At 30.3% G+C, this 57,671-nt stretch carries 41 protein-coding genes and 2 pseudogenes (1 of these 43 running past the window's edge); 20 read left to right on the top strand and 23 right to left on the bottom strand.

The window, feature by feature from the left end; genetic code table 11:
- The 3 genes from thrC to thrA all read right to left on the bottom strand — a co-directional run.
- Nucleotides 1-207, bottom strand: partial view of a threonine synthase gene (gene thrC, locus CLV86_RS13650; protein ID WP_121053157.1) — the start only. It extends 1,086 nt beyond the left edge of the window; the window shows 207 of its 1,293 coding nt (coding positions 1-207); its start codon is at nt 205-207; its stop codon lies beyond the left edge, outside the window.
- Between the two features lie 32 nt (nt 208-239).
- Complete coding sequence (locus CLV86_RS13645) at nt 240-1,160, bottom strand: homoserine kinase (protein WP_121053155.1); 921 nt, start codon at nt 1,158-1,160, stop codon at nt 240-242.
- A gap of 70 nt (nt 1,161-1,230) precedes the next feature.
- Nucleotides 1,231-3,675 carry a bifunctional aspartate kinase/homoserine dehydrogenase I gene (gene thrA, locus CLV86_RS13640; protein ID WP_121053153.1) on the bottom strand — a complete coding sequence of 815 codons (2,445 nt, stop codon included), beginning with the start codon at nt 3,673-3,675 and terminating at the stop codon, nt 1,231-1,233.
- Nucleotides 3,676-4,042: 367 nt separating this feature from the next.
- Here thrA and CLV86_RS13635 point away from each other — a divergent pair, with 367 nt between their 5' ends.
- A complete protein-coding gene (locus CLV86_RS13635) occupies nt 4,043-5,590 on the top strand; it encodes an NAD(P)H-hydrate dehydratase (protein ID WP_121053151.1) in 1,548 nt (515 codons plus the stop codon).
- Nucleotides 5,591-5,663: 73 nt separating this feature from the next.
- Here the strand turns inward: CLV86_RS13635 and CLV86_RS13630 are convergent, their stop codons facing one another.
- Entirely contained in the window at nt 5,664-6,722 is a 1,059-nt protein-coding gene (locus CLV86_RS13630; protein WP_121053149.1) for a TlpA family protein disulfide reductase, read from the bottom strand.
- A 121-nt stretch (nt 6,723-6,843) separates the two neighbouring features.
- On the opposite strand from CLV86_RS13630, the gene hutH reads away from it, so the two are divergent.
- Entirely contained in the window at nt 6,844-8,370 is a 1,527-nt protein-coding gene (hutH, locus tag CLV86_RS13625) for a histidine ammonia-lyase (RefSeq protein WP_121053147.1), read from the top strand.
- Here hutH and CLV86_RS13620 read toward each other — a convergent pair.
- Nucleotides 8,367-8,747, bottom strand: a complete 381-nt coding sequence (locus CLV86_RS13620; RefSeq protein ID WP_121053145.1) for a hypothetical protein — start codon at nt 8,745-8,747, stop codon at nt 8,367-8,369. The genes hutH and CLV86_RS13620 overlap by 4 nt on opposite strands.
- A gap of 89 nt (nt 8,748-8,836) precedes the next feature.
- The gene (locus tag CLV86_RS13615) at nt 8,837-11,389 is read right to left on the bottom strand and encodes an ATP-dependent Clp protease ATP-binding subunit (protein ID WP_121053143.1); all 2,553 of its coding nucleotides are present in this window, start codon (nt 11,387-11,389) and stop codon (nt 8,837-8,839) included.
- 431 nt (nt 11,390-11,820) lie between these two features.
- Here CLV86_RS13615 and gyrA point away from each other — a divergent pair, with 431 nt between their 5' ends.
- Both gyrA and CLV86_RS13605 read left to right on the top strand, forming a co-directional pair.
- Nucleotides 11,821-14,373, top strand: a complete 2,553-nt coding sequence (gyrA, locus tag CLV86_RS13610) for a DNA gyrase subunit A (RefSeq protein WP_121053141.1) — start codon at nt 11,821-11,823, stop codon at nt 14,371-14,373.
- Nucleotides 14,374-14,421: 48 nt separating this feature from the next.
- Nucleotides 14,422-15,660: a tetratricopeptide repeat protein gene (locus CLV86_RS13605; protein ID WP_121053139.1), complete on the top strand. Its 1,239-nt coding sequence runs from the start codon at nt 14,422-14,424 to the stop codon at nt 15,658-15,660.
- Nucleotides 15,661-15,762: 102 nt separating this feature from the next.
- On the opposite strand, the gene CLV86_RS13600 is transcribed toward CLV86_RS13605, so the two are convergent.
- A complete protein-coding gene (locus tag CLV86_RS13600) occupies nt 15,763-17,217 on the bottom strand; it encodes a nicotinate-nucleotide adenylyltransferase (RefSeq protein WP_076732838.1) in 1,455 nt (484 codons plus the stop codon).
- A 91-nt stretch (nt 17,218-17,308) separates the two neighbouring features.
- Here CLV86_RS13600 and CLV86_RS13595 point away from each other — a divergent pair, with 91 nt between their 5' ends.
- Nucleotides 17,309-18,076 carry an MBL fold metallo-hydrolase gene (locus CLV86_RS13595; RefSeq protein WP_121053137.1) on the top strand — a complete coding sequence of 256 codons (768 nt, stop codon included), beginning with the start codon at nt 17,309-17,311 and terminating at the stop codon, nt 18,074-18,076.
- Nucleotides 18,077-18,107: 31 nt separating this feature from the next.
- Nucleotides 18,108-18,608: a hydrolase gene (locus CLV86_RS13590; RefSeq protein ID WP_076732842.1), complete on the top strand. Its 501-nt coding sequence runs from the start codon at nt 18,108-18,110 to the stop codon at nt 18,606-18,608.
- Here the strand turns inward: CLV86_RS13590 and CLV86_RS13585 are convergent.
- Genes CLV86_RS13585 through CLV86_RS13565 form a run of 5 tightly spaced genes read right to left on the bottom strand, consistent with a single transcriptional unit; the run spans nt 18,605 to nt 23,829 of the window.
- Entirely contained in the window at nt 18,605-19,252 is a 648-nt protein-coding gene (locus tag CLV86_RS13585; RefSeq protein ID WP_076732843.1) for an alpha/beta hydrolase, read from the bottom strand. The genes CLV86_RS13590 and CLV86_RS13585 overlap by 4 nt on opposite strands.
- Before the next feature lie 7 nt (nt 19,253-19,259).
- Nucleotides 19,260-19,592, bottom strand: a complete 333-nt coding sequence (locus CLV86_RS13580; RefSeq protein ID WP_076732845.1) for a magnetosome magnetite crystal formation protein family — start codon at nt 19,590-19,592, stop codon at nt 19,260-19,262.
- Between the two features lies 1 nt (nt 19,593).
- A complete protein-coding gene (locus tag CLV86_RS13575) occupies nt 19,594-20,844 on the bottom strand; it encodes a dihydroorotase (RefSeq protein ID WP_121053135.1) in 1,251 nt (416 codons plus the stop codon).
- Complete coding sequence (locus tag CLV86_RS13570; RefSeq protein ID WP_121053133.1) at nt 20,841-22,769, bottom strand: BatA domain-containing protein; 1,929 nt, start codon at nt 22,767-22,769, stop codon at nt 20,841-20,843. The genes CLV86_RS13575 and CLV86_RS13570 overlap by 4 nt, the downstream gene beginning before the upstream one ends.
- A 52-nt stretch (nt 22,770-22,821) precedes the next feature.
- Nucleotides 22,822-23,829: a glycosyltransferase gene (locus CLV86_RS13565; protein WP_121053131.1), complete on the bottom strand. Its 1,008-nt coding sequence runs from the start codon at nt 23,827-23,829 to the stop codon at nt 22,822-22,824.
- A gap of 129 nt (nt 23,830-23,958) precedes the next feature.
- Here CLV86_RS13565 and CLV86_RS13560 point away from each other — a divergent pair, with 129 nt between their 5' ends.
- Complete coding sequence (locus CLV86_RS13560; protein WP_121053129.1) at nt 23,959-25,866, top strand: M61 family metallopeptidase; 1,908 nt, start codon at nt 23,959-23,961, stop codon at nt 25,864-25,866.
- 112 nt (nt 25,867-25,978) lie between these two features.
- A complete protein-coding gene (locus CLV86_RS13555) occupies nt 25,979-26,293 on the top strand; it encodes a DUF6799 domain-containing protein (protein ID WP_147427044.1) in 315 nt (104 codons plus the stop codon).
- Between the two features lie 86 nt (nt 26,294-26,379).
- Here the strand turns inward: CLV86_RS13555 and CLV86_RS13550 are convergent, their stop codons facing one another.
- From CLV86_RS13550 to CLV86_RS14165, 6 genes and pseudogenes are all read right to left on the bottom strand, one after another.
- The gene (locus CLV86_RS13550) at nt 26,380-27,591 is read right to left on the bottom strand and encodes a sensor histidine kinase (protein WP_121053125.1); all 1,212 of its coding nucleotides are present in this window, start codon (nt 27,589-27,591) and stop codon (nt 26,380-26,382) included.
- 147 nt (nt 27,592-27,738) lie between these two features.
- Nucleotides 27,739-28,008: pseudogene (locus CLV86_RS13545) on the bottom strand (DUF2400 family protein); the annotation flags it as partial.
- Between the two features lie 14 nt (nt 28,009-28,022).
- On the bottom strand, nt 28,023-29,885 hold the full coding sequence (locus CLV86_RS13540; protein ID WP_121053123.1) for a recombinase family protein: 1,863 nt from the start codon (nt 29,883-29,885) through the stop codon (nt 28,023-28,025).
- Between the two features lie 39 nt (nt 29,886-29,924).
- Complete coding sequence (locus CLV86_RS13535) at nt 29,925-31,313, bottom strand: hypothetical protein (RefSeq protein WP_121053120.1); 1,389 nt, start codon at nt 31,311-31,313, stop codon at nt 29,925-29,927.
- A 338-nt stretch (nt 31,314-31,651) separates the two neighbouring features.
- A complete protein-coding gene (locus tag CLV86_RS13530) occupies nt 31,652-32,044 on the bottom strand; it encodes a hypothetical protein (RefSeq protein WP_147427043.1) in 393 nt (130 codons plus the stop codon).
- A 5-nt stretch (nt 32,045-32,049) separates the two neighbouring features.
- Nucleotides 32,050-32,262 (bottom strand): hypothetical protein, encoded by a 213-nt coding sequence (locus CLV86_RS14165; protein ID WP_147427042.1) that lies wholly within the window; start codon nt 32,260-32,262, stop codon nt 32,050-32,052.
- A gap of 113 nt (nt 32,263-32,375) precedes the next feature.
- On the opposite strand from CLV86_RS14165, the gene CLV86_RS13525 reads away from it, so the two are divergent.
- The 11 genes from CLV86_RS13525 to CLV86_RS13475 all read left to right on the top strand — a co-directional run bounded on the left by CLV86_RS13525 (nt 32,376) and on the right by CLV86_RS13475 (nt 51,462).
- Complete coding sequence (locus CLV86_RS13525) at nt 32,376-32,576, top strand: helix-turn-helix transcriptional regulator (RefSeq protein WP_121053115.1); 201 nt, start codon at nt 32,376-32,378, stop codon at nt 32,574-32,576.
- The gene (locus tag CLV86_RS13520) at nt 32,573-35,731 is read left to right on the top strand and encodes a helicase-related protein (RefSeq protein WP_121053113.1); all 3,159 of its coding nucleotides are present in this window, start codon (nt 32,573-32,575) and stop codon (nt 35,729-35,731) included. The genes CLV86_RS13525 and CLV86_RS13520 overlap by 4 nt, the downstream gene beginning before the upstream one ends.
- Entirely contained in the window at nt 35,732-36,502 is a 771-nt protein-coding gene (locus CLV86_RS13515) for a DUF4391 domain-containing protein (RefSeq protein ID WP_121053111.1), read from the top strand.
- Nucleotides 36,499-38,436 (top strand): site-specific DNA-methyltransferase, encoded by a 1,938-nt coding sequence (locus CLV86_RS13510; protein ID WP_121053109.1) that lies wholly within the window; start codon nt 36,499-36,501, stop codon nt 38,434-38,436. The genes CLV86_RS13515 and CLV86_RS13510 overlap by 4 nt, the downstream gene beginning before the upstream one ends.
- 3 nt (nt 38,437-38,439) lie before the next feature.
- Nucleotides 38,440-40,404 (top strand): site-specific DNA-methyltransferase, encoded by a 1,965-nt coding sequence (locus tag CLV86_RS13505; protein WP_121053107.1) that lies wholly within the window; start codon nt 38,440-38,442, stop codon nt 40,402-40,404.
- Nucleotides 40,405-40,406: 2 nt separating this feature from the next.
- Nucleotides 40,407-43,430 carry a type III restriction-modification system endonuclease gene (locus CLV86_RS13500; protein ID WP_121053105.1) on the top strand — a complete coding sequence of 1,008 codons (3,024 nt, stop codon included), beginning with the start codon at nt 40,407-40,409 and terminating at the stop codon, nt 43,428-43,430.
- An 11-nt stretch (nt 43,431-43,441) separates the two neighbouring features.
- Nucleotides 43,442-43,738 (top strand): hypothetical protein, encoded by a 297-nt coding sequence (locus CLV86_RS13495; protein ID WP_121053103.1) that lies wholly within the window; start codon nt 43,442-43,444, stop codon nt 43,736-43,738.
- A gap of 9 nt (nt 43,739-43,747) precedes the next feature.
- Entirely contained in the window at nt 43,748-48,163 is a 4,416-nt protein-coding gene (locus CLV86_RS13490; protein ID WP_121053101.1) for an L-histidine N(alpha)-methyltransferase, read from the top strand.
- Entirely contained in the window at nt 48,163-48,774 is a 612-nt protein-coding gene (locus CLV86_RS13485; RefSeq protein WP_121053098.1) for an alpha-ketoglutarate-dependent dioxygenase AlkB, read from the top strand. Before CLV86_RS13490 ends, CLV86_RS13485 begins: the two co-directional genes overlap by 1 nt.
- Nucleotides 48,775-48,779: 5 nt before the next feature.
- The gene (locus CLV86_RS13480; protein WP_121053096.1) at nt 48,780-50,744 is read left to right on the top strand and encodes a DUF2779 domain-containing protein; all 1,965 of its coding nucleotides are present in this window, start codon (nt 48,780-48,782) and stop codon (nt 50,742-50,744) included.
- Nucleotides 50,745-50,868: 124 nt separating this feature from the next.
- Complete coding sequence (locus CLV86_RS13475) at nt 50,869-51,462, top strand: recombinase family protein (protein ID WP_121053094.1); 594 nt, start codon at nt 50,869-50,871, stop codon at nt 51,460-51,462.
- Between the two features lie 5 nt (nt 51,463-51,467).
- On the opposite strand, the gene CLV86_RS13470 is transcribed toward CLV86_RS13475, so the two are convergent.
- The 4 genes and pseudogenes from CLV86_RS13470 to uvrA form a co-directional block, all read right to left on the bottom strand.
- Nucleotides 51,468-52,238, bottom strand: coding sequence for a TIGR02757 family protein (locus tag CLV86_RS13470; RefSeq protein WP_121053092.1), 771 nt, complete (start codon nt 52,236-52,238; stop codon nt 51,468-51,470).
- Nucleotides 52,239-52,293: 55 nt separating this feature from the next.
- Nucleotides 52,294-52,800: pseudogene (locus CLV86_RS13465) on the bottom strand (DUF2400 domain-containing protein); the annotation flags it as partial.
- 106 nt (nt 52,801-52,906) lie between these two features.
- Nucleotides 52,907-53,074 (bottom strand): lmo0937 family membrane protein, encoded by a 168-nt coding sequence (locus CLV86_RS13460; protein ID WP_121053090.1) that lies wholly within the window; start codon nt 53,072-53,074, stop codon nt 52,907-52,909.
- Nucleotides 53,075-53,177: 103 nt separating this feature from the next.
- Nucleotides 53,178-56,009, bottom strand: a complete 2,832-nt coding sequence (gene uvrA, locus CLV86_RS13455; RefSeq protein WP_121053088.1) for an excinuclease ABC subunit UvrA — start codon at nt 56,007-56,009, stop codon at nt 53,178-53,180.
- A gap of 247 nt (nt 56,010-56,256) precedes the next feature.
- Here uvrA and CLV86_RS13450 point away from each other — a divergent pair, with 247 nt between their 5' ends.
- Nucleotides 56,257-56,784: a hypothetical protein gene (locus tag CLV86_RS13450; RefSeq protein ID WP_121053086.1), complete on the top strand. Its 528-nt coding sequence runs from the start codon at nt 56,257-56,259 to the stop codon at nt 56,782-56,784.
- Nucleotides 56,785-56,797: 13 nt separating this feature from the next.
- Here the strand turns inward: CLV86_RS13450 and CLV86_RS13445 are convergent, their stop codons facing one another.
- On the bottom strand, nt 56,798-57,535 hold the full coding sequence (locus tag CLV86_RS13445; protein ID WP_121053084.1) for a hypothetical protein: 738 nt from the start codon (nt 57,533-57,535) through the stop codon (nt 56,798-56,800).
- Nucleotides 57,536-57,671: the final 136 nt, after the last annotated feature.

The following is a 57,671-nucleotide window of genomic DNA, read 5'->3' as shown; positions in this document are numbered from 1 at the left end:
TTCTGGAATTTCCGGACTAACAAATTGTTTAATAGCTTCGAAAGCAATTTCAGAATGAGATAAATTATCAATATTATCGAAAAACGATTGTGGTAATGGTGTTATAGTTTCTGGAAAATATAAACCTTTATCTGGCGCCAATCCTTTTATAACTGCATCTTTAAATGTTGTATTTGGTGCTTTATGATTTAGACTATAGTAATTCATATATTGTTTTTAATATTTATGCTAATAGGAAATTATAGTATTTTAATTCCATCTGCATTAATTTTAGAAGTAAATGTGTAAAATTCAATTTCTGTTTTACTATAAACTTCTTGTATTGCTTTTTCTACTTTTTTTGCTGTTTCTAAACTTTCTGATAATGAAAATATTGAAGGTCCCGAACCCGATATGCCGCATCCTAAAGCGCCATTGTTTAGAGCTGCCTCTTTTACATCGTTGTAATGTGGAATTAACTTGCTTCTGTAAGGTTCTACAATAACATCTTGTAAAGAGTCTCCTAATAAATGATAATCGGTTGTATGTAAGGCGTGGACTAAACTACCAAGGTTAGACCATTGTGTAATGGCATTTTCCATTGGTATGCTTTTTGGCAAAATATCTCTAGCTTCAGAAGTTTTTACTTCAATTTGAGGATGTATTAATGTTGCATATAAATTTGTAGGAGTAGGTAGCTCTAAAATTTTTAAAGGATGATTGCTTTTTACTAATGTAAAGCCACCAAAAATGCCTGGTGCAATATTATCTGCGTGTTCACTACCACTAGCAACAGCTTCTCCTTTCATTGCGAATGTAGAAAGTTGTGTTTTAGAGTAAGGTTTGCCTAATAGTTCGTTTATTGCAAAAACAACTCCAGATGCACTAGCCGAACTACTACCAATGCCACTTCCAGGTTTAATTTTTTTATAAATTTCTATTTCGAATCCACACTCTGGTTTTGCGTCATTATAAATAGCTAAAGCCGCAACACCTGCAACATTTTTTTTAGTTTCAAGTGGTAAATTAAAACCTTCAATTTTAGTAATTATAATACCTTTTTCTTGAGTTTTTTTAATTACCATTTCATCTCCAACAGTGTCTAAGCAAAAACCTAGAACATCAAATCCGCAAGAAACATTTGCTACAGTTGCTGGTGAGAATATTTTTATTTCGTTCATAATTCTATAGAAAAAGAAATTAGAAAGAGTGATAATTACTTTTACTCTCTATTATTTATTTTTAATTTTTTTATTTGCTTCCTACTTTAATAATATCTGCAAACAATCCAGAGGCAGTTACATCTGCACCAGCTCCAGCACCTTTTACAATTAAAGGTTGTTCTGGATAGCGTTCTGTATAAAACATAACAATATTATCTTTTCCTTCAAGATTATAAAACGGATGACCTTCTGGAATTTCACGTAAACCAACTTTTGCTTTGCCGTTTTTAAATTCGGCTACATACTTTAACTGGCAATTTTTTTCTTTAGCAGAAGCATACAGTTCTTGAAAATGGGCTTCGTCTTTTATAAGTGTTTTATAAAAATCGTCTACTGTATCACTTTCTATATTTGCTTTTGTTAAAAACGAATCGTTTTCTATAGCTTCAATTTCCATTACTTCACCATTTTCGCGAGCAAGAATTAATATTTTTCTAGCTACATCTATACCGCTTAAATCTATTCTAGGATCTGGTTCAGTATAACCTTCAAACTGCGCGCGTTTTACAATATCATGAAAATTTGTACGATCGCTAAAATTGTTAAAAACAAAGTTTAAGCTACCAGATAATACCGCTTGAATGCTTGTAACCTTGTCTCCAGAAGTAACTAAATTACTTAATGTGTTAATTATTGGTAAACCTGCACCAACATTTGTTTCGTATAAAAATGGTGTGTTATATTTAAGCGATAAATCTTGTAAATGTTTGTAGTTTTGGTATGTACTAGAACACGCAATTTTACTACATGCAACTACAGCAATACTATTTTTTAAATAGTGCTCGTACATTTTTGATACGTCTTCATTTGCAGTAATATCTACAAAAATACTGTTGCGTAAATTGAGTGCTTTTACTTTTTCTAGAAAACCATTTAAACTAGATTTATCTGCATAATGAAACTTAGAAGCCCAGTTGGCTAAATCTATACCTTCAGCATTAAAAACCATTTTTTTAGAATTTGAAAGTCCAACAATTCTAAGGTCTAGCTTTAAGTTCTTTTTTAAATAATTACGCTGCTGGTGAATTTGGTCAATTAATTTTTCTCCAACATTACCAATACCTGTAATAAATACATTAAGTTGTTTAATATTATTTTCAAAAAAGCGTTCATGTATAGTATTTAATGCCTTTTCAACATCCTTTTCTGAAATTACAGCAGATATATTTCTTTCTGAAGCGCCTTGAGCAATAGCTCTAATATTAATGTTATTTTTTCCTAAAGCACTAAACATTTTACCACTAATACCTTGATGACTTTTCATGTTATCACCAACTAAAGCAATAATAGATAAGTTGTTTTCTACTTGAATAGGATCAATTTTATGTTTAGAAATTTCATATTCAAAAGCTAGATTAATTGCTCTTTCTGCTTGAACAGTATCATGTTTAGAAATTCCGAAACATATAGAATGTTCTGATGATGCTTGAGTAATTAAAATAATATTAATTTTTTCTTGAGATAAGGTTTCAAATAAACGTTTAGAAAAACCTGGTACACCTACCATGCCATTACCTTGTAATGTTAGTAATGAAATGTCATTAATATTAGTAATTCCCGTAGCTGTAGAAGATTTTGTATTCCCATCGTTAGAAATTACTGTACCAACATCGTTTGGTTTAAGCGTGTTTTTTATATGAATAGGAATATTTAAATCTAAAACAGGCTGCACCGTTGGAGGATATAAAACTTTTGCACCAAAATGCGACAATTCCATAGCTTCGTGATAGCTAATACGTTCTATTGGGTAAGCTTGTTTTACAAGTTTTGGATTTGTAGTAAACATACCACTAACATCTGTCCAGATTTCTAATTTTTCAACCTTTAAAGCAGCAGAAATAATAGCTGCTGTATAGTCAGATCCGCCACGACCAAGTGTAGTAATTTCTCCTAATTCGGATTTAGAAATAAAACCAGGAAGTATTGTAATGTCTTGTGTAGCATCATTAAAATAATCATTAATGTTTTTATTTGTAGGCTCAAACTTAACTTCAGCTTTTGTAAAGTTAGAATTGGTAACTATAAGTTGCTGTGTGTTTTTTCTAATGGCATTATTTCCTTTATATTTTAAGGTTTCGGCTATAATATAAGAAGATAATAATTCTCCAAAACTAACTAGCCTATCCGATGTTTGTGGTGATAATTCTTTAATTAAAAAGATACCATCTAACAGATTTTTTAGACTCTTTAATTTTTCTTCTAAAACTTTTATAATTTTAGAATTATTATTAGGGATAAGCGTTTCTAAAATTGTAATATGTTTTGCTTTAATTGCTTTATATTCAGTTTTATAACTCTTGTCACTGTTTTTTGCTAAGCTACCTGCACTAAGTAATTTGTCTGTTATGCCTCCAACAGCAGAAACCACACAAATTACTTTATCCTGTTTAGAATAATCTTCTAAAATAGTAATAACTTTATTTATGTTTTTTGATGAACCTACAGATGTTCCTCCAAATTTTAGTACTTGCATTTGCGAAAAATTTATTTTGTATTAACTTTTTAGGTTGAGTAGTATTTTGCTACTATTTTTGATGCGGAAGTAAAATATTAAATACCCAAAAGGGTAATAATATTTGTAATTGTAAAAATAAACATAACGAAACATGCTTCTAAGATAGAAGCAGATTTTAAAGTTGAAATTAATGTTTTGTTATACATTTTTACTGTGAAATACTTAGTAAATGTATTACTTTTACACTAATAACAAAACTAATTAGTGATTTTTATATTATTCTGAATAATAGTCACTTTAATTTTTAAAATGAAAGCATAATTGCTTTAGAACTGAATAATCTTGAAAGTTATATTTTATCTTTCAACACGACCTACAAATAAATATGAAAATATTCTCTAAAGAACAAATTTACGAAGGCGATAGGCTAACTCAAGAAAAACAACAAATTTCCTCAACAGATTTAATGGAACGAGCAGGAAGCCAAATTTTTAATTGGTTGCATACAAGAATGCAAGGTGCTCAAGTACCAATACATGTTTTTTGTGGTATTGGTAATAATGGTGGAGACGGTTTAGTAGTTGCAAGACATTTAATTACACACGGTTACAATGTAAACACCTATGTAGTAAACTGTAGCGATAAACGTTCTAAAGATTTTTTAATTAATTACGATCGTATAAAAAATGTAACTAAAAAATGGCCAACATTATTAAGTTGTGAGGATGATTTTAGCGATATAAATATTGAAGAAAAAGATATTATAGTTGATGCTGTTTTTGGAATTGGATTAAATCGTCCTGTAGATGCTTGGGTAAAAAGCTTATTTAACTTTTTTAGAAGCACAAAAGCCTTTACATTATCTATAGATTTACCATCAGGGTTACCATCAGATAGAGGAGTGGAAGACCCAGAAGCAGTTGTTAATGCTGGTTATACATTAAGTTTTCAAACTCCAAAAATGGTATTCTTTTTACCTGAAACTGCAAAATATACTGTGCAATGGGAAGTATTAGATATTGGTATTGATCCAGAATATTTATTTACAACCCAAACCGAAGCTAATTTAATTGGTAAAAACGAAGTCTTGCCAATATATAAACCTCGCGAGAAATATAGCCATAAAGGTACTTTTGGCCATGGTTTAATTGTGGGAGGAAGTTATGGGAAAATTGGAGCAGTAACATTGGCAAGTCGTTCAGTTTTGGCAGTTGGAGCAGGAAAGGTAACAGCATATACGCCAAAATGTGGATATATACCGTTGCAAACAGCTTTTCCGGAAGCTATGGTAATTACAGATGCAGATGAAGAAAAACTTACTAAAATAGATTTTTCAATAGATCCAACAGTTATTGGTATAGGCGTTGGTTTAGGAACAGATAGTAAAACAATAACAGCTTTTGAGAATTTTTTAAAAGCAAATAAAAAACCATTAGTAATAGATGCAGATGGTTTAAATATTTTAGCAAAAAAGAAAGCGCTATTAAAATTATTACCAGAGTTAACTATTTTAACACCACACCCAAAAGAATTAGAAAGACTTATTGGTTCTTGGAAAGATGATTTTGATAAATTAAATAAAACAAAAGCTTTTGCTAAAAAGTATAAAGTAATTGTTGTTATAAAAGGAGCAAATACTATTACTGTTTTTAACGATAAATTATATGTTAATGCAACTGGTAATCCAGGATTAGCTACAGCTGGAACAGGAGATGTTTTAACAGGAATAATTACAGGATTAATTGCGCAAGGTTATGATGCTTTACAAGCAACACTTTTTGGTGTGTATTTGCATGGTAAAAGTGCCGATATTTTAATAGAAGAATTTGGCTACCAAAGTATTATTGCTAGCAATGTAATAGATGGTATAAGTTTAGCGTATTTAGATTTGTTTAAACAACCCGAACAGCCACAAGTAGAACAAGAAGGATAAGAAAAACTTTTACTATAAAGCATAAAAAAAACCGAGTTTAAAACTCGGTTTTTTTTATATTAATTTTAGAAAACTATATATTTTCCAAACCATTTAACACTTCTCTTAATTTTGGGCTAGAAGGTCTTGGAGCATCTGCATTTACAACGTTTCCTGCAGGATCTATTAAAATAAATCTAGGAATACCGTTAATTTTAAAACCTTGAACAAACTCTGATTTCCATCCATTATCCGAAATAATTTGAATACCACCTAATTCTTTTTCAGCAATCATTTTTTTCCAACCTTCGTGAGCCAATTTAGCAGATTCTTCTCTTGTATCAGCTTTGTAACCACGACCATCATCTACAGAAACACTTACAAATTCTATATTTTTATCATGAAAATCTTTTTCAATTTCTTTTAAAGAAGGAATTTCACGAATACAAGGTCCGCACCATGTAGCCCAAACATCTATATAAACGTATTTACCTTTTAAGTCTTCTAAAGAAGTTTTACCACCTTTAGCGTTTTCAAAATCAAAACTTGGAGCAGGTTTTCCAATAAAAGATGCAAACTGAGCAGCTCTTGCTTGTTGTTGTTTATAAAAGCCTGTAATGCCTGGTTTAAATTGAACTATTTCGATTTTTTCTCTAGCTAAAAGTGTAGAATCTAAATTTTTAGAATTTTTCTCTAAAAAGTCACTCATTTCTTTTTCTAGTTCTACAACTTTAGCGTTAAATTCTACTTCTTCTAAGTCGAAAAGGCTTGGTTCAACTAAATTTTCTTGCATTATAGCTTTTTTAGATAAGTAGTTGTTAGACTCAGCTCCATTACCTGTAAATTTTAGAGACTCATCAAACTCTTTAGTATCTAATGTAAGATTTAAATCGTATCCATTTTTTAAAAATATATTTGTAGACTCATTTCCGTCATGAAAAATATAACTCCCAGTTTTAACTTTTAACGTGTCGCTAAATGTACCATCTTCATTTAATTTAATGGTTTTAGAAAATGTTCTACCTTGTACTACAAATAAAGAATCACTGTTTTTATTTTCTATTTTACCAGATAATGTTACATAATCTTTTGGTGCCTCTTCTTTACAGGCAACCACTGCTAATATAGATAAAGCTAATACTATTTTTTTCATTTTTATTAAGTGTTAAATTTTTATCAAAAGTATGAGTTTTAAAGGGATTCTCATAAATTATTAATATTATTTGCATAATAATTAACATTTGTTCATTTTTGATGGACTATAAATTAACTAAATGAACGCATTCCATTATATATCTTCAGATAGATTAGACATTGTAACTATCTATAATATTTTTAAAGAAAATAAAAAACTAAAATTATCTGAAGAATCAATTCAGAAAATAGAAAACTGTAAAACCTATTTAAATAAAAAGTTAGACGAAGCTGATAAACCTTTTTATGGAATAAATACTGGTTTTGGATCTTTATATAATGTAGAAATTTCTAAGGCCGATTTAACAAAGTTACAAGAGAATTTAGTAATGTCTCATGCTTGTGGAACAGGAGAACGTGTTCCAGAAAGTGTAGTAAAAGTAATGTTACTTTTAAAAATACAGTCTCTTAGTTATGGACATAGTGGTGTACAGTTAGCTACAGTAATGCGTTTAATTGATTTTTTTAATAACGATGTTTTTCCGTTTGTGTTTACACAAGGTTCTTTAGGCGCATCTGGAGATTTAGCACCATTAGCACATTTGGCATTACCGCTAATTGGTAAAGGTAAAGTTGTGCACAATAAAGAAGAGGTTAATGCAAGTGCAATACTTAAAAAGTTTAATTGGGAACCTATTAAATTAGAGGCTAAAGAAGGTTTGGCTTTATTAAATGGAACTCAATTTATGAGTGCTTATGGAGTATATTTACTGCTGTTGTCTCATAAAACATCTTATATAGCAGATGTTGTGGCTAGTATTTCTTTAGATGCTTTTGATGGTAGAATAGAGCCTTTTCATGATTTAGTACACCAAGTTCGTCCTCATCCTGGACAATTAAAGGTTGCAAGACGTTTTAACGAGTTTTTAAAAGGTAGTGAAATTATAACAAGAGAAAAGAAACATGTACAAGACCCATATTCTTTTAGGTGTATACCACAAGTACATGGTGCTACAAAAGATACTTTAGATTTTGTTGAACGTGTAATTTTAACCGAAATAAATTCGGTTACCGATAATCCAAATATATTTCCAGAAGAAGATTTAATTATTTCTGGAGGAAATTTTCATGGTCAACCATTAGCTTTGGCTTTGGATTATTTAAAAATTGCAATGGCAGAAATTGGTAATATTTCTGAGCGTCGTGTGTTTCAATTAGTATCTGGGTTAAGAGATTTGCCTGCGTTTTTAGTAGATAATCCTGGTTTAAATTCTGGTTTTATGATTCCGCAATATACGGCAGCAAGTATAGTTAGTGCTAATAAGCAACTAGCAACACCTGCAAGTGTAGATAGTATTGTTTCTAGTAATGGCCAAGAAGATCATGTAAGTATGGGAGCAAATGCAGCAACTCAAGCTTATAGGTTAATAAGAAATGTAGAGCGTGTTGTTGCTATTGAACTTATGAATGCGAGTCAAGCTTTAGCATTTAGAGCGCCATTAAAAACATCTCCTTTTTTAGAGTCTTTTTTAGATATTTATAGAAAAGAAGTTCCATTTGTTGAAAAAGATAGAGTTCTACACAATGACATTGAAGCGTCAATAGCTTTTTTAGATGAACTAGATATTGAGATAGAAGAGTTGTTTTTAAATAATTACGGAATTTAATTTTTTTTCATTTTTTTGTAAAGCTCATTTGCCCAATTTTTTGCATCTTCAAGATTGCTAAATATTTCAAAAGGCTTATTAAAAAAAAGTTTTTCAATTTCAGCATTACTAACAGCCATTCCGTTTTCCGATACAACGGCAAGGCCAATAATGTTTTTTATTTTGTTTGTTTCATAATAAACAGAAGGATTGACACTATAAGAATTTTTTCTATTAGATATATAAACTACACCTTTGTCTTTATAGAATTTGTCTACAATATCTACTAGTAATTGGTTGTGTTCTTTGGTAACAATTACTCCTTGGTCTATTTCCATAATTATATAGTTATCAAATATGCTAACATAGCCTATGTCTATATTTATAATTTTGGTCATTAGTCTTGGTAAATACTTTTTTTAAAGATAAAAAAAAGAGGTTAACTAAACGTTATGTTAGTTAACCTCAATATTAAAATTATTATTTTTTATGATTTTGTAGGCTTTTCGGCCTTTTCTATATTAATAGTAATTTCGTTTGTTTTATCATCTAAATCCATAACAATTTTATCTCCTTCGGTTACTTTAGAAGTTATAATTTCTTCGGCTAAAGCATCTTCTACATATTTTTGAATAGCTCTTTTTAAAGGTCTTGCACCATATTGCTTATCGAAACCTTTTTCTGCTACATAATCTTTTGCAACATCTGTAAGTTGTAAGTGGTATCCTAAACCTTTAATTCTAAATAATAATTTCTCTAATTCGATATCAATAATTTTATGAATATCTTCTTTTTCTAAAGCATTGAATACAACAACATCGTCAATTCTGTTTAGAAATTCTGGCGCAAAAGATTTCTTTAATGCATTTTGAATTACGGCACGGGCATTAGCATCTTCCTGAGATTTTTGAGAAGCAGTACCAAAACCAATTCCTGTTCCAAAATCTTTAAGTTTTCTAGCACCAATATTAGAAGTCATAATAATTATGGTGTTTCTAAAATCAATTTTTCTACCTAAAGAGTCTGTTAAATAACCATCGTCTAAAACTTGTAATAGCATATTAAACACATCCGGATGTGCTTTTTCTATTTCATCTAATAAAACAACAGCATAAGGTTTGCGTCTTACTTTCTCAGTAAGTTGTCCACCTTCTTCGTAACCTACATATCCTGGAGGTGCACCAACTAAACGAGAGATAGCAAATTTTTCCATGTACTCACTCATGTCTATTCTAATAAGTGATTCTTCACTATCAAATAACTCACGAGATAATACTTTCGCTAATTGAGTTTTACCTACACCTGTTTGTCCTAAAAATATAAATGAACCAATTGGTTTATTTGGGTCTTTAAGTCCGGCACGGTTTCTCTGTATAGCTTTTACCACCTTTTTAACAGCTTCGTCTTGACCAATAACTTTTCCGTTTATAAGTTCTGGTAATTCTGCTAGCTTATTACTTTCGGTTTGTGCAATTCTATTTACAGGAACTCCTGTCATCATAGAAATAACATCTGCAACATTGTCTTCAGATACAATTTCTTTATGTTGTTTAGTATCTTCTTCCCATTTTTCTTGGGCAACTGTTAATTCTTTTTCTAGGCGTTTTTCATCATCACGTAAACGTGCCGCTTCTTCATATTTCTGTTTTTTAACAACAGAGTTTTTTGTTTCTTTTACCTCTTCAAGCTTTTTTTCTAACTCAATAATTTGTTTAGGCACATCGATATTTGTAATATGAACTCGCGATCCAGCTTCGTCTAAAGCGTCTATAGCTTTGTCTGGAAGAAAACGCTCGGTCATGTATCTATTTGTTAATTTTACACAAGCTTCAATAGCTTCTTGAGTATATTCAACATTGTGGTGTTCTTCGTATTTACCTTTAATATTATTAAGTATTTCTATAGTTTCATCTACGGTTGTAGGTTCTACTATTACTTTTTGAAAACGACGTTCTAAAGCACCGTCTTTTTCAATGTATTGTCTGTACTCATCTAAAGTTGTAGCACCAATACATTGTATTTCTCCTCTTGCTAAGGCAGGTTTAAACATGTTTGAAGCATCAAGACTACCAGTTGCTCCACCAGCACCTACAATGGTGTGAATTTCGTCTATAAACAAAATGACATCATCGTTTTTTTCAAGCTCGTTCATTACGGCTTTCATACGTTCTTCAAACTGTCCACGGTATTTTGTTCCAGCTACTAGGCTTGCTAAATCTAAAGTTACCACACGTTTGTTAAATAAAATACGTGAGACTTTACGTTTTACAATTCTATTCGCTAAACCTTCGGCAATAGCACTTTTACCAACACCAGGTTCACCAATTAGTAATGGGTTGTTTTTCTTTCTACGAGATAGAATTTGAGATACACGCTCAATTTCTTTTTCACGTCCAACAACTGGATCTAGTTTGCCTTCTTCTGCCATAGCAGTAAGATCTCGGCCAAAATTATCTAAAACAGGAGTTTTAGATTTTTTGTTGCTTTTACCAGTTGGAGTATTAAATATATCTTTAGAGGCATCGCCATCGTTGCTTTTAGAGCTGTCGTCTGGAAAAGACTCTGCTGTTGGCTCTATATAGTTATTATCGTCGTTTGTTATCATAGACTTAAATTGTTCTTTAACATTGTCGTAATCCACTTTAAGCTTGTTTAAAAGCTTAGTAGTAGGATCGTTTTCATTTCTTAAAATACATAGCAATAAATGCGCTGTGTTAATAGATGTGCTTTGAAATAATTTTGCTTCTAAAAATGTTGTTTTTAAAGCACGTTCTGCTTGCCTAGTTAGGTGCAAGTTTTTTTTATCGTTAGAGGTGATGGCAACATTGGGATTTGCAGGGCTTAAAATTTCTACTTTACGTCGTAAATGATTTAAGTCTATATCTAAAGCATTTAAAATATTAATGGCTTTCCCATTACCGTCTCTTAATAAACCAAGCATAAGATGTTCTGTTCCAATAAAATCATGGCCCAATCTAAGGGCTTCTTCTTTACTGTAAGCAATTACATCTTTTACTCTTGGTGAAAAATTATCATCCATATTGTTGTTCCTTTCGTCAATAAATTTAGTGAATCATAATATCAATGGCAAAAACTATTCCTTAAATTGTTTTTTAGATAAAATGACATACCATTTCATTTAAGCTAATCGTAAAATTTATAAATATTTTCTTTCTAAATGTATATAATATAGAAATAGCAGAGCTTACGTTGCGGTTTCTATTTTTAGTAAAAAAAGAAAAAAAAGACGTTAAATTAAGTCAATCTTTAGCACGAGATAGTATTATATGCTAATAGACAAAAAAAAGTTTATAAAATCAAAACAATTAACAAGATAGTTATTAACGAAAAAGGATGTTAAAATTGTTAATAAAAACTCTCAAAAAATAGGGATAAAGTCTTACTATGACTAATGAAAGTTTTATATTAGCGCGTTACGAAATATTATAAAAATTAAATTTAAGATTATATATGGCAGAAGGCGAAAAAGTGATTCCAATTAATATTGAAGATGAGATGAAATCGGCTTACATTGATTATTCAATGTCAGTTATTGTATCACGTGCTTTACCAGACGTAAGAGATGGTTTAAAACCAGTGCATAGACGTGTACTTTATGGTATGCATGAACTGGGTGTTAGAGCAAATAGTGCTCATAAAAAATCCGCTAGAATTGTAGGAGAGGTTTTAGGTAAGTATCATCCACACGGAGATACATCTGTTTACGATGCTATGGTACGTATGGCTCAAGAATGGAGTTTACGTTATATGCTTGTAGATGGACAAGGAAACTTTGGATCTGTTGATGGTGATAGTCCTGCAGCGATGCGTTATACAGAAGCAAGAATGCGTAAGATATCTGAAGATATGCTTGCAGATATTGATAAGGAAACTGTAGACCATCAATTAAATTTTGATGATACTCTTGAAGAACCAACAGTTTTACCAACAAGAATTCCAGGTTTACTTGTAAATGGAGCTTCTGGTATAGCAGTTGGTATGGCTACTAATATGCCACCTCACAACCTTACAGAAGTTGTAGATGGTACAATTGCTTACATCGATAATCATGATATTGAAATAGATGAGTTAATGCAACATATTAAAGCTCCAGATTTTCCAACAGGAGGTACTATTTATGGTTATGATGGAGTAAAGGAAGCTTTTCATACTGGACGTGGACGAATTGTCATGCGTGCTAATGCAAATATTGAAGAGGTACAAGGTAGAGAATGTGTTGTTGTAACCGAAATTCCTTACCAAGTTAATAAGGCAGACATGATTAAAAAAACTGCCGATTTAATAAACGATAAAAAATTAGAAGGAATCTCGACTATTAGAGATGAGTCTGATAGAAACGGAATGCGTATTGTTTACGTTTTAAAACGTGATGCAATACCAAACATTGTCTTAAATAAATTATTTAAGTATACAGCACTGCAATCCTCTTTTAGTGTAAATAATATTGCACTTGTAAAAGGTCGTCCGCAGTTATTAAACTTAAAAGAATTAATTCAATATTTTGTAGAGCACAGGCATGATGTAGTTGTACGTCGTACAACCTACGAACTTCGTAAAGCCGAAGAACGCGCACATATTTTAGAAGGTTTAATTATAGCTTCAGATAATATTGATGAAGTTATTAAAATTATTAGAGCATCGGCCAATGGTGATGAAGCAAGAAATAATTTAATAGAACGTTTTAAGTTATCCGAAATTCAAGCGAAAGCCATCGTAGAGATGCGTTTACGTCAATTAACAGGATTAGAACAAGATAAACTTCGTAATGAATACGAAGACATCATGAAAACTATCGAAGACCTTAAAGATATTCTTGCAAATAAAGAGCGTAGAATGACTATTATTAAGGAAGAATTAATAGTTGTTAGAGATAAATATGGAGATGAGCGTCGTTCTAAAATAGAGTATGCAGGTGGAGATTTAAGTATCGAAGATATGATTCCAGATGAGAAAGTAGTTATTACTATTTCTCATGCAGGTTATATTAAACGTACCTCTTTAACAGAATATAAAACACAAAATAGAGGAGGCGTTGGACAAAAAGCATCAACAACAAGAAACGAAGATTTCTTAGAACATTTATTTGTTGGTACAAATCACCAGTACATGCTGTTCTTTACACAAAAAGGAAAATGTTTCTGGATGCGTGTTTATGAAATTCCTGAAGGTAGTAAAACATCAAAAGGTAGAGCAATCCAAAACCTTATAAATATTGAACAAGACGATAAGGTTATGGCATTTATTTGTACTCAAGATTTAAAGGATGAAGATTACGTAAATAGTCATTATGTAATTATGGCAACTAAAAAAGGTCAAGTTAAAAAGACCTCTTTAGAGCAATATTCACGACCAAGAACAAATGGTATTAATGCCATTACTATTAAAGAAGATGATGAGTTACTAGAAGCTAAATTAACTACAGGAGAAAGCCAAGTTATGCTAGCATTAAAATCTGGTAAGGCTATTAGATTCGAAGAAGCAAAAACAAGACCAATGGGTCGTGGAGCTTCTGGAGTTCGAGGTATTCGCTTACAAGATGAAAAAACCGATGAGGTTATAGGTATGATTGCTGTAGACGATATGAATAGTAATATTCTTGTAGTATCAGAAAACGGTTATGGTAAGCGTTCAAGCTTAGAGGATTACCGTATTACCAATAGAGGAGGAAAAGGTGTTAAAACTATCTCTATTACAGAAAAAACAGGTAGTCTTGTATCTATTAAGAATGTAACAGATGAAGATGATTTAATGATTATCAATAAATCTGGTATAGCAATTAGAATGGCAGTTGCCGATTTAAGAGTTATGGGTAGAGCAACACAAGGAGTAAAATTAATTAACCTTAAAGGTAAAGATTCTATTGCAGCTGTTGCTAAAGTAATGCATGAAGAAGAAGACGTAGAACTAGATGACGATGGAAATGTAATAACTTCTAAAGGAGTTGTAAATACCGATGATTCCGAAAATGGCACGACTGTTGCTCCAAACAACGAAGAAGAATAAAAAATAAAAACCAATTCTTATATTTTAGAATATTAAAACAAAAAACTAATGAAAAAACAATTAATCCTTACACTAGCTTTAATGATTACTCTTTTTTCTTTCGCACAAAAGAAAGAATTAAAGGCATTAGAAAAAGCTGTTAAAAACAACAATTTTGCTGAGGCTAAGGCTGCAGCTAAAACTTTAGAGCCTATGCTAGATAGTATGGACGATAAATCAAAATCAAAATTTTATTTTGCTAGAGCAAAAGCATTATATGCTAATGGAGCAGGAGCAATTTCAGATTTTGATACTGCTTTTGAAGATTTAACTAAAGTAGATAGTAAATATGTTAGTGATTTAGCAGAAACTAAGAGTTTTGTTCAAAATGAATTATTAGTAAAAGGTAACGAGTTTTATTCAAGTGGTAAATACGCTCAAGCTTCTACTATGTTTGAAATGTTATATAAATTAGTTCAAAAAGATGAATCTTATCTATACTTTGCTGCTGTAAGTTCGGTTTTAGCAAAAGATTATGACACAGCTTTAGAGCACTACTTAAAATTAAACGAATTAGGATATACTGGTGTTGTAAAAGAGTACTATGCTATAAACAAAGAAACTGGAGAAGAAGAAACTTTCGATAAAGCGACTAGAGATGTTTTTGTAACTAAAGCAAAAACTCACATTAGTCCAGGAGAAAGAATGACAGAATCTAAAGCAGCTGAGATAGCAACACAAATTGCGTCTATATACTTAAATAAAGGAGAAAACGAAAAAGCTTTAGAAGCAATTAAAAATGCAAGAGCTTTAGATCCATCTAATACAACTTTAATTATTACAGAAGCAAATACACAATATAATTTAGGTAATATTGAAGAATTTGAAAGATTAACAAAAGAGGCTGTAATTAACGATCCTAATAATACAGAGTTATTATTTAATTTAGGAGTAGTATCTGTTAAAGCAGGAAAAACTCAAGAAGCAAAAGAATACTATAAAAAAGTAATTGCATTAGATCCTAAAAATGACGACGCTAATACTAATTTAGCAGCATTAATTATGGATCAAGATAAACCAATTAAGGAGAAAATGAATGCCTTAGGAGGTTCTAATGCAGATAATATTGCTTATGCTAAATATTTAGAAGAGCTTAAAGCGGTTTACAAAGAAGCAATTCCTTATTTAGAAACTGTTGTTTCTAATGGTAAAGCAGATACAGATGTTGTAAAAACCTTAGCTAGTCTTTATGGAGCTATTGATCAAGGAGATAAAGCTAAAGCTTTAAAAGAAAAATTTGGACTATAATAATTATTGAATAATATTATAAACTAAAAAAAGAGCTCAATTTTAATTGAGCTCTTTTTTTTATCTATACTTTTAAAAATATAATCTTTTTGTGGTCTATTATTAACTTCTGTTAGTAACCTCTTCAGTCTCACAACCAAATAAGCTTTTTTCCATAATTAATTTGCTAACACCTTCTGGAAGCATTTTTTGCCAACCATCTTCACCTTTATTAATCATACTTAGTACTTTTCTAGAAAAGATTGTTAGGGTAGAAGGATCATAATCTGTAATATCTACTACCTTTCCGTTATACTTAAAGAACTTGTAAAGCTCTTTCATACGTGGATGTACTTTTAAATTATCGCTAGTTGTTAGTGTGCCATCTTCATTTTCCATAGGATAAAGGTAGACACGTAAATCTTTAAAAAATAGTTTACCAAAAGCTTCAAGTATGCCGCCACTTAAATGTCTATAGTATTTTTCATCAAAAATATCTACTAAATTGTTTACTCCCATTGCTAATCCCATTCTTGCTTTAGAATATTGAGAGAAGTATTCTACAAGCTTATAATATTCTTGGAAATTAGAGATTAATACTGTTTGACCTAAAGAGCATAAAAGTTTAGCTCGATCCATGAAATCTTGCTCATCAATTTCGCCTTCTGCACGTAAATTAGATAAAGTAATTTCGAAAATTACTTGAGTCTTATCCTCGTCTACTTTATTTTCTTTTAAAAACATGTCTAAAGATTTTTTATACATGTCCATATTTACTTTTGTAACAGGTCTAAAACTTCCACGAAGCGTTAAAATATTACGTTTATAAAGTACTCTTGCTGGTAATACATTATTTCCATCTGGAGCAAACATTACCGCATCAGTCATTCCGTTTTTAACAAGTTGTAAACTCATTAAACGGTTATCTACATCTTTAAAAACAGGACCAGAGAAGTTAATAGTATCTATTTCTAATTGGTCTTTATCTAAATGGTCGTATAAATAGCGTAATAATTTTCTAGGTTGGTTGTATTTATAAAAAGCACCATATATTAGGTTTGTACCTAATTTACCTAAAGTTTCTTGTTGTAAACGTGCATCGTTTTCTTTAAAACGAATATGTAAAACAATTTCATTGTATTCGTCTTGCGAAGCATCAACTTGGTATTTTATACCTACCCAACCATGTCCTTTATACTTTTTAGCAAAATCTATAGTTGCTACAGTATTTGCATAGCTAAAAAACATTTTATGAGGATGCTTATCTCTAGTAATACGTTGCTCGATTAAGTTAATTTCATGATCAAGCATTTTGCGTAAACGTGCTTCGGTAACATAACGTTTATCGTCTTCAATGCCATAAATAGCATCACTAAAATCTTTATCGTAAGCCGACATGGCTTTGGCAATAGTTCCAGATCCACCACCTGCTCTAAAAAATTGGCGAACAGTTTCTTGACCGGCACCAATTTCGGAAAAAGTTCCGTAAATATTCTCATTTAAATTGATGCGAAGTGCTTTATCTTTTAGTGAAGGAATACTTTCAATATCCTTGTCTCCTTTAAGTGTAATTTCCATAGATGGTCATTGTTTTTCTTACATACAAAGGTATCAAATAACTAAAGCAAACAAAAAAAATATCTTACTTTTGTGACAAATAAGATTAATATTGAAAATTACTTTTTTAGGCACAGGCACATCTCAAGGTATTCCAGTAATTGGTAGTAATCATCCTGTTTGTTTAAGTGAAAATCCTAAAGATAAACGTTTACGTGTTTCTATATTAGTAGAGTGGCAAAATTCTACATTTGTTGTAGATTGTGGACCGGATTTTAGGCAACAAATGTTACGCGCTAATCCTAAAAAAATAGACGCTGTTATATTTACTCACGAACATGCAGACCATACGGCTGGATTAGATGATATTCGTCCTTTCTTTTTTAAGCAAGGAGATATAGATATTTATGCACATAAACGTGTGTTAGGTCAATTAACACAACGTTTTGAGTATATTTTTACTTCGGAAATAAAATATCCAGGAGTACCAAATCTTATTCAAAATGAAATTAAAAATGAACCATTTAATATTGCTGGTTTAAAAATTATACCTATTGAAGGACTTCATTATAAACTTTCTGTTTTTGGTTACCGATTTGGTAATTTTGCATATTTAACAGATATGAAAACCATAGCAGAAACTGAAAAGCAAAAACTTAAAAATTTAGATGTTTTAGTTATTAATGCTTTACGTGAAGAAGAACATATTTCGCATTTTACACTAGCCGAAGCATTAGATGTTATAGCTCAATTAAAACCTAAAAAAGCATATTTAACACATATTAGCCACTTATTAGGTTTCCATGATGAGGTTGAACAGAAATTGCCTAATAATGTTTTTTTAGCTTATGATGGTTTAGAAATAGCTATTTCAGAATAATAAATTAAATTTCAAAAAATTACTATACATTATGAAGAATCGTATTTTTATGTATCTTTTTATTTTTTCGGTTTTACTATTAATATTTAATTATGTTAATTCGAAAAAAATATTTGATGATAGCAACAAAACTGTTGCAACTTATAAAAAACAATCTATAAAATACCAAGATTCAATTTTATCATTAAAAGATAAAATACACGATCTTTCTCAGTTTAGTTTTGATTATAACGATCATTCTTACGATTACTTTTTAAATCAAGGTTATAATGTAGAAGAATTAATGACTACTGTTAAAGATGCTTTATACTCACAAAACGAATATGAAGGAGAACAACATCCTTTAGTACCTTATGCATCTACAACACAAACTAAAATAATTATAAACTCTATTAGAGTATTAAACCATAAATGGATTATTGCTGATTTTACAGACGGACAACTTTGGGGAGAAATGCTAGTAGTTTATACGCTTAATGAAAAAGGAGAATTAAATTTTAGGGTAGCAGAGTCTTTACTTAATCCGCTTTAAATTAATTTAATTAACCATTCTTTAAACTCATAAAAATTTTGTGGTGCAACTCCATGTCCAACAGGAAATTCAGAATATTTATGATTAATGTCTAAAGCTGTTAAAAATTCTGGAGCTTTTCTTGCCCAATCTATTGGTATAACTTGGTCTACAGAACCATGAGAACAATAAAAGTTTAAATGTTTATAATGGTCTTTTGGTAAAGTGTTAAATAAATCTTCATTAACATAACCACTTAAAGCAATTACATTTTTAATTTTCTCTGGGTAGGAGAGAGCTACAGCATAACTTAATATTGTACCTTGACTAAATCCTAATAGAGAAACATTATCCTTATTTACAGGATATTTAGCTATTGTTTCATCTATAAATTTAGCAATTAAATCTCTAGATTGTATAGCTTGTTCATTATCACTCCATTTTCCTTTATCGGCATCAAAATTTATAGCATACCATGCATTACCATAAGGTTGCATGGGATAAGGCGCTCTTGCCGAAATTATAAATAATTCTTCTGGTAATTCGCTAGCAAAAGAAAATAAGTCGTTTTCATCGCTGCCATAGCCATGAAATAATATTAAAAGTGGCGCATTGTCTTTTAAAGACGATTCGCGTATAACGTGATATAGAGATAAGTCTGTCATTTATGTTTTATTTACCAATATTTGAGAAAATTTTTTGATATAAAGGACCAAGTAAAGGTACTTCGTTCATTTTTCCTGTAATAGCTCCAATTAAGCCGTAAAAGAAAAGAACACCAAAACCAATCCAAAAACCTATAGATATAGCCCAGCTGTTAAAACTTCCTATAAAATAGCCTAATAACAAATACGTTAAACATAAACCTAAACCTTGCCTTACGTGGAATGCTACAAATGGATTTTTTTTATCATTATTAGTAATTAATGCTATAATAGAGCCAATTATTGTTAAATAAGCGACAACACTCATCATTTTTCCTTCTTCAATAATTTCTTGATTCATTTTATAAAATAATTTTTTTGTTTGCAATTACACCATAAGCTTCTCCTTGTAATTGTTTATTTAAAAATAGACTGTTTTTGGATAATGAATGGATATTTTTTGTTGTAAAAGTATATTTCTTATCAGGATTAAAAAGCGTTAAATCGGCAATATTTCCTTCTGCAATAATAGAAGGTTCTACATTAAATCTTGCTTTTCCTCTAGTTAATAATTGTATTGTTTTTTTAGTAGAAAATAATGTTTGTAAGGCTCCAAAAGCACTTTCAAGTCCTATCGTGCCATAGTCAGCATAATCAAATTCTACTTTTTTCCCTTCAATAGTTATAGGATTGTGATCGCTAGTAACCATATCTATTGTACCATCTTTTACACCTTCAATTAAAGCCTCAACATCGTTTTGTGTTCTTAACGGTGGAAGTACTTTGTAATGTGTATCGAAATCTTCTAATTCCTTATCTGTTAAGCATAAGTTATGAATTGCTACACTACAAGAAACATCTAATTTCTTTTGTTTAGCATTTCTAATTAAAGCTACAGATTCTGCAGTAGAAATGGTTGGAATATGTAATTTTCCGCCAGTATATTCTAATAAATATAAATCTCTAGCTACTTGTAAAGCTTCAGCCAGACTAGGATTTCCTTTTAAACCTAAAGTTGTACTTGTAATATTTTCGTTCATAACGCCTTGTCCAGAAATCCTATTTTCTTGCGGAAATGAACAAACTAAACCATTAAAATTACTTGCGTATTGTAATGCAATTTTAAGTAGATTAGGATTTGTAATTGGTTTTTTATAATCCGAAAATGCTACAGCACCAGCAGATTTCATATCGAATAATTCTGCCAAATCTACACCATCACTATTTCTAGTTAATGCGCCCATAGGTAATAAATTTACCGCATTGTTTTGGGCTTTCATTTTAATAAAAGCAATTGCAGAATTACTGTCTATAATTGGCTGTGTGTTAGCTTGCATAGTTACTGTTGTAAATCCAGATTTTGCAGCTGTTTTTAATCCGTTTTCTATAGTCTCTCTATCTTCAAATCCTGGTTCTCCAAAACATACACTACTATCAAACCAACCTTGAGAAATATGTAAATTCTCTAAGTTTATTTCTTTATAATTGTTTGTGTTTTTAATAGATTTTCCAATTTTAGAAATCTTACCTTTTTCTATTAAAAGGTCTTGAGTAGTGTTATGATAATCACTCTTAGAATCAATTATTGTTGCCGATTTTATTAGTACGTTCATTTAAAATATTTTAAGATGAGCATTTCAAAAACTAAAAGTATTAGCGCTAAAATAACAAACCATTTCCATAGCTCGTTTACTTTAGTATCATTTTTTATGCTATTAAAAACTTCTGAAATAGAATTGCTAACTTTTAAATTATCAATGTTTGAAAAATTTTGATATACAAGATTACTTTCGTTTCTATTGTAATTATAACTAATACCTTCTACAATTTCAACGTCATTTTTAATATTATATATTCCTGCTTTTTCTGGAGTTTCGTTGGTTGTAATAGTAACTTTATTATTAAAATATTGTTGTTGTGGTATTACTTTAGCATTGTTATTTTCTAGAGTTAAAACAGCGTCTTGTTGTAAATTTGTAACCACATCAAAAGTGTTTTCTATACCAATAGTATAATATAAATTAGAAATTTGTAAACTGCGTTTTGAAATATTATAAAACGTAGGAACAATTAAATTAATATCTTGAAAGTTTGAGTTTTCTTTGTTTAAAGCTGAAGAAAAAACAAAAGCATTATTATGTTCTGATAGAAAAGGTTTGCCATCTTCAAATTGAAGTACTGGAGAAGCTTTTCCTAAAAGTTGAGGGTAGTAAGAATTGATTTTAGGATATTGAAAATTAGAAACACGTTTTTCAAATACGCCATTACTATATATAGGATGAGAATAATTAATTGTTGTTAAGCGTTTTTCAATTTTAGAACTTGTGGAAAAAGAACCAAAGTTGTAATTTAATAATAAATTATTATAACTTTCGATATCTATATCCTGAGAAGGTATTACCACTATAACGCCATTATTACTTGTAAATGCTTTTAAAGCAGTAACCAATGAGTTTGGAATATTTTTTAATTCGTTTAAAATAATAAGGTTTTGATTTGAAATATCACCATAACTTAACTGGTTAAATGCTGTAGATTTATAATTAAATTCTTTTTCTGTATAAATATTTTTTAAAAAGGTGTCACTACTTTCGTTTATAGCTAAAACATTTATTTTAGAATTATTGTTAATATTAAAAAAGAGAGCGTTATCAAATTGAAGGTTTACATCGTCTATAACTACCTTTCCATTAATAGATTCATTTGCAGGTAATGTAAAAACGGTTGTTGCTTTATCTGTAATTTTAACCGATGATTTTGTTAATAGATTACCGTTGTTATATAAAGAGACTGGTAAGTTTTCTATAGCGTTACCATTGTTTTTTATACTTACAGTTAATTCTAAATTACTGGAAGTTTTTTTAGAAATATAAACAGTATCAATAGTAACATTACTATTATTAACAGGCTTTAATTGTACTAAATTAAGAGTAGTGTTTTCGTCTTTTTTAATAGAAAAATTAGTTTCTTTTTGCTGAAAATCACTAATAAAAACTAAGTTCTTAATGGTTTCAGTTTTTTTAGAAAAAAACTTTTTACTTTTTAATAAAGCAGCATCATAAGGTAGTTGATTGGTAGAGTAATTAAGGTTTAACAAATCGTTTGTTATTGCTTTTACGGTAGTGTTTCTAAAACTATTATCATTTGTAATAAGCGAAATATTTTCATCTTCTGGAATACTACTAATTATATCGCTTACAGCTCGTTTAAGTAGTTCTCCTTTACTACCTTTTGCTTGCATACTAAAGGAATTATCTAGGTAAATTACAGTTTCAGATGTGGTATTAAATGTATTGTTTTTAGAAGTAAATGGTTGTGTAAAAGCAATAACTATTGCAGCAAGAATACCCATTCTAGTAAATAATGTTAACCATTTTTTTATTTGTGCACTTTTACGGGTTTGTAAAGTTACTTTTTTTAAAAATGCTACATTGGTAAAAGCTTCCTTTTGAAATTTACGTAATTGAAATAAATGAACAATAATTGGGATTAGCAGTAATAATAAGGCGTAAAGAAGTTCTGGATGTTTAAACTGCATTGCTAATTTTGATTAGGCAAATATAAAAACTAATACTGAAATATGTAAAGCTTTAACAAAAGAAAAAATAATCTGTCATAGATTTTTTGTTTAACTTTAAAAAGTAAGCTTTAATTGTTTGTTGTTCTTCATTATTAGCTACACTTACAATACATTGAAAGTGTTTTAAAGTTTCTAAATATTGAAACGGTTTCATTTCAACATTGTAAATATGTTTACCAATTTTTTTAGGGTTATCGCAAATCCAATAAAAAGGTATATTTAAAGCATTTAGTTTTTTAGCAATAGCTTTACCTTTATTTCCTGCTCCCCAAATAACTAAAGGTTGCTTTTTATTATAATCTAACTTTAAAAAATAATAAAGTTTAATATCTATAAAACTATTTTCTGCATAATTTGCATCGGTTCTCGAAGCTCTTGTTCCATAGTCTCTCCAAAAATGTAGTGTTTGGTTGCAAGGTATAATTTTATAATTGGCTTGGTAAAACCTAAAAGTTAAATCGTAATCTTCAGGATAACGTGTTGGATTAAATGCATCAATATTTAATAAATCTTCTCTAGAAATCATCCAACAGGGAGATGGTATAACACATTCTTTATAAATTTCAGAATAATTGGTGCCTTTACTTGTAAGTTTATTTAACCAAGTCTCATATTTTCTATAACCATCACTAATACCTTCTGCAGAAAAATAACTTACTAAACCAGTTGCTATATAGCGTTTACCGTGTTGTTGTAAATTTTTTAAAAGTGTTTCGAGCTTAATATTTGGCATAATATCGTCGCTATCCATTCTAGTAATATAAGTGCCTTTAGACTTTGAAAAAGCTAATTTTAATGCATTAATTATACCGGAACCTTCATTTTTAAAAAGCTTAATACGTGTGTTCTTTTTAGTATAACTCTCAACTAAACTATAACTATTATCTGTTGAGTTATCGTCTATAATTAGTAGTTCCCAATTAGAATATGTTTGGTTAATAATAGAGTCTAAACATTCACCAAGAAATAATTCTGTGTTTTTAAATGGAATTAGTATACTAATTAGTGGTTGCTGCATTGCTGCAAGATAGCATTCTGGGTGTTTTTATTTAACAGATATTAACATAATTTTACAATTTGTATTTGTAACACATTGTAACTTTGAGCGTCTTACCGTTTTTAAGACCATTAACATAAAATCAAAACAATGAAAAAACATTTATTTAGTGTTGCATTTGCAGGAATACTTCTAGTAGGATGTAATGCTACCAAAACAGCAGGTGAAAAATCTAATAACGATTTAGCCTCTTTAAATCCTATTGAAACTAGTTTAAATTTAAGTAAAGTAGTTGATGATAAAGCGCCAGTAACAATTAATCCTGGACGTTTTACTACAGAAACTGTAACATATAGATTACCAAGAGTAGTACAAGGAACATACTCTGTTAGTGATTTTGGAAAATATGTAGACGATTTTAAAGCTATAGATTACAAAGGAAACGAGCTGCCAGTTGTAAAAACAGATACAAACACATGGACAATTAGTAATGCTACTAATTTAGACATGATAATATATAATGTAAACGATACTTTCGATATGGAAACTCAAGGTGGTGGAATTGGTAAAGAAGTACCATTTTCTCCTGCAGGAACTAATATTGAAACTACAAATTATGTATTAAACTTACATGGTTTTGTTGGGTATTTTGATAGTTTAAAAACGGCGCAATACAATTTAAATGTTACTGCACCTAAGACTATGCTAAAAACATCTGCTTTACAAGAGACAGAAACAAAAATGAATGAGGATGGTTTAACTATGACAACCACTTATTTTGCGCCAAGGTATTTTGATATTACAGATAATCCAATGTTTTATGGAGCTTTAGATGTCGAAGAATTTCAAGTTGGAGATATAAAAATTGTTTTAAGTGTATACTCTCCAAACAATGTACATTCTGCCGAAAAAATTAAAGCAGTTATGCAAAAAATGATGGAAGCGCAAAAAACATATTTAGGAGATATTAATACAACACCTCGTTATGATATTTATTTATATTTATCTGAAGGAAAAGAAGAATCTCCAAAAGGTTTTGGAGCTTTAGAACACCATACTTCTACAGTTGTTGTTTTACCAGAATCTATGCCTTTTGATGCATTATCTGCAAGTATGATAGATGTTGTTTCTCATGAGTTTTTTCATATTGTAACACCTTTAAGTGTGCATTCTGAAGATGTACATTATTTTGATTATAATCAACCAACATTTTCTAAGCATTTATGGATGTATGAAGGTGTAACAGAGTATTTTGCAACATTATTTCAAGTTAATCAAGATCTAGTAGAAGAAGAGGAGTTTTACACAAAAATAATGGGTAAAATAAAAGCAGCTTCTGCAATGAACGATAGTATGAGTTTTACTGAAATGAGTGAAAACATATTAGAAGATGCTTATGCGCCACAATACTTAAATGTGTACCAAAAAGGAGCATTAATTGGTATGTGTATAGATATTTTAATGAGAGAAGAAAGTAATGGAAATAGAGGTATTTTATCTTTAATGAAAGAATTATCATTAAAATATGGTAAAAATAAACCTTTTGAAGATGATAATTTAATTGCCGAAATAACAACAATGACATATCCTTCTATTGGTGAATTTTTAAACACACACGTTGTTGGTAATACACCAATTAACTACAACGACTTTTTTGCAAAAGCTGGTTTAGTATTAACAGAATCTAAAGTAAAAACAAGCTATATACAAAATGAAGGAACTTTAATATTTGCACCAGATATGGCAACCATGACAATTCCTTTTTCTGAGGCTGTAAAAGACAATAGTTTCTGGGCAGAAAACGGTGTTTTACCAGGAGATGTTATTAAAACAGTGGATGGAAAAGAGTTAAACATGGCAAGCGCACAGCAAATATTAACAGAAGTGTACATGTGGAAACCAGGTAGAGAGGTTGATGTAAGACTAGACAGAAATGGAGAAGAAATAGTAGTAAAAACTACATTAACACAATCTTATACTACAGGTTCTAGTTTAGTTGTAGACCCAAATGCTACCGCAAAGCAAAATGCATTACGTGAAGCTTGGTTAAAAGGATAAAATAAAGCAATTCATACTTCGGTACAAAAATTGATTATAAAATTGTGTCGAAGTATTTTTTAGTATCTTTAGATATAATAATAATACACGAATTAATTTAAAATAATATACAATGAAGAAGTTAATTTTAATGAGTTTTTTATTCTTAATGAGTATTAGCACTGCAATAGCACAAGATAAGCCTGTTGATAGTGATTATGTAATTTTACTAAATGAAAAAGTGTTTTATTACAATAATGATGGTGTTAAGCCACTAAATGAAGAGTTAAAACTAAACGATGGAACAGTTGTTAAAACTGATGGTACTTATATTAAAGACAAAAAAACCATGAAATTATCTGATGGCGAATGTTTGGGTATGAGTGGTAAAAAATATAATACTCAATTAGATTTAACTAAGAAAATTTTAAAAGAAAGAAAGAAGTAAAATTTCTTTTACCATATAAAAAAGCCCAATTAGCAATGTTAATTGGGCTTTTTTTATTTATAATTTTTTAAAAAATATATTTATAATTAATCAAAAACTTCTGGCTTTACAACTGTAAAACTAAAAGTGGTGCTTTCTCCAATTTTAGAAGTTACCATAATAGTTCCACCTAAAGATTTCACTAAGTTTTTAACTGTAGATAAGCCAATACCATGGCCCTTATTGCCATTTCTATCTAAGTTACCAACTGTCGAGAATAAATTAAAAACGGTTTCTAATTTGTCTTCAGGAATACCAACGCCATTATCTGTAACAGAAAAGTTATAAAATTCATCTTTAATAGTACAAGAAATATCAATTATTGTATGCTCTTTATCATTATATTTTAAACTGTTACCAATAAGGTTTAGTAAAATTTGTTCTAAAGCAACACGATTACATATTATCTCTACATCATCTTCGGGAAAATTAATATGACAATTTGTATTTATTTGCAATAAGTCTACAAGATCTTCTAATAAGTGATTTAAGTAAAAAGAATCAACAGTATTATCGGTTTTATCGCTTTCGTAATGGTCTAATAAATTAGATATATACTCGCTTAATGTAAAAGAAGAACGTTTTAAATTAGTTAAATACTGTAAAGCTTTATCATCTAGTCTATCGCCATACTTTTTCTTTAAAATATCTGTTGTAACAATCATGTTTGCTAAAGGCATTTTCATATCATGAGAAACATGTCCTGCAAAATTTTTAAGATTATTATTTTGAAATTTTAATTCTTCTCTAACTTCTCTAAGTTCTAAGTTGTTTTTTCTTAACTCAAATAATTGCACTACCTGTTTAGCAAGTATAACAAGCGATTTTTTTTGTTTATTACTTAATACTCTAGGTTTAGAATCGAAAATACATAATGTGCCTAAAGGAAAACCGTCAGAATTTATTAAAGGTGCACCAGCATAAAATATAGCGTTATGTTCTTTTACTAATGGATTGTTTTCAAATCTTGGATCTAAACGTGCGTCTTTAATTTCAAATAAATCATTTTCGCTTAAAATTGCGTGACCACAAAAAGAGGTATCTCTAGGAGCCTCGTTAAAAGGAATTCCATAATGAGATTTTAAAAAATTTCTTTCAGCATCAAGTAATGTAATTAATGAAATAGGAACATCAATTAAATTAGAAACTAAATTTGTTATATTATCAAAATCTTCCTCTGGAAGTGTATCTAAAAGCTGATAAGATTTTACTGCTTTTAATCGGGCTGACTCATTTTTTGGAAACCTTGGAGTTATCAAAAGTACTAGTGTTAAAAATTATTAAATATTATTTAAACTAGTTTAAATAACTAAGTTTAGTTTTTATGCTAAATTCAAAGTTAATAAAATTATATATGAGTTTCACTTTAAAATATTTAATGAGTTAAAAAAAGGTTTTATTAATTATTAAAAACCTTCAAACACACCTAATCCAAATAATGCAAAATCATATTTAACAGGATCGTTTTTATCCATTTTTCTTAATGCATTATCTAGTTCTGTTAAAGCTTTACCATCATTTTGTTTGCGTTGTAATAAACCTAGTTTTCTTGCTACATTGCCAGAATGCACATCTAACGGACAAGATAATTGTGATGGTGATAATGTTTTCCAAATACCAAAATCTACTCCAGTATTGTCGTTTCTTACCATCCAGCGTAAAAACATATAAATACGGGTAATTTGTGTATCTAATTAAAATCAATAATTTCTTCAGTTTTTAATTCTATCAAATCATATATGAATTCCTTAGTTTCAGCCCCTTCATATTTGGAGCTAAAAGGATTCATTTTTGCTATTTCGTCATCTGTAAGTCCACTTTCTTTTTGAAACCCAGTCAATTCGATATCATCTTTATTCATACCAAATTGCTTTAGTAAGGCCTTATCCATTTCTCTATCATCTTCCAATTCTTGTGGTGTATTAGCGCCTTTTCTATACTTAGAAATCCAATACCATTTATTAGCATGCCAATTGGTCATAAATGATATAACCTCATCATACCCTTTATACTTTATGTTTAAAAGGAACGTGCCCATCTTACCTTCCTCTTTATGATGTTCTATTTTAATATAATCAATTAATGAATGAATTATTCTTTTTATATCATCAAAGGTAGATTCATCTGTATATTCACTTAGTAATCTTTCTGTTCTCGAATCTCTAAAACTAGATTCAGCCAATAACAATTCTTGTTCTAATTTAGTAACTACTTCAGATTTTTCTTTTTTCTTGTTCTTTAATTTTAAAACATTTGATTGTACAACTTCATCATCTTTAAACCCAGAATCTTCATTGAATAATAATTTATATCCTTTATCTAATTTCTTTTCTATTTTTTTTAGAATACTTTTCTCTTCATCCAATTTAATTTTTAGTCTATCATGTTTACTTTCAGTTTTAGGTAAGCTATCTAGGTGTCCTTTTAAACTCTTAGAAATAAAGAGGTGTTTAATAATAAATGTATCTAACTTGTTTATGTTGATACTTCGTGATTTATCACAATTCGAATTAGGATAAACTTTTCCTTTACATTTATATGAGTTGTCACGACTTCCTTTGCGCCTTTTACCTACAAATAATCGCTCACAATGATGACATTTCACTAAGCCATTTAAAAGGTAATTATACTGTGATTTTTTACCAACATTCTTTTTGTTTACGGATAAATTAGCTTGAACTTTATCCCATAATTCTGGCTCAATAATGTGTGGTACTTTTGAAGTTATAAGCTCAACTTTAACTTTTGTTTTAACAGGCTTACCATTAATATTCTCAATTTTATCTTCATTTCGATTCCATTCTCGTATTCCTTTATAAATTTTATTTCTTAGAATATCACTTATTACATTCCCTCGCCATTTAATAGTACTTTTATCATGATATGTTATGGCACCAGTGTACTCGTCTTTTCTTTTAATTTTACCTTTAAAATTCTTACTAAATTTTGTAGGAATACCTTCTTCATTTAAAATATTAGCTATAGTATAAGCTCCAATTCCATCTAAAGATAATTTAAACATACGTTTAACATGAACAGCTTCGTTTTCTTCAATTTTATATTCATTATTGATTCCTTTAGTATAACCATATGGTTTAATACCATGCGTCTTTCCTTCTTTAGCTTTACGAGCATTTGCCAATCTTACTTTTTTAGAGGTTATTTCTGCGTAATAAGCATTTACAACAGACATCAAGCTAGCAAACATCCTATTAGTAGGATTATCTAAAGCGAAAAAAGAACCGTTTGGATAATATTTTATTTCCTTATTTAAACATTCAGCAACAAAGAAATCCCAAGTTCTAGTGTCTCTTTCTATTCTAGATTGGTCTATACAATAGATATGAGTTATTTTATTTTTTCTAATATCTCTAAACAAATCAGACAAGCCGTCCCTCACGCTTTCATCTAGAGTTCCACTAATCCCATCATCAATATAAATAATGTATTCTAGACCTAGCTCTATTGCACATTTAATTCCTCCCTCTCGTTGGTTTTCTATAGTGTATTTTTCAGCCCTATTCTTTGAAGTTCTACAGTATATTCCTAACATTAAATTATGTTTAAAATCTTATATAGGTTAAATTTATAATTATTCCTCACTTATAACAGGAACAGCACTAAAATATTTTTCTAAAACAGCTCGCATTATATTTAAAGTTTTTGCTTTATCTTTTTTAGGCACAATTACAGAGTCATGTATAGTATATGGAATAATATTTTGATTAACCAATTCACGACAAATGCCATCAATAAAAATTTTGGACTCAATCTGTGTTAGTTTAACCGAAAAATCACCATGCTTCTTTTTTTTGTAAGACTCTATAATAGCATTAATACCAGGGTAAGCTTTTTTAAATGTTTTCTTTATCTCTAAATAACTTGTGTTTTTCGAATAAGCGATACACATCCAAATGTCTTTACATTCTTCTCTCGTCTTACCATATAATTGCTGCAAATGTTCATACCATTTACCTTCCATAGTATGCTTAAAACACTCATCAATTTCACTTTTTAAATCTGTATTCGCGTCCTTATAATGGTCTTTTAAAATAATATTAAGCATCACAGGTTGAGAGTTTTTTAAGTCTAAATAAACCATATTCTCGTAACCAATAATAAATTGCCTTAACTCACTAGCCATAAAAGTAAGATTGGTGTCAATTCTATTGTTAGCTGAGTTTTTACTAAATTTAAGTGTTTTATTCACTTTTCCATTATCAATAGCTAAAACAGAAGACAACCTAGAGGTGTATTTTCGATTCGTTCTATTTCTGTCATCATCAGTTAAAGCTAATCCAATATTTGTTCTATATTGGTTCTCAATAAACCTTAGAGCTTCTTCATGATGTAATTTAAAATGTTTTCTAAAATGACTCCCCATTTTTTTGATATGCTTAGGTGCGTTATTTATAAACATTGAATCTTGCTCATAGCTAGAGGTTAAATAGCTAGTGTTTTTAGAATTTATCAATATTTTTATACTATACCAATCATTATAAATCCTATTTTTTTGATTGTCTGTTTTCTTAATGTTTTTATGGCTTGAGGTTGTTATTGTAATGCTATCTGGGAAACAATAGGTAGAGCTAGTAATTTCTTTATTTATATTATATAGTGTATTAGTATTATTTATATAATAATCTAAATTATATAAGTAATAATATGTTGTCTTACCTTGATAATAATTATCATTCCATATAACACCTTGATTAACTAAAAATCGGATATAACTAGTATAACTATTGCCATATTTAACTTTAAGATACCTTGAGTCCAATGGAGTAAATTGATACATGTAATCTTCATTTTGTTTATTGTATACAGCACTCTTCGTTAGTATTTCATTTATAATAGAAAAAAAGACTTCTATATTATAATCAAAATCTGCCAACCCAACTTGTAATTTTAATAATAGGTTATCTACAATTACTTTTGGTAAATGTATAGTTCTATATTTTTTGTAACCTGTTTTCTTCATTGTATAACGCTTAATTAACTAAGCTGCTCTAAATATACTATGTCTATAACTAAAAGTAAATTGCATGTCTATATAAATTTTATACCCTTTTTGTATCGAAAGTTTTTTCATCATGGTGTCAATTATTAAAAAACGGCTTCTTTTTAGTGTTTTAGCGGTTTATTATAAAATTGCATGTTAGCAAATACGTGAGGGCTAGAGTACAAAAAAAAGTACGTTTAAAGCATCAAATGGTACCCTAGGGATAACGGAGGGAGGTGCTGTAAGAGGGGTTACTCCCTCCGTTAAAACATAGGTAGGGTAAAATAAAGAGAATGTACTCGAAAGTGTATAGCTAGTTATTTTAAGGGTATTAGTATATTAAACAATCCGTTATTACTTTTTAATAGTTGGTAATCTGTAACGGTACAATCATACAAAGCGCCATCAACTTCTTCAAGTTTAGACTTGATTAATGTTGATAATCGTTGTTGTGTTAATGGCTTGCTTGATGATGCATTGTTTGTTTTCGTTTTATTAGAAATATTCATTTTTAAAGCGTCTGAGTCTAAATACTCCGCAAGTATCAATCGGTCAAGCTCATTGTTTTCATATAACCAAAGGAGTTCGGTTTTTAGACTTTCATCGCTAAAGTCGGCATCTTCTTCATATTGTAAGTTAACGTATTTTATTAATAATTCTTTGGTATACGGAGTGTACATTAATTCTATATTTTTTATAATAGATTCCATATGTTTTAGTTTTTATTGGTATTATTTATTTGGTACTTGTGATTAAATTCAAAAAGTAAACTGTGGTGTATTCTCCAGCTATGCCTTTTCTTAAATAGTAGTTCTGGTTGGTCTTTATACTTTTCTTTAATCGCTTTCATTCGGTATCTAAAAGTACGCTCAGATATACCAGTTAATTCAATTATATGCTTGAATTCGAAATAGTTTTTTTGTTTCATAATTATCTTTATTCATAAATATGCAGCTGCAACTAAAAAGACCATTTTCTTGAAAGATTTATATCATTTTATGAGATAATAATTCTATATTTATTTTTTTTAAAATTCACGTTATGAATCGTATTAAAGAAGTTCTAAATGAAAAAGGCATAAAGCAATCTTTACTTGCTGAAAGACTTGGTAAAAGCTATAACATGGTAAATAGTTATGCTGCTAATCGAAGACAACCTAGAGTTGAAGTGTTATTTGAAATTGCAGAGCTTCTAAACGTTAGTGTGAAAGACCTATTAATTGATAACCAAACCGCTAAATGAAATTAATCAACAACCAAGACACCCTATTAATCGATGAAATCAAAAGTTTAATTAATGAAAAATCTAAGGTCTACATAAGCTGTAATTTCTTTACTGCTTTTGCTGTTTTTGAATTAATTGAAGTGCTAAAAAAATCTAGTCAAGTAAATATTTTATTAGATTTAAAATCAGAAGAGGATTTTCAGTTTATCCAAAACAGTGCTGAGCAAAAATTAAACTTAGCATTAGATAGAAAATATAAAATAAATCAAGTTATTGGTTTAATAGAAGATAAAATCCAGTTTAGAAAAGGAAGTACTGCAAATCAAAATATCTTAATTATAGAAAATGAAGATAACTCAACTTGCTACACACTTACACCGTTAAATTTAGACTCTGTAAGTTTGGGTCTTTTACCTTCTCAGTTTCCAGTACTTATAAACGCTTTGGATGATTCCAATAGCACATATTTAACATTGTTTAAAAACGCTTGGGAAAACAGTAGTCAATCTTTAAATGATATGGTTGTAGAAGAACTCGAAAAAGGAACTTCAAATTTTACTGGTGAAGCTATTTATAAATACTGTATTCGTGAAATTTTCCAATACTCTACAATTAACGAACGAGCAGATGAAAAACTTGAAAAAGTAGGTTTTAAAAACTCTAAAATATGGAGTCTACTGTATAATTTTCAAAAGGATGCTGTAATTGGTGCAATTGAAAAAATTGAAGCTTATGGTGGCTGTGTAATTGCAGACAGCGTTGGTTTAGGTAAAACCTTTGAAGCTTTAGGTGTTATTAAATATTATCAATTACGTAATAGTAGAATTTTAGTTTTAGCTCCTAAAAAGCTTAGAGAAAACTGGACGGTTTATACGCTAAATGATAAACGCAATGTTTTAGCAGAAGACAGATTAAACTACAACGTGCTTAATCATACAGATTTGTCTAGAGTTCGTGGAAAATCTGGTGATATAGATTTAGAAACTATTAATTGGGGAAATTACGATTTAGTTGTAATTGATGAATCTCATAACTTTAGAAACAATCCTACTAAAAAAGGGATGACACGCTATAAACGTTTGATGCAAGATGTTATCAAGGCAAATATTCGTACTAAAGTTTTAATGTTATCTGCCACTCCAGTTAACAATAAAATGAATGACTTGAAAAATCAAATAGCCTTTATAACTGAAGGTGATGACGCTGCGTTTGCTTCACATGGTATTAATAGCGTATCTCAAGTAATGAAAGATTCTCAACGTCGCTTTACTAATTGGTTTAGAGATGGAGACCCAGACGATTTAGATGTAAATGAACTGATGCAACATTTAGATGGTGCTTATTTTAGAATTCTAGATATGCTAACCATCGCAAGGTCTAGAAAACATATTGAAAAATATTACGACACTACAGATATTGGTAAGTTTCCAAATCGTTTAGCACCTATTACTATACATCCAGAAATTGACACTAAAAATCAGTTTAAAGATATTGGTCAGATTTACGATGAGATTAGTACACTAACACTAGCGTCTTATACACCGTTAGGATACGTAATGCCTCATAAGCGTGATTTTTACGAAGAAAAATACGATATGCAAACGCATACTGGTAGTGTTTTTAAACAAGTAGACAGAGAGCAGAGTTTAATATACTTAATGCGTGTTAACCTTTTAAAACGTTTAGAAAGTTCTATACATTCATTTAAACTTACCGTAGAAAAACTAATTGCTCTAGTTAACTCTAATTTAAAACAATTAGAAGAGCATAAAAATGGAGATATAGATTTAGACACCAATATTACAGATATAGATATTGATGATACCACTTTAGAAGATTTACTAATTGGTGGTAAAACAAAAGTACTTATTCAAGATATTGATGGCATACGCTGGAAACAAGATTTAAAGCACGATAAAAGCATTTTAACAAACATACTAGCAAGTATCAAGCTTATAGATGTAAAACGCGATGCAAAGCTCTTAAAATTAAAAAGCCTAATTGAAGGTAAATTAGAAAACCCACTAAACGGAAACAATAAAAAAGTAATTGTATTTACTGCCTTTGCAGATACAGCAAATTACATGTACAATGAATTAAGCGACTGGCTAAAAAAAGAAAAAGGTTTAAATACTGCATTAGTTACTGGTTCTGGTCACAACAAAACCAACATGAAAAATTGCAAAAACGACCTCAACTCTATATTAACTCATTTTTCACCGTTATCTAAAAAAAGAAAAGATGTGTATCCAGATGTAAAATCTGAAATAGATATTTTATTCTGTACAGATTGTATCTCAGAAGGTCAAAACTTACAAGATTGCGATTATTTAGTAAACTATGATATTCACTGGAATCCAGTACGCATCATTCAACGTTTTGGGCGTATAGACCGTATTGGTTCTATTAACGAGCAAATACAGCTGGTTAATTTTTTTCCAAGTATGGAGCTTGATAGTTTTATAGACTTAGTAGCAAAAGTAAAAGGACGTATGGTTATGCTAGATGTTTCTGCTACTGGAGAAGATAATGTAATTTCTAGAAATAGTCGTGAAATGCAAGATTTAGATTATCGTAAACGCCAATTAAAACAGCTACAAGACCAAGTACTAGATTTAGAAGATATTAATGGTAATATTTCTATTACCGATATGACTTTTAACGATTTTAAAATAGATTTAGAAAAAAGTAGCGATGCACAAATAGAAGCTTTAAACGAAATTCCACCAGCATCTTATGCTATTGTAAAATCTAATTTAGACAGCGTTAAAGAAGGTGTAATTTTCTGTTTAAAAGATACTAGCAACGATATAAGCGATAAGCTTAAAAACAACATTTTATATCCATACTTCTTAGTATATGCTAGTCTAGATGGTAAAGAAAGCGTTACAGCTGCACAAACTAAAATAGCACTAGATTATTTTAGAAAACTATGCATGGGTAACGATAAAGTGTTACCAGATTTAGTTGCCGAATTTGAAAAAGAAACCAAAGCAACTAAAAAAATGCAAGCCTATACTCAACTATTAAAAGCATCATTAAAAGATGTAGTTGGTGTACAAGAAGAAGTTGGTTTAGATATGTTGGCTACTCGTGGTGCAATTAATTTAGCAAATAAAAACATGGATAATGATGAAGCTTTAGAGCTAGTCAGTTATTTAATTATAAAATAAATGAGTAATTCGTTTAATAACATATTTAAAATACCAGACCGTAGTTTGGTAGCGCAACGGTTAACTAAAGCTTTTTTTCTTCGGAATTTTAGCCTTTCCAGTGCTGAAAAAAAGTTGCTAAACAATGCTATTGTCGCTATGGAAATATTGGGGCAAGTTAATCTAGAGAAAACTAATATTCCAGCAGTAGTAACAGAAACCGATAGTTACGAGAATATTTTAATAATTACGTGTAGTATTAATAATAACCAGTTAGAAAAGCATGCTGAAAACTGTGCGCAATTCATTCAAAAATATATTGCGCATCAAGTTGTACTGGTAGTTGAAGACGGTAACGATTTTGTTATCAATGTAGCCGAAAAACGCATTAACCAAGTAGATAATAATAAATTGGTAGTAGACCAACAGTTTAATACCTCAGCAATATCTAAACTTTATAAAAACGAGCAAACCGAAGCTTTTTTTAAAGCTTTAGATTTTAATACACTAGATAAAACCAATCTAGAAACCACATATAAAAGTTACATACAAGCAGTAGTACAACACCAAGTAGCACAAAGTACAGGTAGTTTTAATAAACGAAGCCAAAAACGTACGGAAGCAGATATGGCTAATTTATTAGCCATAGAAAACATAGAAACCGAAATAACTAGCCTTAAAAGCCAGTTAAGTAAAGAAAAACAACTAAATAACAAAGTAGCTTTAAATGTAGCCATACAGAAAAAGCGACAACAAATAGAACGCATTAAGCAACAACTCACCACAGTATGAGCATAGATAAAATACAACAAGGCGATAACCTAACGCAAAGCAAAGATTTAGTAGCCGATAACATAGAAAAGCTTAAACAACTTTTTCCAGAAATTGTTACCGAAGGCAAAATAGACTTTACTGTATTGCAAGACGTTTTAGGTGAAGATATTGAAGAAGAAGATGAATACTATCGTTTTACATGGGCTGGTAAAGCACAAGCCAGACGTGAAGCGCATAAACCTAGTACAGGTACTTTGCGTCCAGCAAAAGAAGAGAGTGTAGATTGGGACACTACAGAAAATGTATACATTGAAGGCGATAACCTAGAAGTCTTAAAACTATTACAAAAAAGTTATGCTGGTAAAGTAAAAATGATATATATAGACCCACCATATAATACAGGTAAAGACTTTGTATATAAGGATAATTATAAAGATAATTTAAGAAACTATCAAGAAGTTACTGGGCAAGTTGATAATGATGGTAATAAATTAAGTACCAATAGCGATAGTGATGGGCGTTACCATTCTAATTGGTTAAATATGATGTATCCTCGTTTGCGTTTAGCTCGTAATTTATTAAAAGAGGATGGTGTGATTTTTATGAGTATTGATGATAATGAATCTTATAATTTAAAAAAAATATGCGATGAATTATATGGAGAATCAAATTTCATTGCAAGTTTAGCCGTTCAGTTGAACCCTAGAGGAAGACATTTAGATGATTTTGTTGCCAAAACTCATGAGACTTTATTGATATATGGAAAAAATACTTCTAAAAGTTCGACTATGTATGGTTTAGAAAAAACTGGAAAAATGGTTGATGAATATGACAGAAATGATGAAAGAGGTGCTCATAGGGTATTAGGGTTAAGGAATAGAAATCAAGCATTTAATCCTATCACTCGACCAAATCTTTACTACCCTATTTTTATATGTCCAGAAACACTAAGTGTTTCTGTAATTAAAGATAGTACATATACAGAAACGGCACTTCCAGAAACAATTGAAGGAGTAAAAACATGTTGGACTTGGGGTAAAGATAAAGTGACTTCAGACAATCATCTTTTAGTTGCTGCGCAAATAAATAATCATTGGCAAGTGTTTAGAAAAGATTACTTATTTGATGAAGATGGAAATACTGCATTGACATTACCCAAATCTTTATGGAATGAGAAAGAAATAAGTAACGATTACGGAAAAAAATCTATAAAGGAATTATTTAACAAGAATGTGATGGATTTTCCAAAATCAAAACACTTCATTAAAAAACTAATACTTTGTGGTACAAGTCCATCTGACATAGTCTTAGATTTTTTCTCTGGTTCTGCAACAACAGCTCATGCTGTATCAGAAGTCAACTCAGAGAAAAATTCTCAAAGAAAATTTATTCAAATTCAATTACCCGAACTTATAAATGAAAAACATCTTGCCTTTAAAGAAGGTTATGAAAAGATAACAGAATTAGGAAAAGAACGCATCCGCAGAGCAGCAAAAAAAATAACAGAAGAAAATCCAGAAAAAGTAAAAAACTTAGATTTAGGTTTTAAAGTGTTTAAGCTAGATAGTAGTAATATAAAAGGTTGGGATGGTAATCCAGAAGATTTAGAGGCTAACCTTTGGGATGCTGTAAGTAATATAAAAAAAGACAGAACAGAAGAAGATGTATTGTACGAGATACTCTTAAAATACGGTTTAGACCTAACCTTACCAATAGAAGAAAAAACCATAGAGGGCAAAACAGTATTTAATGTAGGTTTTGGCGCTTTATTTATTTGTTTAGGCGATAACCTAACTAGCAAAGTTGCAGAAGGTATTGGTAAGTGGAAAGAAGACCTAAATCCAGAAATGTGTCGTGTTATTTTTAAAGATACTGGCTTTACAGATGTAGAAAAAACAAATTCGGTACAAACCTTAAAGCGTTTTGGTATAACAGAAATTAAAAGTATTTAATTTATGGAACAGATTAAAAAAGGCAGTAAGTTATCTATGAGTAAAGATTTATTGCAAGAAAATATAGAAAAACTTAAAGAGCTATTTCCAGAATTAATAACCGAAAACAAAATTGATTTTGATGTCTTTAGAGATGTTTTCGGTGATGAAGTTGAAGAAGAAGATGAATACTACCGTTTTACATGGGCTGGTAAAGCACAAGCCAGACGTGAAGCGCATAAACCAAGCACAGGTACTTTACGCCCAGCTAAAGAAGAGAGTGTAGATTGGGACACTACAGAAAATGTATACATAGAAGGTGATAACTTAGAAGTGTTGAAACTGCTACAAAAAAGTTATGCTGGTAAAATAAAAATGATTTACATAGACCCACCATATAATACAGGTAAGGACTTTGTATATAAAGATGATTACAAAGATAACTTACGCAATTACCAAGAAGTTACTGGACAGTTCGATGAAGAAGGAAATAAATTAAGCACAAACTCAGATAGTGACGGACGTTATCATTCTAACTGGTTGAATATGATGTATCCTCGTCTGCGTTTGGCTCGTAATTTATTGAAAGATGATGGTGCTATTTTAGTTAATATGGATGAGAATGAAGTTCTAAATTTACATAAAATTTTAAATGAAATTTATGGGGAGGAAAATGATTTAGGTACAATAATTTGGGATAAAAGAAACCCAAAAGGGGATTCTAAAGGGATTGCATATCAACATGAAAACATTCTTGTATTTACAAAAAGTAAAGAAGCTTTTTTAGAAAAGACTGTACTTGTCAGACCAAAAAAAAATGCGAAAACTATTTTAAAAAAAGCAGAAAGTTTATTTAAGAAAATAAGTGAATCTTCTTTAGAGGAAATAAATAAAGAATTTTCTCAATGGATTAACTCTAAAACAGAATTTAGTGGAGGGGAAAAAGCTTATAATAAAATGGATGAAAATGGAAATGTTTACCAATCAGTCTCTATGGCTTGGCCAAACAAGAAAAAAGCACCTCAAGATTACTTTGTTCCTTTAATCCATCCAGAAACAAACAAGGAATGTGTTATACCACCAAGAGGCTGGAGGAACCCAAGTTCAACAATGAACGAATTACTAGACAAAAACCTCGTTTTGTTTGGTAAAGATGAGACTATACAGCCAAGAAAAAAATATTTATTATCTAAAAACATGTTTGAAAATATCCCTTCTCTACTATACTATGGAGGAAGTGATACTGCCCTACTTGAAGATTTAGATATACCATTTGACACGCCAAAAGTTGTAGAAGTCTGCAAACAACATATTGGTAGTTTTACTAAAGAAAATGATATTGTATTAGATTTCTTCTCTGGTTCAGCAACTGTAGCTCATGCAACTATGAAATTAAATTTAGAAGAAAAATCAAATAGAAAACATATTCAAATTCAACTTCCAGAGCATGTCTATGAAAAAAGTGAAGCCTTTAAAGCTGGATATAAAACAATTACGGAAATAGGAAAAGAACGTATCCGTAGAGCTGCAAAAAAGATAGTAGAGGAAAACCCAGAAAGAGCTAAAGAATTGGATTTAGGATTTAAAGTGTTCAAACTAGATAGCAGTAATATAAAAGGATGGGATGGTAACCCAGAAGATTTAGAAGCTAACCTTTGGGATGCTGTAAGTAATATAAAAACAGACAGAACAGAAGAAGATGTATTGTACGAAATACTTTTAAAATATGGTTTAGATTTAACCTTACCAATAGAAGAAAAAACTATTGAAGGTAAAACAGTATTTAATGTAGGTTTTGGTGCATTGTTTATTTGTTTAGGAAATAATTTAACTAATAAAGTTGCAGAAGGTATTGGGTTGTGGAAAAAAGAATTAGCACCAGAAATGTGTCGTGTTATATTTAAGGATACAGGCTTTACAGATGTAGAAAAAACAAATTCGGTACAAACTTTAAAACGTTTTGGTATCACAGAAATTAAAAGTATTTAAAAATGAAAATTCAATTTGATGCTGCGTTAGACTACCAAAAAGAAGGTATAAACGCAATAGTAGATATATTTCAAGGTCAAGAAGTTTGTGAGGCTAATTTTACGGTGTATTCTCCAGAGTTTTTAGCAAAACAACATAATATATCGTTTAACGAAATTGGTTATGGAAACCGTTTAACGATAAGCGAAGGTAAGTTGCTAGAAAATGTGCAAAACATTCAACTAGCCAATGGTTTAAAACCATCAGAACGTAAAGAGGTTAACCGAAATCATTTAGACTTTACCATCGAAATGGAAACTGGTACTGGTAAAACATATGTGTATTTACGTTCTATTATGGAGCTGTACCGTAAATATGGCTTTTCTAAACATATTATTGTAGTGCCTTCCATTCCTATTAAAGAAGGTGTTTATAAGTCGTTAGAAATTACCAAGGAGCATTTTAAACAGTTGTACGATAATATTAATTACAACTTCTTTATTTACGATAGTAGTAAATTAAACGAAGTCCGTGATTTTTCTACCAACGATGGTTTAGAAATTATGGTTATAAATATTGATGCCTTTTCTAAAAGTTTTGTAAACCCTAAAAAGGATAATAAAACCAATATTATTCACAGATATAACGATAGTTTAGGGTACAAACCTTTAGACCTTATTAAAAACACAAATCCAGTTGTTTTTATAGATGAGCCACAAAGTACCATGAGTACACCTATTCGTAAAAAAGCAGTACAAAGTTTACATCCATTATCTATTATTAGGTATTCTGCTACACATAAGGAAAAAGTAAACCTAATGTACAAGCTGGATGCTATTGATGCTTATGATAAAAAATTAGTAAAACAAATAGAAGTTGGTTCTGTACGAACAGAAGGCGTAAACAATCAAGCTTATATTCGTTTAGTAAGTGTAAAAATTAGCAAAGGATTCCCAGTGGCTAAAGTAGAAGTAGATGCGTTTAAGAATGGAAGTATTACCAGAAAAACCTACACTGTAAAGCAAAATGAAGACTTAGAACAACTAACAGATAGAATTGAGTACGAAGGCTATATAATAAAAGATATTCATGCTGTAGATGGTAATGAGTATATAGATTTTACAAGTAAAGAAGATGTAATTCGTTTAGGTCAGTCCATTGGTGCTGTAGATGAAAAGCAAGTAAAAACAGCTTTAATAAGTAAAACAATTGAAGAGCATTTAGATAAAGAGCTTATTTTAAATCCTCAAGGTATTAAAGTACTAAGTTTGTTTTTTATTGATTCTGTTAGTAAGTACCGTGTGTACGATGAAGAAGGAAATGCTGAAAATGGTGAGTATGCCGAGATATTTGAAAAAGAGTATTTAAAGCTAATTACCAAACCAAAATATGTAAGTCTATTTGAAGAAATTACCGATGATGAAAAAGATGCTTCGGCTGTACATAATGGATATTTCTCAATAGATAAAAAGAGTAAATCCAGTAACAAAAAAGACAAGTTCGAGTATTTTAAAGATACCACAGGAAAAGTAAAAGCAGATGAAGATACTTACAGTTTAATTATGCGAGACAAAGAAATGCTGTTAAGCTTCAAGTCTAAATTACGTTTTATCTTTTCGCATTCAGCATTAAAAGAAGGATGGGATAATCCTAATGTATTTCAAATCTGTACGCTTAAAGATGCTGGTAATTCAGAAATAAAAAGAAGACAAGAAATTGGTAGAGGTTTGCGTTTATGCGTTAACCAAGATGGAGAACGTATTTATGGTCATGAAGTCAATACACTTACAGTAATGGCTACAGAATCTTACAGCGATTTTGTAAGTAACTTTCAAAAAGAAGTAGAATCAGATACTGGTATCCGTTTCGGAATTTTAGAGTCCCACAGTTTTGCTAATGTGGTGTTGGCTATTGAAGACGAAACACCAGTGTATTTAGGTCAGAAAAAATCTGAAGAATTATTCAAGCATTTATTAACTCAAGGCTATATTGATGCTAGAGGAAAAGTGCAAGACGAATTAAGAACCGACTTAAAAAATGATAATGTTAAGTTACCAGAAGAAATTACTGAAAACAAACACGTTTTAAAACAAGTATTAAGTAATTTAAAAGATGCTGCTGGTAAACTCGAAATTAAAAATAAAGACGAAAAGAAAAGAGTAAAAGTAAATAAACGAGTATTGGACAGTCCAGAATTTAAAGCACTTTGGGAACGTGTAAAATACAAAACAACTTTTTCTGTAGATTTTGATTCAGCTAGTTTAGTAAAAGAGTGTATTAATGCATTAGATGATAGATTAAAAATTACTAGAGGAAAACTACATTATAGTAAAGCATCGCTTTCAATTGATATTGGAGGTGTTGAAGCCGAGATAAAACCTAATAGTGTTAGAACCGAAACATTAAATGAAGAAGTAGAAGTGCTTCCAGATATTGTTGGCTATTTGCAAAATGAAACGCAACTAACTAGAAAGTCAATAGTAGAAATACTTACAGGAACAACTAGGTTACCGTATTTTAAAATTAATCCTCAAAAATTTATTGAAGGTTGTATAGATATTATTAATGAGCAAATGCGAATGCATATTATTGATGGTATTCAATACAAAAAGATTGATGATACTGAATATTATAGTCAAGAACTTTTTGAAAATGAAGAGTTATTCGGATATCTTAAAAACAACTTAAAAGAAAGTACAAAGTCACCTTACGACTATGTTGTCTATGATTCTAATGTAGAATCTACACTAGCTAACGATTTTGAAGAAAGTGAAAATATTTCTGTGTATGCCAAGCTACCAAACTGGTTTAAGATTGATACACCTCTAGGAACTTATAATCCAGATTGGGCTATTCTTTGGAAGGATGAAAATGAAGAAAAACTATTCTTTGTAGTAGAATCTAAAGGAAGTACTGGACTATTTGATTTAAGACCAAAAGAACAAGGTAAAATAGATTGTGGTAAAAAACACTTTACAGCTTTGGATAGTGAAATGATTGTTGCTGCTAATATGGATGATGTTACTAATGAGGTGTTGATGAAGTAAAAATTTTTAAAATGAAAAAAGAAATAGTACTGCTAGATAGCCCATTGTATTTTGAATGTCCAATAACAGGAGAAGTTATAATTGATGAGGAAAATGAAGTAAATAATGAGGTTTCAAGTGCTACTGAGTTTATTTATTACGATGGTGAGTTTGAGTTTAGCAAGAAATGGGTTGAAAAAGCGTATACAGGAGATATAATCAAGTTTATAGAATTGGAATCCAAAGACACTAAAAATATTATTTGCTATGAACTTGTTATGGGTTCTGGGCCTAGTTTAGATAATTTATTTATTGGAATAAAAAATTAAAGAAATTGTATGAGTATAAACAGCACCGCATATTACGATTTACTATTTGAAATAGCAGAGGAAAACAATAAGACCTTACCATATCGTGTTAAAGAATTAAAACGTATTCTTCAATTAATTGCTTCAGATTATACTGCTGAAACCTCTATACAATTCCCAAGTTTGTATGCCAGATTAGATTTTATATACAGAAAAGAACAGTTAACTGGAAACCTAAAGAGGAGTTTGGGAGCTTTGAGATTTAATACTAAAACAAATGATACCATTAACAAAATAGATGAAGGGCACTTTTATGGATATTTACTAACTGTAGGTAAATTTATAGAGAAGCTAACATCTAGTCCAATACCAAATTGGTTTGTTAGTATTACAGATAAAGCAACGTACGACACTTATGAGCCACCAAAAGCCAAAGCGCATTATAATGCCTTAGTTGGGTACGTTTGGGATAAAACAAGTAACCATATTATTGTAGATACTGATGATGGGAATCAGTTTAAAATACCATTACAAGATGATTATCTATTAAAAGAATATGCCGATACGCTGGATATAATTCAAGTAGGTGATAAATTATCCTTATTAGAAGTTAAAATTGATGAGAATGACAATTGTTTGCCATTACATATTGTATATCAACCAGATTATCTAATTGATATTTCAGCTGTAGCAGAGTGTTTTCAAAACATTGGAGGTAATGAAATAGCACCATGGCAACTGTTTTTTATTAAACGAATGATTGAAGTGGAAGCTTCGGCTGCCTTATTAAAGGGAAATGTTTCTAACTTTTTTATGGATGAGTTAGTGTATGCACCTAGAGATAATCAGCCTTTATTTAGCAACCTCATAAAAGAAACTTTTAAGAATAGTCCTTTTCAGTACACTGTCTTATTTAAAGATGACCAGGAGCTAAAAAGTTTTGTGCAAAAAACAAGAGAGCAATTCGATAATTTAAAACGTGTAGTACAGTTAGATTTTGAAAGTGATGGAGTTGATATAAATAAAGATAGTACAGTTTTAGAACCCGCTTTCATAAACGAAAAAATAGGATTACAAGGACGTTTAGATGTGTTGGACAAATCTAATCAAGCAGCAAAAATTATAGAATTAAAATCTGGACGTTTACCATGGTCAAGAGATAATTCGCCTACAAAAGTTAGCGACAATCATGCAGCGCAAGCAAGAATGTATCGTATGATGTTACGACAGGTATACAATATGCCAGATAACAATATTGAAGCTGCTATTTGTTATTCCTCAGCTACTATCCAAGGTGAGAATATAAGATGGGTACCTAAATATGTCGATTTTGATAAAAGAATACTAAATACTAGAAACGTTATTGTTAGTAAGGAAAGAGCCGTAGTTTCTGCTGAGAGCAGTGATATTATAAGTCAGTTTTTCAGTGAATTAGGATTTGAAAAACTAGGAATCGATTTGCATCCTAAATTAGAGTGGTTTAGAAGAGATTTTGATGCTATCCAAGATGCTTTAAGAAAATTAGATAATGATGAGTTACAATATTTTTTAGCTTTTTACCAATTTGTTGCTCAAGAACTAATGCTTTCTAAAATAGGCGATGGTAAATATTCTAAAGGTCATGCTGCACTTTGGAATAAGGAAGATGTTAGTGAAAATGATGAAAGTGATGCAATAGAGCCTTTAAAAATTGAGAATAACTATAGTGATGATGAAGTAAATCCAAGATTAATACTAAAACATACTGCTCTTTTAGATTCCGATGCATTTAATTTTAGACGAGGTGATATTTGTGTACTCTACCAAAAAGCCGAAAAGGATGCTCTTGTTACTCAAGGCCAGATTTTTAAGTGTTCTATTTCAAAAGAGATAGATAATGATGGTTGTATGGAAGTTGTTTTTAGATACAAGCAAAATGCAGTAGCTAAAGATAAAATTTTCAACAACGATAAACCTTGGTGTATAGAACACGATAGTCTCGACCATTCATTCCATAGCATGTTTAAGAGCTTATTCAAGTTTATCAAAACAGATAGGTCTAAACGAGATTTATTACTTGGAAAACGAGCTCCAGAAGAGTTTGATTGTGAGTTAAAAGAGTTTGTTACCGAAGACGAAAATAAAAACCCAGAATCAAGAAAAGAGCAAAATAAAATATTAAGTGAAGCATTATCGGCAAAAGATTATTATCTATTAATTGGCCCTCCAGGAACTGGTAAAACCAGCATCATGTTAAAGCACTTGGTAAGACAGCTTCATAGTTCTATAGAAGGTAATATTTTGGTTTTAGCATACACTAATCGCGCTGTAGATGAGATTTGTGAGTCGATTAATAATGCTATTATAAATTTTGAAGACCAAAATGATGGCCGTATTAATTTTGGACGAACAGATAGAAACTTTATTAGAATAGGTTCAAGATTAGGAACTGCTACAGAACATCACCATAACTTATTAGATGGCATTGCAGAAGGCTGCACCAATAGAGCTGAACTAGTGGAGGTTTTATCAAAACACCGTGTTTTTGTTTCAACAGTATCATCAATTATTAATAAAACAGAACTTTTTAAAATCAAGAAATTCGATACGGTTATTATTGATGAAGCTTCACAGATATTAGAACCTCAATTGGTTGGTTTATTAGGGAGGTTTAAAAAGTTTATTCTTATTGGAGACCATAAACAGTTACCAGCAGTTTCATTACAAAGTCAAGAACAAGCAAAAAGATTTGATTCTAGTTTAAAAAGTATTGGTATTGGTGATTTGAGAGAGTCTTACTTTGAGAGAATGCTACGATTATCAAAAGATAAAGGATGGAAACATGCTTCTAATATGTTGAGCTTCCAAGGACGAATGCATAAAAGTGTTGCTACATTTCCAAATCACTGTTTTTATGGAAATAAATTAAAGATAGCTGGTTTACGCCACCAAACTGGAGCATTGCCATTCAGAACTTTCGAAAATAACATCCAAAAATATTTAGGGAATAGACGATTATTATATATTCCAAGTAAAGTTACAGAGTCTAGTAACAGAAAAACAAACGAGTTTGAAGCCCAAACTACTGCAAAACTGGTGCAGCAAATTATTGATTTATACAACAATAATGAAGGCACTCTACTTACTGACAAAAATGAGTTGAGAGAAGTTAAATACCAATCACAAAAAACCATTGGTATTATTACGCCCTACAGGAATCAAATAGCATTAATAAAGAAAGAGTTAGAAAAAGCTGAAATCCCTAATTGGGAAGGTATTGCTGTTGATACCGTAGAACGATACCAGGGAAGTCAAAAAGATATTATTATTTTGAGCTTATGTGTTAACTCTCTCGCTCAGTTAGAGTTTTTGTCTGCAAACACTACGGTTGATAGTGATACAGGAGAACTTGTGGACAGGAAGCTAAATGTGGCTCTTACCAGGGCTAAAGAACAGCTTATATTGATAGGGAATCCATATTATATTTCTAATGTTTCTATTTACTATAAATTAACTCAGTTTATAAAATCTAGAGGAGGTTTAATTGAAGAAGGAGTTGATGGTTTGCTAACTGGAGACATATCTTTTAATGAAGAACTTGATTTGAAAAAGACCTCTACTGAAGAAGAGGTACAACTACCAGACGCCTCTTTTAATTTGGTTTTTAATGAGCTTGTTTTGAATCCTATAAAAGATAGAAGTCCTAATTATCCAAAGGGTATTTTGGGATATGATAATGAATATAACCGCACAACGGTTATTGGTTATGGACGAGCTAATTTTGATGAAGTTATCATTACTCATGAGCCGAAAGACCGTACCTTATTGTATTGCTATTACAATATGAGGAAACATTATTTTTCTCAATTAGCTATTTTTAAATCCTTTGACGAGTTATTCCAAAATGAATTACAAAACAATTCTAAGAAAATGGTTTTTGTCGATTGGGGATGTGGACCATGTACTGCTGGAATAGCACTTCAGTCATATTTAAACACAGCTCAAGAAAATGCTATGATTGAATATGTTGGAATTGATATTTCAACCGCAATGTTAGAAAAGGCCAAATCATTTTTACAATCTTCAATGTTTGGAGTTAATTTTAATTATAATTTGGTGACAAATTTCTCTGATATTGAAGAAGCTCAATTTGAAGATATGCTATCGCAAACAAAGCTTTGCATTTTTAACTTTTCTTATTTTTTTGGAAACATTAACTCAGAACAAGCTAAGCTATTAGCAGAGTTTATTAATCAATTGGTTGAGAGATTTCCATTGAATAAGTACTCTATATTATTCCAGAATTCTGCTATGGAAAAGAGAAATCATAGTTATAATGTGTTTAAAAGAACACTAAAAGCCTATAATTCAAAATTAAGTAGACGAGAAGTTGTTAGATACAAAAATAACGAAATGTCAAGGTATGAGAAAGATGAAAAAGTGTATTTTGAATTATTAGAATTGTAATGGATTTATTTGGAACATATAAAACAGATGAAGAGGTTAATGAAGAACTTGTATCACAAATAAACGGTCTAGTTTATAAAGAGCATTTTCTCACTGAAACTGAAGAAAGAACACTTATCGATATTATTGATAAGCAACCTTGGTTGGATGATTTAAAAAGGAAAGTTCAACACTATGGGTATAAGTATGACTATCGAGCAAGGAAAATTAATCAAAACTTTAGGTTAGGTGAATTACCCGATTGGAGTAAGGGTTTATGTGACAAGCTATTGAGTAAAGGTGTTGTTGATTTTATACCCGACCAAATTATTGTCAATAATTATGAGCCTGGACAAGGTATAGCGATGCATGTAGATTGTGAACCCTGTTTTAGTGAGACAATTATATCTTTAAGTTTAGCTTCTGACACTGTGATGGATATAAAAAATATTAAATCCAAAGAAAAGATTAGTATTTTGCTTAAACGTAGGTCGTTGTTAGTATTTAGTAACGAATCTAGATATTTGTACGAACATGGTATTGCTTCTCGCAAATCTGACAAATTTAATGAGTCAAAAAGGAACCGTGAGCGTAGGATATCATTAACATTTAGAAAAGTTATTTTGGAGTAAAAATTATGAGAGTCCTCACCAAATCCAGATTTAAATTAGGTTTAGAATGTCCCAATAAGCTATTCTACACTAAAAAAGTTGAGTACTCAAATCAAAAAACCGATGATACATTTTTACAAGCTTTGGCTCAAGGTGGATTCCAGGTAGAAGAACTGGCACGTATGCATTACCCAAATGGAGTTTTAATTGAAGGGAATGATTGGGATTATGAGAGACTAGCAGAGCAAACTAAAATATTACTCTTACAAGAAAATATAATCATATTTGAAGCTGCTTTTTTTATAGACAATCTATTTATACGGACGGACATTTTAATTAAGCAAGGCAGCAATATTAAACTTATAGAAGTTAAGGCAAAATCATATAGTCCTTCCAATGATTATACTTTTATAGGAAAGAAAGGTGGCCTTGTTTCAAGTTGGAAGTCATATTTGTTTGATATCGCATTTCAAAAATATGTTATACAGCTAGTCTATCCAGGTTGGTCAATTAATCCTTATCTAATGATGGCTAATAAAGAGGCCAAAGCTTCCATCGATGGTCTCAATCAATTGTTTAGAATAAGTAAACAAGCCGATAATAGAACAGGTATTGTAAAATTGGAATCAGATATTTCGAAATTAGGGACTTCAGTTTTAGGGAAAGTTGATATCAGTCAAGCTGTAGAAGGTATAATGACAGATAAATACAAGTTTCATGATAACATGGGCTTTATAGAATCGATTACGCTATTAAAAGAAGCCTATTTAGAAGATAGGTATTATAATTGGCCAACAAGTTATAGAGCATGTAAAAGTTGTGAATTTAAAACTACAGATACCGAAGAAAATGAAGGGAAATTATCGGGATTTAAAACATGTTTTAGGAAGCAACACCAATGGACAAATAGAGATTTTAACACTCCAAACACTTTTGATATTTGGGACTTTAGACGAGGAGAAAAATTGTTTTCTGAAGGAGTTATTTTTAAAAAAGACATCACTCCAGAAGCTATAGGTTATAAAGAAGAAGCTGGGAAGTTATCTAGAACTGAGAGACAGTGGATTCAAATAGAAAAAGATATAAATGAGGATAATACTAGTTATGTCGATGTCGATGGGCTGAAGCAAGAAATGGCCTCCTGGATTTATCCCTTTCATTTTATAGATTTTGAAACCAGTACAGTAGCATTGCCATTTAATAAAGATAGAAGACCTTATGAGCAAATAGCATTTCAATTTTCGCATCATACTTATCACGAAGATGGTACAATTCATCATGCTTCAGAATATATTAATAATAAACCTGGAGTTTTTCCCAATTTTGAGTTTATCAGACAATTAAAAAAAGTGCTTGCAGCAGATGTTGGTACTATATTCAAATTTGCTGCTCATGAAAATACAATTGTAAATGCTATTTATGAACAATTATTAGATTCGGATGAAGATGATAAACATGAACTTATAGATTTTATACAAACTATTTCGCATAGTAAAAGGAATAGTGTTACGACCTGGAGAGGAAATCGTGACATGGTTGACTTGTGTGAAGTCATTAAGAAATATTATTATAATCCCTATGCCAAAGGTTCTAACTCCATTAAAATGGTATTACCAGCAATATTAAAAAGTAGTGTTTTTCTAAAAGATAAATATTCAAAGGCTATAGGAGATATTAAAGTTTCAAGCAAAAATTTCGACTCCAATCATATATGGTTGAAAATTGAAGATAATGAGGTTGTGAATCCTTATAAATTATTGCCAAAGGTATTTGAAGATTGGACAGAAGAGCAAATAGAACTGTCATTATCTGAAATTGAGGATATAGCGGATGGAGGAGCTGCTCTTACTGCTTACGGTAAATTACAATATACTGATATGTCTAACCAGGAAAGAGAACAACTTACAAGTGCACTATTGAAATATTGTGAGTTGGACACGCTCGCTATGGTAATGATATTGGAATATTTCAAAAATGAATTGGTTATCTGAAGTGTATATTTTTAGAGTATGCTTCAAAATGACACACTTAATTTGAACTGTAGATAAGTTTTCAGGTGTATATTTTTGACATCCTAAAAATATACACTATATTTACTTAATAACGTTTTAAATTATGAAGGTAAAATATATTAGAGTTTCTACATTAGAGCAAAACACAGATAGACAGCAAATCAATTCAGATAAGTTCCAAACTGTTTATATCGATAAAATTAGTGGAGCTATTCCATTCTTCGAAAGGCCACAAGGAAAAAAACTAACAAACGATATTATTAATAATAAAGTTGATGAAGTTCATATTTCTTCAATTGATAGAATGGGAAGAAACATCTTAGACATTCTGACTGTTTCAGAATTCTTTAATCAACACAATGTTAATTTATATGTTGAAAATATTGGGATGTATTCTATGGTGGATAGTAAACCAAATCCAATATTTAAAATGATTATTAGTGTTCTTGGAAACGTGGCAGAAATGGAACGAACTAATATGTTAGAACGTCAACGTCAGGGAATTGAGATTGCTAAAGCTAAAGGAAAATATAAAGGTCGTCTTTATGGTGTTGCTATGAGTAATGATGAGTTTTTAATTAAATACAAAAAAGTAAAGCAAGAACTTGAAAATGGTGAGTCACTTAGAAGAGCAGCTAAACTTGGAGAATGTTCATTAGGTACTGCTCAAAAAGTAAAGAGATTGATAAGTTCATAAAAATATTAAAACCCTTCAAAAACACCTAGGCCAAAAAGTGCAAAGTCATATTTTACAGGGTCACTTTTGTCTAATAACCTTAAACTAGTATCTAATTCAGCTAGAGCTTTGGCATCATTTTGTTTTCGTTTTAAAAGACCTAATTTTCTTGCAACATTCCCAGAATGTACGTCTAAAGGACAAGACAATGCTGAAGCATCAATTGTTTTCCAAATACCAAAATCTACACCAGCACTATCATCTCTACAATTCCATCTAAGCCACATATTAATTCTTTTCGCAGCGGAGCCCTTCAATGGGTCGCTAACATGCTTAGTTGTTCTTTTTGGATGCTCTATTTCAAAAAATATTTTTTTAAATTCTGAAATTGATTGTTGTGTTGAGTTATTTGAAATATTTTTTGAGAAAATGTCTTCTAAACCTTTATGATTGGAATAAATATTCTTTAAACTTTTTATAAAGAAGCCTAAGTCCTCACTATTGAAAGTTCTATGCACGAATCCTTCAAATCGTGCCAGGTCTTCATTACTATGGCTCATAACAAAATCATAGGGAGAGTTTCCCATCAACTCCATAATTTTATTAGCATTTTTAATAATACTCTTTCTATTTCCCCAGGCAATAGTAGCTGATAAAAAACCAGATATTTCTATATCTTCTTTTAAGGAATACTTATGTGGAATTGAAATTGGGTCTGAATCTATAAACTCTAGAGTATTATATTCATTAACTTTATTATCTAAAAACTCTTTAAGCTCCTTTTTATTTAGTTTCATAAACAAATATAGCTAAAATGAGTTATTAATTTAACACACAAATTACCTGTATTTACATGTTAATTCTTTTTGCTGCAGAATTTTTTAATGGGTCGCTTACGTGTTTTTGTGTACGTTGCAAATGTTCAATTTCGAAAAAAGACTGTTTAAAAAAGTGAATTGCTTTTTGTAAAGAATCATTTTCGGCATGGGTTGCAAATATAGCTTCTAATCCATTATGTTTTTTGTAGATATGGTTAAGGCTTTTTATAAACGTTATAAAATCTAAGCCATTAAATGTTCTATGTACAAAAGGTTCTAATTTTTCTAAATCCTGTTCTTGATGGTTTATTACAAAATCACACGGAGAATTATCAAGTAATTGCATCATCCTATTTGCATTATTTATAATGCTTTTTCTATTGCCCCAAGCAATAGTAGCACTTAAAAAGCCTGCAATTTCAATATCTTCTTTTTTACTAAAACGATGAGGAATTTGTATTGGATCGCTAGTTATAAAATCTGGCCTATTGTATTGTTCTACTTTTGAGTCTAAAAATTCTTTAAGTTCTTTTTTATTCATCATTATAACTTAAATATGTTTTACAAGAATAGTGATTTATAATTTTAATGAAAATAAAAAAGGTAACCATTTACGGTTACCTTTATTTAATATGTTATAATTATGTTTATAATGGTTTTCTACCTGATATAATATTGTAAAGAATAACTATTACAGCTATAACTAATAGAATGTGAATTAAACTGTTTCCACTCATTCCAGGCATAACTCCTAAAAATCCTAGAAGCCATACAATAATACAAATGACGGCTACAAGCCAAAGAATACTTCTCATAATAATATAGTTTAATGGTTAATAATAACTAATTTAAGAATTTTTCTGACGCTCTTGTGTTAATAAACTTATAAAGCTATTATCTCTTATTTTAAAGCAAAAACTATTTTAATTCTTTTTTAAGAAACTTCGCAGTGTAACTTTTTTTATGTTTTGCAACTTGTTCTGGAGTACCTTCTACAATAATTTGTCCGCCACCTTGTCCACCTTCGTAACCAACATCTATAATATGATCTACTGTTTTTATTACGTCTAGATTATGTTCTATAATTAACACGGTATTACCTTTATCTGCTAATTTGTTTAAAACAATCATTAGTACTCGAATATCTTCAAAATGCAAACCGGTTGTAGGTTCGTCTAAAATATAAAAAGTATTTCCTGTATCTCGTTTGCTTAGTTCTGTAGCTAATTTAATGCGTTGTGCTTCTCCTCCAGAAAGAGTTGTACTTTGTTGTCCTAGAGTAATGTAACCTAAACCTACATCTTGTATGGTTTTTAGTTTTCTATAAATTTTAGGAATATTTTCAAAATACTCTACAGCTTCATTAATAGTCATGTCTAGCACATCACTAATGCTTTTTCCTTTATATCTAATTTCTAATGTTTCTCTATTGAAACGTTTACCTTGGCATGTTTCGCACTCTACGTAAACATCTGGAAGAAAATTCATTTCAATAACACGTAATCCTCCACCTTTACAAGTCTCACAACGTCCACCAGCAACATTAAAGCTAAATCTTCCAGGTTTATAGCCTCTAATCATAGCTTCTGGTATTTTAGCAAATAAACTTCTTATTTCTCCAAATGTTCCGGTATAGGTTGCAGGATTACTACGTGGTGTCCTACCAATAGGAGATTGGTTTATATCTATAACTTTATCGCAGTGTTCTAAACCTTTTATGCTTTTATATGGCATTGGTTTTTTTACACCATTAAAATAATAGGCATTAAGTATGGGATAGAGTGTTTCGTTAATTAATGTAGATTTTCCACTACCAGAAACTCCTGTAACTCCTATCATTTTTCCTAGAGGAAATTTTACCGATACATTTTTTAAGTTATTACCAGTGCAGCCTTTTAATTCAATAAATTTCCCGTTACCTTCACGACGTTTTTTAGGAATTTCAATTTCTTTTTTACCGTTTAAGTATTGTGCTGTTAGTGTATTTTCTTTTAATAGTTGTTTTGGAGTGCCTTGACTTATAATTTCGCCGCCATGTTTTCCAGCTCGCGGACCTATATCAATAACATGATCTGCACTTTCTATCATGTCTTTATCATGTTCAACAACAATTACAGAGTTTCCAATATCTCTAAGTGAAACTAAAGAATTTATAAGTTTTTCATTATCGCGCTGGTGTAAACCTATACTAGGTTCATCTAATATATATAAAACACCTACTAATTGCGAACCAATTTGAGTGGCTAAACGAATACGTTGTGCCTCACCACCAGAAAGCGATTTTGAGTTTCGGTTTAAAGAAAGATAATTAAGACCAACATCTAACAAAAATTGAAGTCTAGCTCGTATTTCCTTAATTATTTCTTCGGCAATTTTAATTTGTTTTTTCGAAAGGTTTTTTTCTAAATCTTGAAACCATTCTGCTAAGTCAACAATATCTTTATTCGCTAATTCGGCAATGTTTTTACCTGCTACTTTAAAATATAAAGATTCTTTACGTAATCTAGAAGCTTCGCAAACAGGACAATTTACTTTGTCCATATATTCTTTTGCCCAGCGTTTTAAGGATGTAGATTCTGCATTTTTATATTGGTTGTCTATAAAATTAGCGACACCTTCAAAATCAATTTTATAATCTCTTGTAATACCTAAAGTTTTACTTTCAACAGAAAATTTATCATTTCCACCGTATAAAATAATTTGTTTAGCTTCTTTTGGGATATTTTTATAAGCGTCTGTTAATTTAAAATTAAAACGCTCTGCAATAAGTTGCAATTGCTTAAAAATCCAACTTTTCTTTTCTGGTCCATGAGGTGCCAAAGCACCATTTTTAATAGATAAAGAATCGTCTGGAATAATTTTATTTTCGTTTACCTGGTATAAGTTTCCAATACCATTACAATTAGGACACGCACCTTTTGGTGAGTTAAATGAAAAATTATTTGGTTCAGGATTTGGATACGATATTCCCGAAGTAGGACACATTAAATTTCTACTAAAATAACGTGCTTTTTGAGTGTCTTGATCTATAACCATTAACACATCGTCACCATGGTACATTGCTGTATTTATGGTTTCATCTAAGCGCTTATCGTTAGCAATTTTATCATCAATCTTAAGTCTATCTATTACAATTTCAATATCATGATTTTTATAACGATCTAGTTTCATTCCTTTTACTAAATCTTTTATTTCACCATCTGTTCTTACTTTTACAAAGCCTTGCTTTGCAATTTGCTCGAATAATTCACGATAATGACCTTTACGAGAACGCACGACAGGCGATAAGATATTTATTTTTTTGCCTTTATAGCTTTCAATAATTAGAGATTTTATTTGCTCATCGCTATAGCTTACCATTTTTTCGCCAGTATTAAAACTATAGGCATCACTGGCACGGGCATAAAGTAGTCTTAAAAAATCGTAAATTTCTGTTATAGTTCCAACTGTTGATCGTGGCGATTTACTTGTTGTTTTTTGCTCGATAGCAATAACAGGAGAAAGCCCATCAATTTTATCAACATCTGGGCGTTCTAAGCCACCCAAAAATTGCCTGGCATACGCCGAAAATGTTTCAATATAACGACGTTGTCCTTCGGCATAAATAGTATCGAAAGCAAGCGATGATTTTCCACTACCAGATAAACCAGTAATTACTACTAATTTTTCTCGCGGAATAGTAACATCGAGATTTTTTAAATTATGAACTCTGGCACCTTGTACCACAATGTTTTCTTCAAAATTCGTCATATAAATAGCTAAATATTGCTGTTTTAAAACAGATTTGCGAAGTTACGGTTTTTAGCGTTCATTTTTAAGCTCAATTAGTTAGGATTTTATTAAAATAGATAGACGATTTGGTATTTAATTTATAAATTCGATTTTAAAATTATGTCACTTCAAAATAATTTTAATGAATAAGAAAGTGAATAAAGCAGTTTTATTTACTTATTTGAATACGACAATAAATTTTAGTAAATAATAAAAATATATAGAAATGAAAATATTAGGAATAGGCTCAAGAATTAGCCATAACGAATACGGTAAAGGTGTAATAACGAATGTTGATAATCAGCAATATTGGGTAACTTTTATAGATAACGGATTAGAAACAATCGCATTAAATGAAGAGATAGAAGTAATTGAATCTGCAGAAAATGAAGTAGATACGGTTAGTTTTTTTGATGTTGAGCAGAGTTTTATGCGTTTACTAAAAAAGTATAGCGATGTTAGTGAGGTTGTACATATTGGAGATAAATGGAAAGGTGGAAAGCTTATTTTAGAACCAGCAGATACTAATTTAAAAAGTAAAGAAATTAAAATTGATGATTTTTTTCATAAAATAACTATGGTTCGAGATAGGCTACGTGTTATGGAACAAAAAATTAATTCTAGTAAAAATCTAGACGAACAAGAGAAAATAGATTTACAGCAATATATTACGCGATGCTATGGAAGTTTAACTACTTTTAATGTATTATTTAAGGTCAAGGAGCAACAGTTTGTAGGGCAGAAGAGTAAGTAAGTTTACAGGCTGTTTACTGAGACTGAGAAGTTTTTATTCCTTCAATCTCAATACCTAAAATCATAAATTTATGGAATGTTGGTAACATCGCTCCAGTTTTAGTTGTTGTCCAATCGTTCCAAGTCGCTTCTAGTCCATCTATTGGTAAAATGGAAGTCCACATTTGGAAACTTTTTGGTTTTCCTGTGTTATCTAAATGCCATAAATAAGAATCTCCTGGAGTAGAGCCACCAGAATTATAGGTTACTAAAAGAGCTTCTTCTCCGTTTTCTAAAGTAACTATAGTTCGCTGTGTACCATCATCAAAAACCTTATAAGGTGCAACTAACCAAAAAGAGTCATTATTAAAATAGGAGATTGCTTTTTCAATAAGTTCTTTACTATTTTCTCCTTCAGTTTTTGTATCATTTTTAAACACTTCGCTTTTTGAACTATCGTTTAAATCTAAATTTACTTTATAGTTTTTCCAATAGACTTCGCAGGTGTTTTCAGCTTTATTCCATTTAAAATGATGACGTTTTTTAAACGTCCATTCTATATAATCGGTAGATTTATATGCTTCATAATTTAAAGCATTTAGCATTTTTAATGCTAAAGTTTCTGAACCAGCTTCTTTGCCAACTGGTAACGCTTCGTTGTATTTAAAATAAAGAAAACCGTAGAGTAGGAGTGTTGGTAATGTGAAAAATACAATTACTCCTATTATTATTTTTAGAATTCTTTTTGGCGTTAATTTTTTCTTTTTTCTCATATTTATATTATAGAAAATAATTGAAATTTAAGATTTTCTTATTTATCGTTTTAAAGTAAAGTGTGCTTTAAACTGTTTCTTAACCGTAGGATTATTAGGTTCTCTATATTCTACAGTAAACCAGTAATCGCTAGTT

Origin of the sequence: Lacinutrix venerupis (genome assembly GCF_003663945.1) — a bacterium.
GTDB classification, from domain to species: domain Bacteria; phylum Bacteroidota; class Bacteroidia; order Flavobacteriales; family Flavobacteriaceae; genus Lacinutrix; species Lacinutrix venerupis.
The sequence above is the reverse complement of the archived record's forward strand: the minus strand, read 5'-3'. Positions and strand labels throughout refer to the sequence as shown.

Coding starts and splice junctions, on each gene's coding strand:
- CLV86_RS13645 (WP_121053155.1), bottom strand. CDS start 1,160: ATGAACGAAATAAAAATATTCTCACCAGCAACTGTAGCAAATGTTTCT.
- thrA (WP_121053153.1), bottom strand. CDS start 3,675: ATGCAAGTACTAAAATTTGGAGGAACATCTGTAGGTTCATCAAAAAAC.
- CLV86_RS13635 (WP_121053151.1), top strand. CDS start 4,043: ATGAAAATATTCTCTAAAGAACAAATTTACGAAGGCGATAGGCTAACT.
- CLV86_RS13630 (WP_121053149.1), bottom strand. CDS start 6,722: ATGAAAAAAATAGTATTAGCTTTATCTATATTAGCAGTGGTTGCCTGT.
- hutH (WP_121053147.1), top strand. CDS start 6,844: ATGAACGCATTCCATTATATATCTTCAGATAGATTAGACATTGTAACT.
- CLV86_RS13620 (WP_121053145.1), bottom strand. CDS start 8,747: ATGACCAAAATTATAAATATAGACATAGGCTATGTTAGCATATTTGAT.
- CLV86_RS13615 (WP_121053143.1), bottom strand. CDS start 11,389: ATGGATGATAATTTTTCACCAAGAGTAAAAGATGTAATTGCTTACAGT.
- gyrA (WP_121053141.1), top strand. CDS start 11,821: ATGGCAGAAGGCGAAAAAGTGATTCCAATTAATATTGAAGATGAGATG.
- CLV86_RS13605 (WP_121053139.1), top strand. CDS start 14,422: ATGAAAAAACAATTAATCCTTACACTAGCTTTAATGATTACTCTTTTT.
- CLV86_RS13600 (WP_076732838.1), bottom strand. CDS start 17,217: ATGGAAATTACACTTAAAGGAGACAAGGATATTGAAAGTATTCCTTCA.
- CLV86_RS13590 (WP_076732842.1), top strand. CDS start 18,108: ATGAAGAATCGTATTTTTATGTATCTTTTTATTTTTTCGGTTTTACTA.
- CLV86_RS13585 (WP_076732843.1), bottom strand. CDS start 19,252: ATGACAGACTTATCTCTATATCACGTTATACGCGAATCGTCTTTAAAA.
- CLV86_RS13580 (WP_076732845.1), bottom strand. CDS start 19,592: ATGAATCAAGAAATTATTGAAGAAGGAAAAATGATGAGTGTTGTCGCT.
- CLV86_RS13575 (WP_121053135.1), bottom strand. CDS start 20,844: ATGAACGTACTAATAAAATCGGCAACAATAATTGATTCTAAGAGTGAT.
- CLV86_RS13570 (WP_121053133.1), bottom strand. CDS start 22,769: ATGCAGTTTAAACATCCAGAACTTCTTTACGCCTTATTATTACTGCTA.
- CLV86_RS13565 (WP_121053131.1), bottom strand. CDS start 23,829: ATGCAGCAACCACTAATTAGTATACTAATTCCATTTAAAAACACAGAA.
- CLV86_RS13560 (WP_121053129.1), top strand. CDS start 23,959: ATGAAAAAACATTTATTTAGTGTTGCATTTGCAGGAATACTTCTAGTA.
- CLV86_RS13555 (WP_147427044.1), top strand. CDS start 25,979: ATGAAGAAGTTAATTTTAATGAGTTTTTTATTCTTAATGAGTATTAGC.
- CLV86_RS13540 (WP_121053123.1), bottom strand. CDS start 29,885: ATGTTAGGAATATACTGTAGAACTTCAAAGAATAGGGCTGAAAAATAC.
- CLV86_RS13535 (WP_121053120.1), bottom strand. CDS start 31,313: ATGAAGAAAACAGGTTACAAAAAATATAGAACTATACATTTACCAAAA.
- CLV86_RS13530 (WP_147427043.1), bottom strand. CDS start 32,044: ATGGAATCTATTATAAAAAATATAGAATTAATGTACACTCCGTATACC.
- CLV86_RS14165 (WP_147427042.1), bottom strand. CDS start 32,262: ATGAAACAAAAAAACTATTTCGAATTCAAGCATATAATTGAATTAACT.
- CLV86_RS13525 (WP_121053115.1), top strand. CDS start 32,376: ATGAATCGTATTAAAGAAGTTCTAAATGAAAAAGGCATAAAGCAATCT.
- CLV86_RS13520 (WP_121053113.1), top strand. CDS start 32,573: ATGAAATTAATCAACAACCAAGACACCCTATTAATCGATGAAATCAAA.
- CLV86_RS13515 (WP_121053111.1), top strand. CDS start 35,732: ATGAGTAATTCGTTTAATAACATATTTAAAATACCAGACCGTAGTTTG.
- CLV86_RS13510 (WP_121053109.1), top strand. CDS start 36,499: ATGAGCATAGATAAAATACAACAAGGCGATAACCTAACGCAAAGCAAA.
- CLV86_RS13505 (WP_121053107.1), top strand. CDS start 38,440: ATGGAACAGATTAAAAAAGGCAGTAAGTTATCTATGAGTAAAGATTTA.
- CLV86_RS13500 (WP_121053105.1), top strand. CDS start 40,407: ATGAAAATTCAATTTGATGCTGCGTTAGACTACCAAAAAGAAGGTATA.
- CLV86_RS13495 (WP_121053103.1), top strand. CDS start 43,442: ATGAAAAAAGAAATAGTACTGCTAGATAGCCCATTGTATTTTGAATGT.
- CLV86_RS13490 (WP_121053101.1), top strand. CDS start 43,748: ATGAGTATAAACAGCACCGCATATTACGATTTACTATTTGAAATAGCA.
- CLV86_RS13485 (WP_121053098.1), top strand. CDS start 48,163: ATGGATTTATTTGGAACATATAAAACAGATGAAGAGGTTAATGAAGAA.
- CLV86_RS13480 (WP_121053096.1), top strand. CDS start 48,780: ATGAGAGTCCTCACCAAATCCAGATTTAAATTAGGTTTAGAATGTCCC.
- CLV86_RS13475 (WP_121053094.1), top strand. CDS start 50,869: ATGAAGGTAAAATATATTAGAGTTTCTACATTAGAGCAAAACACAGAT.
- CLV86_RS13470 (WP_121053092.1), bottom strand. CDS start 52,238: ATGAAACTAAATAAAAAGGAGCTTAAAGAGTTTTTAGATAATAAAGTT.
- CLV86_RS13460 (WP_121053090.1), bottom strand. CDS start 53,074: ATGAGAAGTATTCTTTGGCTTGTAGCCGTCATTTGTATTATTGTATGG.
- uvrA (WP_121053088.1), bottom strand. CDS start 56,009: ATGACGAATTTTGAAGAAAACATTGTGGTACAAGGTGCCAGAGTTCAT.
- CLV86_RS13450 (WP_121053086.1), top strand. CDS start 56,257: ATGAAAATATTAGGAATAGGCTCAAGAATTAGCCATAACGAATACGGT.
- CLV86_RS13445 (WP_121053084.1), bottom strand. CDS start 57,535: ATGAGAAAAAAGAAAAAATTAACGCCAAAAAGAATTCTAAAAATAATA.